Below are 55,077 nucleotides of genomic sequence, written 5' to 3'. Positions count from 1 at the left end.
TACCCTATACTACTTTAAATCTATTCTAAACTTTTCTAAAATAGTTTTTTACTTTTTGTTTCGATACTGTTTTTACTGCTCTTTTACAATCTTTTAAATTACTTTTTGCTTTCTATTTTGATACTGTTTTTCATTGCTTTTGAAACCATTATTATTCTGAACTTTTTGCTTCTCTTACTATTAAATTTCAAAACATTTCTTAAATCTTTTCTCGCCTTTTCTCTGCTTGAGAATGCGAAGCGAATAAATGGACTGCCTGCTGCAAAGTTGCTTCTCTATAGTGTTTTTTTCTAATATTGGAAAAACGGCTATGAAAACTAACATTAAAGCAAGACTTAAAATAGGGTCCTAAAAAGAGGTATTTTCGAACAGATATTCTAAATTAGGTCTTAAATCCGAAGTAACTAAAAACTTATTAATAAATAACCTATAAATAAAAAAAATCAGGCAGAAGAAAGTGCCACAATGGCTTCTGCCAGATCTCCGTTTGAGCTTTTCAGGGCTTTCCTGGCTTCATCTTCAGAAACACCTGTTTGCTCCATTACAAGTTTTACATCATCTACGGGAATTTCCAGTTCTTTTGGAACTTCTTTTACGTCACCTACAATCTGGTACGTTTCCGAGCCCTGGACTTTCATGATAGAGACATTTGCATTCTCTATAATTATATTAGAGTCCGCAGTCTTTATAATTACTTCCTGAACATCCTTAAGCTCTTTGACATCAATCCCCATCTGTTTCATCATCTGCTTCATTTTAGCCGGATTCATTCCCCGGCCTCCCACGCCTCCCATTCCTGGAAACATAAATTCACTTCTCCTTTGTTTTTGTTTTCTTTTGCATCTTCAGGTAGGGTTTTTAATCCCTGAGCGCGGTTTTACTTTATCTTTAATGGCATCCGCCGCCACAGGTACCGCATCCACCGGCTGTGGGGTTGCGGATAAGGAATCCTTTCCCATTCTCGTCTTCAACAAAATCAATGCTGCCCTCAGAAAAACTTGTTTCGATATCTTTATTCATAATGAGTTTGATTCCGTTGCTTTCCATCGTTACATCGTCTTCCTTCACTTCATCGTCAAAGGCCAGCCCATACTGAACTCCGCTGCAGGCAACCCCGGCAACAAAAATTCTAAGGGCAAGTTCAGGCTTCTCTTCCTGTTCGAGCAGTGTCTTCAGTTCTGAAGCAGCTTTTTCTGTTACTTCGATCATTTATGCACCTCTTTTTTTACTTTCGATACTTCTAAAATATTTCCGTACCTATTTTCTACAAGATGTCATCCGTTACAGCTTACAGATAATTTCCAAACGTTATATACTCTTCCATCTGACGCATATAACATTTATTAGAATTTGCGCTTTATTTCCCTGAAAAATACTTTTTCGCAGGAATTTCTGGGAGAGTAGGATGTGGACTCCTTTTAAGAAATCCTAATATTCTGCTAATACATAAATATATTTTCTGTTTTATATATTTTTCTTCCAATTTTTTTTTGCAGACTTTCAATTTACAGGAATTCAGCATCCTCATCTATAGGCTCTTCCAAAACTTTTGCATTATAAGCATTGATCTCCAGAGAATTACGTTTTCCCTTCACTTCCCAGAAAGGAATGTAAACAAGCTCCATGTCAAGTTCTATTTCTTCAGGTCTTGGGCTAATACTCCTTTGTTCATATATAATTGCCTGTCCTTCCATATTGTTAGAGCGCATCTCGCGCGTATTCTCCTCTATAATTAAACCTAGAAGGATCTTTTCTGCCTGTTTTCTATCTACATTCGGCCTTTTCAATTCATATTGCACAGAAGGAATCCTTGTAGGTGCGTCAAGACCTTCGATTTCCATTTCTTCCCTTGACTTATTTAGCGCGTTAAGAAAACCTTTTCCTTTTCCGGCAATACTCAGAACTTTTGACCTGAAGCGTTTTTCAGCCTCAACATTATATCTGTATTTCCAGAAAGGCACGAACTTCAAAATTGCATCCTTAGGGTTACTGAGATAGGGTTTTGCAATGATAATTGCCTGATCTTTAGAAATCTTTGGCTCTACTGACTGTATATTAAGCATTTCATAAGAGTCGGATTTAGTAACCTCAGCCTGCTCAAGTTTCTTTGAATTTTTTCTCTCATTATAAATCCGCGGCAGGGATCTGGTTTCAAAAGAGATCTTTTCTCTCTCTGCCGGCTGGCTCTTATGTGGTAAGAGTTCTCTATTAGCGTAAGGTTCCTGCCTGAACTCCTCAGCTTTCCAGCTTTCGACGGGCATTTCAAAAGTTTGTTCCCTTAGTGAATTTCGCTTATCATTTGTTGGTGAGATTTCTGGCTCAGAACAAGAATCTTTTGCCTTCTGTTCCATGTTTAAAAGTACTGCTCTTCCTATCTGAAGGGCCAGTTCGTCTCTATCCCAGATATAAATCCCAAGTTCAGCCGCATAATCAATTAATTCTCTAGATGTTTTCCGGGTCATCACATAGATTCCTGTACACTCCTCTATCTTTTCGGAAAAGGCTTTTATTTCTTCGTAATCTGGCTGCAGGGCACACCTGACATAAGCCTGATGCTCGTTTTTCTCCACAAGAATGTCAAACTGGCTAGAAATTATGACATTGTATCCGGATGATTTGAAGATATCAACAAGGATTTCTAAAAGGTCTTGCTTCATGATTCTCACTTTCTTATGTCCTGCACAGCTAAAATAGTTTATGTTTACACTTAAAATATAATAATTTCATATCCTTATTATAAGCTGAGTTTTTCTATTTTAATATTTTTTAACTCTTTCTTCCGAACATACAGCTATTAATAAATCAAATACTAATAAGACACGTATGAGTGGAATCAGGCTTGGAGCAGATTCCTTTTCCACATATGAAGAAGGAATCAAGAAAGAGTGGGTCGTAGGAAACGGACTCGGGGGATACGCCTCATCTACAATCATCGGGGCCGGAACAAGGACTTACCACGGACTGCTTGTGGCAGCTCCAGAAAACTCTTCAGGAAGGTTTGTACTGCTTTCTTCTCTGGATGAGGAAATTTCCCTCAACGAAGAGATTTATCGACTTGCAACTCACAAATATCCGGATACTATTTCTCCTACTGGCTTCAATTACCTTTCCAAATTCATTCTTGCTCCTTTCCCTCTGTGGGTTTACCAGCCCGGCGTTTTTACCGTAAAGAAAAAGATCTTTACGGTTCATGGTAATAATACAACCTGTATTCTTTATGATCTCAGATCCCGGAGAGAAGGAGCTTTGCTAAGGATTTTTCCTCTTGTAAACTCCAGAAATTTTCATTACACTACTCACTCAGGAGATCTTTCCTTTTCCCAGAAAGCCGATTCTACGGGAGTAAAACTGGAAAGCTCTAACGGTTTTGCTTTCTCGCTTTCATCCAATCTCCAGTACCATTCTGATCCTGTCTGGTACTATAATTTTGAGTATGATACTGAGAAGCAACGAGGATGTAATTTCCAGGAAGATAGCTTCAATCCCGGATATTTCGAAAACAAACTTAAACTAGGAACCTCACGTTTTTTCATTGCCGCTTCAACACACGATATTTCTTCCCTTACTCTCGAGCAGGTAGAGGAACTCTATACGAGGGAAGTATACAGGCAAAATCTCCTTGCTTTCAATTCAAGGCTTACTGAGCCCTTCGCCCTTAAACTTCTCAGGGCAGCAGACTCTTTTGTAGTGAAAAATCCTTCCTCAGGTGAAAATACAGTGATTGCAGGATATCACTGGTACGATGACTGGGGGCGGGACACTATGATCTCTCTACCTGGCCTGCTTTTAATTCCCCACCGCTTCGAGGAAGCCAGGTCCATTCTCAAAAATTTCTCCATTCATTGTCGGAAAGGCTTGATCCCGAACACCTTCCAGGCTCTCGGAGGAGAACCAGTCTACAATACAGTGGACGCTTCTCTCTGGTTTATTCATACTCTGAGCCGCTATTTTGCATATACAAAGGACTTGCTGTTTATCTCGGATGTCTGGGATACCGTAGATAGTATCATAGATAATTACCGTAAAGGCACAGACTTCGGAATCGGCATGGATCCCGATTATCTTATCCGGCAAGGGCCTCAACTAACCTGGATGGATGCTAAAATCGGAGAATTAGCAGTAACCCCAAGAGCAGGTAAAGCCTGTGAGATAAATGCTCTCTGGTATAACGCCCTGAAAATTACCTCCAACCTGGGTAATCTTCTCGGCAAAGATATTTCCTCATATGAGACTCTTGCAGCCGGAGTATCTTTGAATTTTGAGAATGTTTTCTGGAACCCGGAAACTAATTGTCTCTTTGACCTCGTATTTCAGGACGAGGCAGGAAACCAAGTTAAAGATCCTGCAATCCGCCCCAATCAGATCTTCGCAGTGACTCTTCCTTATACTATGCTTTCCCCTGATAAAGAAAAAGCGATTGTGGACAGAGTTGAAAAAGACCTTCTGACACCCTTTGGGCTTAGAACCCTCTCAAGTGATCATCCCTCTTATGTAGGGCATTATTACGGAGACGCTGTAACCAGAGATACAGCCTACCATAACGGGACCGTTTGGCCCTGGCTCCTTGGAGCCTATGTGAAAGCTTATCGGAAGGTCCATAATTATTCAAAACAAAGTCTTGAAGATATGCGGGACCTTCTGCAGGGTTTTGATATGCACCTTGAAACAGCAGGTGTCGGAACCATTTCTGAAGTATTTGATGGTGACTATCCTTACTCTCCGGGTGGCTGCATTTCTCAGGCCTGGAGCGTTGCGGAAATTTTCAGGGCGTATGTAGAGGATGTACTGGGAATCAAGCCTTGAAAAAGGAGTCCGGTTTAATACCTTTACTGGATTCATTTATTCATTTCATATTTTTTCCTAAGATGGTATAGTTCACAATACCAGTTATATTACAGCTTTCTTTGATGGTTGTGGACTCTTCCTATTTCTCTATCGTCTTTCTTAATATTTCATCCTCTCTCTTTTTTATACTAGTTTCGCAATCTATCTCTCATGATCGATTTTGACACCTTGAAATATGATAACGGGCTGATCCTTGCTGTTGTTCAGGACCAGATGAACAGAGAGGTGCTGATGTGCGCCTATATGAACCGTGAAGCTCTTGAGAAGACTGTAGAAACAGGAATTGCACATTTCTGGAGCAGGAGCAGACAACAATTATGGAAAAAAGGAGAAACCTCGGGACATATACAGAAAGTAAAAGATATCAGGATCGACTGCGATATGGACTCTCTTCTGCTGCTGGTAGAACAGGTTGGAGGAGCCTGTCATATGGGATACAGGTCCTGTTTTTATCGAAATCTTGAAGGAGAGGTTGTGGGAGAGAAGGTCTTCGAGCCGGACGATGTATATTGAGTTTTAAAAATTTAATAAATGATTAATTATTTATTTCTTTTTTTTATTTTTATCTTTTTATGAGTAGGACTTACGCAGTTAAATTCGAAAACAGCAGCATGGGGCCTTAAACTGTCCTCCCTACAATATCTGTTACAGACTGCTCAAGTTTCATTTTAGTTCTTTTACTGCGTAAGTCCTATCATGAACGATTTTTAAATATATTTTAAGAGTCTTACTGCTTCTGTAATCCGACACGGAATTCTGCAAATGGGTCGTCGTTTGTATTGATTTATAAACAACTTAGTCCGTGGTTGGACTTGTAAACAGTTAATAATCCCACCAGTCGTCAAAACCGTTGTCTCTACATCCTGCGACACAGCCGCGAATGTTAAAATACTTTGTTTTGAAATTTTCACAGAAATCGTCTCTGCAGCCACAGTCAAAGCCGCCCCAGCCACAGCCAAAACAGTTATTTGCTGCAGAGTATGACACTCTGTTGTCAAACACTCTGTTGTCCACTTTTTCTCTAGCTACTTCTTTAACCACTTTCTCTTTCGCTACCTTCTTAACTACTTTCTCTTTAGCGACTTTTTCTTTAGCGACCTTTTCATGAAGGTTGCTTTTGCATTTGTCGCTGCTAGTCTTTGAGTACCACGCATTTGCTGACGCAGCTGTCAAAGATATTACAAGAAAGACAGCCAACAAAATAATAACGGTTTTTTTTATTTTGCTAAACCTTTGCTCTCCCATATATTGCCTCCATCATTTTGGTTAATTCGATACAATTCCACTTTTGTCGGCTTCTTAATTCACTGTCTATGGGCAAATGTACTTACTTTAAGAATCAATCATCCACGTACATTTTTGGAAGACTACTTAATTAGTCAATTATATCCCTTCATTATTTGCCGATAAAAGTGATTTTTTATTGTATCACTAGTGAATTATTATCCAATGAATATAATAATTAACGAAATATAATTTAGAAACCAATATTAATTGAAATCTGTTTATTTATATTCATATTTATAATAATTATGTATACTATTATTATATTTTGGAATATTATCCAATAATATATCTAACAGTTTTTATTAATCATCAAATTTGTAATTTTAATTCCTACTTTTTTCTTTTAGTTAATCCTAAAACCCATCCTATTTTAATCTCTTGGATTTTTCAGGCTTATTTTCACTATTAGGAACTTGATCGGTCACTTAAAATACTAGATTAGAACAAAATATGAATCTTGATTGCAAAAATAACAACTATGGAATCAACTTCATGATAATAACAATCTCTTCATGAGCTCATCCCAAAAACAATTTTATCCAAAATCGATAAGAATTTCAAAAATAATTTTCATTAACAGAAACCTTGATTAATTCTCCAGAATACGAGATCTGAGAATCAATTTCGAGTTCTGGGATTAGCTCAATATTAAACTCCCTACACCTAACGATAAAAATTGGATCAGTTTTAATTTTTAAAAACATTAAAAGCCAATGACTTTGATCTAAGGTCATTATTTTTAGTAGTCTCAACAGCTGAACTTCAAAAAAGCCTCAGTAAAATCATACACATAAGGCTAAATTCGTTTTAACCTTTGCTCCATAATTTTCCTCCCTTTTTGCTTCTTTTTGTCTATTCGAACAACAAATCAAGATGATGCGCCATCCAGCCACTAAGAAATAACTTATGATTTTCCAGAGGTTTTATTATATACTTTCTAGCTCTATATCCCCTTATATGGCTGAAGAAAAGCAGATATGGAGGATCGTTCCGGATACAAGCATAATTATTGACGGGAGGCTTTCATCCCGCGTTAGAAGCGGTGAGTTCAGGGGTGCTGAGATTGTCATCCCTGAAGCTGTGGTATCGGAACTTGAAGCTCAGGCAAACAGGGGAAGAGAAATAGGTTTCAAAGGGCTTGAAGAGCTGTCGGAACTTCGCAAGCTTGCAGATAGGGGTGAAATTCTCCTTCAATTCCGAGGGGTTCAACCCACTTTTGAGGAGATTAGGCTATCTAAAGAGGGCAGGATGGATGCCCTTATCCGAAGTACGGCTATCGAAGTCGGTGGGCTGTTTTTAAGCGAAGACCGGGTACAGTCTCTTATAGCTAAAGCAAAGGGGCTCGATGTTGAGTACATGCATCCAAAAACTCTGGACCCCTCAGAGTTTGGGCCGCTCAAAATAGAGCATTTTTTCACTGACGATACAATGTCTGTCCACCTCAAAAATGGTGTCTCCCCTATGGCCAAGAAGGGTCCGGTGGGGAACGTGCGTTATGTAAGGATCCGTGAAGAACCTGCTACTTCTTCGGAACTTTTCAGTATCTCGAAAGAACTCATTGAGAGGGCGAGGCTGGATCCGGAATCTTTCATCGAGATGTCCTCAAGTGGGGCTACTGTCCTGCAGATCCGGAACATGCGAATTGCTATTGCTCGCCCGCCTTTTTCCGATGATATGGAAATTACTACTGTCAGGCCAACTGTTGTTGTGGATCTTGAACACTACCGCCTGAGTGATAAACTCAAAGAACGTATCGCCAGCCAGCGTGGAATTCTTATTGCCGGGCCTCCCGGGGCCGGAAAATCTACTTTTGCTGCGGGGGTCGCCCGTTACCTGAATGACCACGGGCAGGTGGTCAAAACTATGGAATCCCCAAGAGACCTGCAGGTGCCTCCTGAGATCACCCAGTATTCGCCTTTGAATGGAAGAATGGAAGATACTGCGGATCTTTTGCTTCTGGTCAGGCCGGATTATACTATATATGACGAAGTCCGGAAGACCGGTGATTTCTTGGTTTTTGCAGATATGCGTCTTGCAGGCGTGGGAATGATCGGGGTAGTGCATTCAACAAGAGCAGTGGATGCCATTCAACGCCTGATAGGAAGGGTCGAACTGGGTGTAATTCCCCAGGTAGTGGATACTGTTATTTTTATTGATAAAGGAGAAGTTGCAAAGGTTCTGGTGCTTGCATTTACAGTTAAGGTTCCTCATGGGATGGTTGAGCAGGATCTTGCAAGGCCCGTGATTACTATTGCAGATTTTGAGACCGGGAAAGTCGAATACGAGATTTACACGTATGGAGAGCAGGTTGTTGTTATGCCAATAGGTCCTTCTATTGAAGGCAGGAAACCTGCATGGAAGCTTGCGGAAGAAGAAATAAGGAATGTTGTTGGCAGGTACGCATCTGGCCCTGTTGAAGTGGAAGTAACTTCAGACGACAGTGCAATCGTAAAGGTCCGGGACGAAGAGATGCGAAAAGTCATTGGTAAAGGTGGAAACGTTATTGACCGGATAGAAAGTATTCTGGGGTTCCATATTAATGTCAGGGAGATGCAGGGCGAAGCTCCAAAGGCTGCAAAAGGCCGAAAGTACGGAGCCCAAAGTAGAGTTCCTCCGGAGAAAGCAAGTCTATCTGGTATCGAAAGGGCAGCTACTGCTTCTTCTGTTCATCCTCTCATCGAAAAGAATAAGAAGCACCTTATCCTTGGCGCTCTGGAACTCGCAGGAAAGGATGTGGAAATATTCCTTGAAGATGAATACCTTTTCAGTGCAACCGTAAGCCGACACGGAGAAGTAAAACTTAGAGTAAACTCAGACCTTGCATCCGATATTATGGAGGCTCAGGATAGAGGGGAACTAATCGAAGTCCGGCTGATCTGATTTCTCCAATTTCATTTTTTCAAGCTGTTTTCCTTCTTTTATTTATTTTTTACTTTTAATCATTCTTCCACTTATTTTTTACTTTTAATATTATATCTGATTTTCAAAATTTTTATATAGTGTTGGACACGATTAATTATACTTACTTTTTAGGGGTAATGGTTCAATTGAATAAGTTATACCAAGCAGAGCCAGAAATCAGGGAGGATTTGCAGGGAAGGATTGAAGTTTTCGATCAGAGCATCAGGAGTTTTGAAAAAAGGCTCAGGGCAGTCGAGAGGCGCCTTTCTCTGGAAACTCCTCCTGCAAACCAGGCTGGGAGAGTTTTTTCCGGAAATTTCTCAGGTTCTTTCCCGGAAGAAAATTCAGGGAGTGTTGCTGCAGGTTCATCAGTTTTTCCACAGGGGCCTTCTGTTTCTACTGAATCCTCCGTTCCTGGAAATTCTTTTCTTTCTGATTCAGTTCCGTCACTTTCAGAGAGGAACATTTCAAGTTTTGCGTTCAGTGCGGTCCTTCCTTCTGGCGAAACCTCGCATCTTTCCCTGACTTCTGTAGATAATTCTTCTGAAGTTTCCGGAACCGGATATAAAATCAGGAGCATAAATGAAGTTTTTTCCAGCATTTCAGAAAGTCTGCGTTCTCTTCAGGCTGCAGTATCCGAACTGTCAAATTTTGCTCATAACAACCTGGAATCCGAAATCGAAAAACTGAATATGGAAATTGGGAATCTCAAAGCTCAGGAAAACACAAAAAACGCATATATAAAAGAGCTTGAGTCCCGTATCGAAATCATTGAGAACCAGAACAGGTTAACTCTCGGCTCAATGAAGATTCCCTTTGAGATTTCAGGAGTTGCCGGATCTTCAGTTCTCTTCCTTACCGGATTTCTTGTCTGGTCTGGCCGATGGGATGTCATAAGGTCTCCTTATTTCTCTACCGGGCTTGCCGTGCTGATGGCAGGAGCCGTCTTAATGAAGTTTTATCTGGTAAACCACAAAAAAAAGTCGTTAACAGATAAAGTATGAAACAGAATATGAAAAATCTGTGTATTTAATATTAAACTGGAAAATGCTTATTTTCTTGATACAGTCACAAATGCTGTTAATGGTCAGTCTCCATAAATATTTATATAATTACTTCTTTCATTTATGTAATCTTATTTTTTTCTCCTGGGGACATTATGATAGAACTGACCAAAGCTCTGATTCTGGGTTTTACAGTAGGCATATCTGCAGCCATCGTTCCCGGGCCCATGATGTTCGCAGCGATTGCGGCATCTATTAAGAACGGCTGGAGAGCAGGGCCTTCAATTTTTATAGGGCATGCCCTGGTAGAGCTGGCCATTTTTGTAATTATCCTGGTAGGTGTATCGTCTTTTCTCGGAAAAACAATTATTTCATATATGGCTGTAATAGGCGGTTTGGTTATGTTACTTTCCGGGCTGGTAATGATAAAAAGCGCAAAAGAGGCTTCTACGATGGATATTTCCATTTCAGCCAGTAACCTGAATTTATCTTCTGGTCCGGCCCCTGTAAGAACTATAACCTCTGCATTGAATCCTTTCTCAGGTCCGATATCTGCAGGAATTGTGACTTCCGCATTGAATCCTTTTCTTGTTATATGGTGGCTAACAGCGGGCAGTGCGATTGTCCTTCAGGAATACATGATAGGTATCTTTGCAGTAGTCGCATTTATTGTCGGGCACTGGATAGCAGATCTTGGAGTCCTGATAGCAGTATCCTCATCCTTTTCACAAAGAAACAAAATCCTTTCACAGCGCACTCATGAAATAATGGTATACTTATGCGGTGGATTTATGGCTTTTTTCGGTCTGTGGTTCATCATAAATAACAGTAGTATTGCTGCAATGATCTGACTTTATGATCTAAATATAATCTGAATTTATAATCTAAATTCAGGATCCACAAATACTGGTTTTTCAGAATTTCAATCTACGTTTTTCCCTTTTTTTCGAAAAAATCGGAAATATCAGGAGCATTTAGCTTCGGATTACCTTCAAAAAATGGTCGCTGGTTAAGTCCCTGTATCCTGCTCTCATCACTTTTATGGATATATACCCTTCAGCTTTTCCTGAAGGCAACTCAGGGTTAATAATTTTTATTGTTACATTTCCGGTAGGGTCAGTGACGCCTGAATACGCTTTTTTCCTATCAGGGCTCCAGGCAATCACATTTGCTTCCTCTATCCCGCGGTTATTCCTGTCAAGCACTTTTACAAGCAGACTCAGATTTGTTTCCTTTTCTGTCTCTAAGTCAGGTGAAGGTAACGAAAATGCGCTTATGTTTGCTGTTGCATACATGGATTCGGGGACAGTAGGGGCATTGCTGAGGGCGGAGAGAATTGCGTAAAATCCTATGAAGCCCACAACGGAAAGGACTACAATCCTTATTGGAAGCCCGACAGTTCCTGCTTCATTTCTTTTGAATTTTTCAGGCAGCATCTGCGCCTCCTCTCTATAGTTTTATCCCTGAAAAATGTGCAATTAACGAGTCTTGATAATCATGACTGCATCTTTTCTTTCGTAGTCATAGAAGCCGTCTGCCAGGATTTTCAGGTCCATTGTCCCTTCATTCTGGTTAGGGTCAAGCCTGAGACGTGCATTTTCCGCTGTTGTCAGGAAAGTGGTCCCGTCAATACCCGTAGTATTTGAAGCCGCACCGCCAAGCCCTCTCAGAATAACGTTTGCATTCCGTACCGGATTTCCATCCTTGTCAGTTGCCTTTACCACTACGGTTATGGAAAAAGGGGCTTCTGCGGTTTTAGAGTCCACTATTATTGAGTTCCCTTTCTGAAGGTTTCCTCCTTCAAGTCTTACCCCATCAACAAATACCGACATTTCCTTTGTTGGAGTCGGTATGATCGAAATAAGCGTTGCAAGGGCGACCATCCCGACAACAAGCATGACTACAATATTTATCGGGAGCTCCATGGCTTTCTCATCACGTCTGATCAATCTGAATTTTCCCATATTTTTCCCCCATTTTTTAATGATGTCAATTAATTTTTGAATATTTATCAATGTAGAGCTTTTTATTTATACTTTATTGGTTTTTATCTACAGTTTTTATGGAGGCCTTTGGCTTATTAAGGCAATTAATGATTTCCCTTCCAAAAGTACCTCTTACAAGTAAGTTTGGATTAGTTTCTCCTTCCTTCCCTGATTCAAGTGAAGGTTGAGAAAATGAGTTTACATTTGCTGTTGCAAACATAAGTTCCGGAGGAGTAGGAGCACTGCCGAGAGCTGAGAGTATTGCGCAGATTGATACATCTTATGTACAACCGGAAAGGATGCCGATATTATCGACCTATCGTAACTTTTCAACATGCGTTAATGACTTTTCGTATAGGCTCTAAATCGCTTATTGGAAAAAATGCCTCTCTGCTTTTCAATTCCCTTCTTAAAAAGCATAGTATTCGGTTATGGGGTTGCTCGCGGTGATATTCTAAAATAATGAAGAATCCTGAAAGCAATAATTCTGAAGACTGGGAAGCGAGGAAGTTTCCCAGTATCGTGCTGCACGTGCTGAAGATCAAACAGATGATAATCTAATCGGGGTGATCTGGTCAAAGAAGTATGGGCTGCGTCCTGATTTTGTGCAGACTTGGAAATATGTCTTAAGCACTCCGATGCTTTTCAAAAGCGATATGGATCGGGCGAGGCTTGGCCTGATAAAAATTGAGGATCATCCGAAGAAGCTGCAGAGGTATTCGGTGTTTGAGTCAGTTTACGTTCCGATTTGGGGCGCTTGATATTGTCAAGAGCAAGGCGCAGTAAATCGAAATACCCTAAGTGTTCGACTGCTGATATAAATTCCCTGCTTGGTAAGTTGGCGCTGGTAAAGTTGTGATTTGTGGTGGCTCGATGTTCACCGATGAAGAAAATGATATTCTGTTACGTGCTACTTTGGGGGTCGTGTAATGGTTGAAGCTTATTGTATCATGTTTGCAGGTGAACGCAGGTTCCTTCTGGAACCTCCTATGATGATATCTTGTGGCAAAAAAGGAAAGTTTCCGGAAAGGTCCGGAAAAGCTCGATAAAGTCCGTGAAGTTGTTTGGGTTCTCTGAGGTCGGGATGTTAATTCCAACAACAACTAATTTTTTTGAAGATGTCCGGGCTTTTTCGAGGCTTTAAGCCGACTGAAAGCGGAACGAAACGAAAAAAAAATCTTGTATTAATAGTATAGAAAAAAAAGTCGTCGTTGTTGTTGGTCGTTCGTTAATTGTTGAATACAAGTAGCGCGGGGCTGTGAGAAGGGCTGCTTATTTAGACCGTTCAACATCGAGTTCAGAAGACGTTTTCTTATTCTCTGTTTGATATCCAATTTCATGTGTTTTTCGATATGGTATTTGTTCTCTGAGACTTTATATGGATCAATGTCCGCTTTTTCATGTGAATATCGATGTATCATTTTTTTCCTTTCCTTTTTCCCTTCGCGTGTAACGGCAAACATAGAGAGCGGGCTCATGTTTTCGCCATCAGGCGAACACTTGATGTGTTCCGCGCTCTTATTGCCTATCACGCCGGGGGAAAAAACAGGCGGGGTTGTTCACTTTTTATTTCTTCTGTCCGACCCGGTGAGGCCATCGGGCCGTGGGCCTCCCGGATAGCACGCGAGCCTGTAGGTATCCAGACATTTATTTTCTGTTTCTCTTCTGGGGGCATAGGAAGTACTTAGGAAGCGATTTGATAATAAACATCCTGAAACTTCCTAGTATTGTGATTCCAAAGTATGTTCACAAGCCTAGCTTTTGAATAGATCTATTGATAAACGAATTTCCAGCTAAACAAGGGATTTATTTTGGAATCGATGCACTAGTTTCCTCATTACTTCCTAAAATTTCCTGATTGCTTCCTAAAATAGGAAATACTGGGAAGTTTTAGGAAGAGATTAGGAAATTTTATTATCGTCTTTTTTGACGTAGCCACCGGTCAAGATCTCTCCTATCCATGAACTTATCTAAAGCCTTTGACATCATTTTGCCTATTTTCATTCCTTTTTTAAATGCCTTTAAAAGTGACGTTTTTTTTCTTCTTCGTCCCATTGTCTTATCCTCTTTGTTTTTCGTTTTATGTCAATCAGTGATATCTCATAATATTTCCTATTTTATAATGCCTAAGTGTTTCTCATACCTTTTTTGCAGTTGATAGTTGGGGTTATCGAAGGAAACAAGTATATTCCCATATACTATGGAATGATCGAGAAAACAAACACATAGGCATTTGTGGAATATTTTGCCCGGAAAGGCCAATTTTCATTATAAAAAACAAGCGATAATATTGAAATTATACTCATAATATTACTTTGTCTCCAAAAGTTATGTCATTTCTGCATACTGGAGGTAATTTGCAATTTTTCTGCTATTTGTGATTTTACAGAACTTTTAACCACTGTGAAGATCATGTATAGTATTCATTTTGAAGGATGTTTTCGCTGCAATTAGCTTATTAAGTGACTCCAAAAGGAAAGAATCATTGCCATATCCCTTATTGGCTTTTCACATCGGCTTAATTATTCTTTATTCAACGAATTGTGGAGCTTGCACAGATGCCTGATTATTCTTTTCTTTTACCGTAAACCGCACAGTGAATTCAGTTCCATTGTTCCTTTTTAGTTCAAGTTCCCCATCTAACTGGTCAATAAGGGTTGTTACAAGTTGAAGTCCAAGGCTCTCAAGGTCTTCAATATCAATTTTCTCAGGAATGCCCACACCGTTGTCAGAAATGGTCAAGGTAAAAAGGTTACTCCCATCACTTTCATCTTTTTCCCTGCAAAGGTTGATTCTGATTTCTCCTATATCTTTGCCGGGAAATGCATGTTTGAGAGAATTGGAAACTAATTCATTGATGATAATACCCAATGGAACTGCGGTATCCATATCAAAGAAAAGGTTCTCTTCCAGGTCCAAGTTTAAGCTGACAGCGGTATTTCCAAGCCTGTATGTATGGAAAAGGTTATCAGCTAGTTTCTTAATGTACAGAGGAAAGTTTAGGAGTTCGAATCCTTCACTTTCGAACCCTTCACCTTTGAATCTGTTATCCTTATACAGTTCTTCATGGATTAGAGCCATAGATATTACACGGTTCTGGCTTTCTTTAAATGCATCTATGACTTCTGAATCTTCAATGCACTCTCTGTTACTAAATTTCTCAGCCTGAAGGTCAAGAAGGGAAGAAATTACCTGCAAGTTGTTCTTTATCCTATGGTGAATTTCCTGTTTACGGACTTTATCGATATTTTCTAAGATCTCTTCATTCTTCTTTTGCTCCGTCAGGTCTGTTACCACGATACACCAGGCACTTGGTGATTCTTTTGACTGAAATGCGTTGATGGACAGATACACAGGCAAATATGTGCCTCCTTTAGCCCGGAGATCGATTTCTTCCCTACCCTTCCCATGCTCCAAGAGAGCCTCAAATGTGGTCGTGTCCTCAGGCGCAATATATCGATAAATAGATGTGCCTACTATACCCTGTAAAGTCATCCTTAAATATTTTGCAAATTTGTGGTTGCAATAAAGGATAATGCCATCGTTGGTCAAAGTGGCAGTGCCTTCATTCATTGTTTCTACAAGGACACGGTATTCTCGGTCAGCACCGTCCAGAGTAAAGACCATCTCCCCTTCTGGTCTGGGTATCACCAAGGCATCTAGGTCTCCCTCACTAAGGGCACGCTTGAGTTCTTCCGACTCTTCAAGACGTGCTCTTAGGCTCTGTATTTCGTCTTTTAAAGAACGGATTTCATCTTTCAGTACTTGATAAGGTACTGACGCCGCGCTTTCTGCTCCTTCGGGATTCATATTTATACTGACCTTCTAAAGTCGATTATTCTTTAATGTCCTTTGATTTGATGTCCATTCCAAGCAGAACTCTATCAGTATTTGCCATGCTGCCAATTAGCTTTTTCAGTGGTAGTGGGAGCTCTTTTATGAGGGTAGGAGCCGCCACTATCTGACCATCTTTAGCGAAAATCGGGTTCTGATAGATATCAATGACCTCTAGCTGGTACTTGCCGGGCAGGTACTCTTCACATATGCGCTTTACATTATCTATCGCCTGCACCGATTTCGGGTTCATTCCCGCAACATAGAGGCGTAAAACGTATTTCTCATCTCTTGTTTTTGCAAAGGCTTCCTCAAAGGTTTCTGTGGAAATCTTGATCTCAGACGTCTTGGTCTCGTCATTATCGGTCATCGAATATCACTCGCTGGACGAAGGTCTAAACCTACCAGAACACGCTCTGTATTAGAGAGATCTCCTATAATTTTCTTTATCGGCTCAGGTAGCTTTCTAACCAGTGTTGGTATGGCTAATATCTGGTCTCCTTTAGCTAGTTGCGGGTTCTCCAGGAGGTCAATAACCTCGATTTTGTACCTTCCACATAGGTGCTCCTCGCATATCTTTTTTAAATTGGTAAAAGCCTCAAGGCTCTTCTTAGTCTGCCCTGCCACATATAGCTTCAAAGTGTATTCTTCTTCGTCAGACATATCATCCGGCTGAATAGACACAGACTCTAAATCATTTTGTGTTGCATTGCTCATCAGTATTCACATCCTGTATCTCTACCCCGTGATCAGTTAGTAGGTACTCCATAATCTGGTTGGAATGTTCCATGCCTCTTGACTTGATGACAGTGATGCGACGATTTCGCTCACCTTTATTCTCAAAGAAGCTAAGGTTGATCCATGTGTCTATGAGGGAAGATACTCCTTGAGCACCTATCCCTTCAGTGCTCTCATGTTCTACTAAACTGGTGCAAAAAGTCGTTATGCCTTTAATCTTCAGATAATCGATAATTCTAGTGAGCATGAACTGGACATCTTTTCGGGTGCCCACATTAATCAAGTTGGATATGGGGTCTATAATTACGATGGTTGGCTCAAATTTGTCTATGAGCCTGCGCATAGCTATCAAATGCATTTCCAGACCATACACCATAGGTCTGGAAGCATCGATCAGCATGAGACCGCTATCGATGTAGGGCTGGAAGTCTATACCTATAGATTTCATGTTCCTGATAATCTGGCTCGGCGACTCCTCAAAAGCGAAGTACAGGCAACGCTCTCCCCTTTCGCAGACAGATTTGGCAAACTCAGCCGCAAAACTTGTCTTACCTGTGCCTGCCGTTCCAGAGATAAGCACAGTAGAGCCACGATAATACCCCTTATCTCCAAGATTTGTATCCAGTTGTTTTATGCCAGTCGAGATTCTATCTGTGGATACCTCGTGCTCAAGACCTAAAGTTGTAATGGGCAGGACAGACATCCCATCTTTCTCTATCATAAAAGGATACTCGTTAGTGCCGTGTCTTGAGCCCCTATACTTAATGATCCTCAGCCGCCTTGTGGCTATCTGTTCTTCCATCCTGTTGTCGAGGAGAATGACACAATCTGCAACGTACTCTTCGAGTCCGTATCTGGTGAGAGTATTTTCTCCCCTTTCGCCAGTGACTATGGCTGTCACACCTTTATTCTTGAGCCAACGGAAGAGCCTGCGCAGTTCTGAGCGCAATATTGCTTCGTTCTGGAATCCAGAGAAGAGGACTTCCAATGTATCCAATACTACTCTTTTGGCACCTATGGAGTCAATAGCCGACCCAAGCCTTATAAACAGACCTTCGAGGTCGTATTCTCCTGTTTCCTCGATCTCAGTTCTTTCGATATAAACGTAATCGACTGCAAGCTTGTTCTTTGCCACAAGGTCATCAAGGTCAAACCCTAGAGAGGCAAAATTCTTGGCAAGCTCTTCTTCGGTCTCCTCAAAAGCCATGAAAACACCTGGCTCATTGTACTTTTCGGCTCCCTTAACAAGGAACTCCATAGACATAAGGGTCTTTCCTGAACCCGCACTTCCGCATACAAGTGTTGGACGACCTTTTGGGAGTCCACCATAGGTGATATCATCCAAACCATTTATCCCGGATGGAGATTTTTCCAATAATTTTTCTTTTAGGGTTGTGCTCGTTTCTTCAATCATTGAGATGCCTCTGGTATCAAAAATGCTGAGAGCACCATAGCAAAACATATGCTTTAAATTCATATTAATATATAAAATAGTATTATATAAGTGCTCTTCAATTATAATAACTATCGTTAATTTTGAAAGACAATAGATAGTAGATGCTTTGTATTGTACTGAGAGCCACAAAATAAATAAGTTTTCATTAAATTAAGGCAACATTAACCATATGATTAAAGACTGATTATTTAATAGGAATATTATAAAATAAATTTATTCAAATAGCGTATAAGACAACATTTTGTACAAAACTGTTAACTTTTTAGATTAATTTTATACAATCTTTCTCGTGCTGAATACGAACGTTTTAAGATAAAACGTTCGCGTTTTTATCGACGCACAGGTTTTATGGTATAACCTGTGCATTTTGACCATTTTTGACCCAATTTTGACCCAAAAATGAGGTAAAAAACGCATGAAAAACACAGGTTTAAATAAAAATTGTGTATGCTCATAGCTATGAAATGTCCTAAACAAGCTTATGAAAGAGACCCAGAAGTTTTGCATCTGTATGTCAAGGATATAAGAATCCTGACCCCTAATTATGAACAAGAAAAAAAGCATTAACAAAACAGTAACGCTCAGAAAACTCGTTCTTGGCCTATATAGAATAATTGACAGGGGTTTGGTAGATATCGCTTTTTCGTTGCCGATATTGTTTTTATTTGTTCTGGCTTCTTTGTTCCCTGTCGATTTGTGATCGCTTGAAATATTTTAAAAGACTTAAAAGGGTCTGTTTGGTGAAATAAACCGTTTTGATATCTTATTAATGAGAATATGTTAAACTGATAATGCTTATTGCCTTTGGTGTAAATCATATTAGTAGTAAATTTCAGATAAGAATCTTTCAAATCGTAATTCTTATAGGAATTTGTAAAGTATTACAACGATATTTATCGGGAGCTCCATGGCTTTCTCATCACGTCTGATCAATCTGAATTTTCCCATACTTTTCCCCAATTTCAACTCTATTAATTAATTTATATGCCTTTTTATCAATATTCAGACATTCTATTTATACTTTGGTTATCCTTAGTCCAAGCTTTTGTTATATGGGAAATATAATTTATATTTCTTCATTATAACTATATATTTATATAGCTCTTTTACCCATACTTTCCTTAATATTGTAGAACAACCTTAACAATTAAGAACGAGGGGAAACAGTTTTTTGACTCAAGAATGTTCTGACGACTCAAGCGAATCGGACCGTGACCATAGTTTCTTGTGTTTTTTCGGACTGCATAAATGGAAGCGAAAAAGCGGAGCATTGTGCTGTTTGCCAACAGTGCTCGAAAAACGCTATGAATGCATACGTTGTGGCAAATACAAGGTGATTTTTGAAAGGGAGAATAGATCTTACAGGCTTTTTGCTGACAGATATTGACCTGTAAAGGACTTCTAAATTCCTTTAATTTTTCTTCTTATTCCTTATCTCTTTTAATAACTTTTCTGCTGTTCCTTTCTTTGTCGTAAGCTTAATCTATTTTAACTTTATTTGTTAGAGCTATGAAAAGAATCGTGATTCTCGATTACGGGCTTGGAAATCTCCGCAGTGTTCAAAAGGGGCTCGAACACGTCGGATCCAGTCCCACAATCTCCGGGGATCCTGAGGAGATTCTTGCCGCAGACGGCGTAATTCTCCCTGGCGTCGGCGCTTTTGTGGATGCGATGAAGTGTCTTGCCCCAATCAAAGGGATTATCGAAGAATATGCACGATCAGGAAAGCCCATGCTCGGAATCTGTCTTGGACAGCAGGTTCTGATGAGCTCTTCTGAAGAAGGAAAGCTGACTGATGGGCTTAACTTTATTTCTGGCAAAGTGCTGCGTTTTCCTAAATCTGAATTAAAAGTACCCCACATTGGCTGGAATAATCTCAAAATCAAGCAAGATCACCCTTTGTTTGAAGGTATTCCTGATAACTCTTTCGTATATTTTGTGCATTCCTACTACGTGGACACAGCTCCTGAAAACACCCTTGCAGCCTGTAATTATGGGCTGGAGTTCTCAGCTTCTGTAGTAAACTCGAAAGGCAATGTAATGGGTACACAGTTTCACCCTGAAAAAAGCGGAACCACCGGGTTGAAGATCCTGAAAAACTTTGTAGAAATGTGTTGAAAGGATATATTCAGGAAATTTGCTTTCGCATTAAATCTTGAACTTTATTTTTCATTTTTGTCCAGGCGATTAAATCTGACTCCTTAGCATTTTATATTAAAGTATCTGGTATCAACAGATAATACTTGAACTCCAAATTCCTGCCCTGCACCTGTTAGGGTAGAAACGTCTGTGAGGATGGTTACGATGGATATAGAAGGTTATGCAAAACGGGCTCTCAGGAAGGACCCTTCAAACGAAACAGGGCTTGAGGTACAACTGACTTCAAGAATTCTTGAAATTAAAAATATAAGTCCGGAAAGGGCCCATGAGATCGCGACAGCGGTCGTTTGTGAGGCAAAAGCAACACTTAATGTGGAAGGAGATGTGTTAAGTTCTACCCTCTCGGGAGTGTCAATGGGGGAATTTGGGGTAGGCTCCAGGGGCACAGGGGACTTTTATGTTCACTCCAAGCTCGGGGAAGTTATAGGTTACACAGGTGCAGTTGTAGATAGTTCCGAGCTTGATGACTCAGGTGTTGTCAAAATCGGTGACGACTACCTGGTGGTCACGGTTGACGGCATCCATTCTCGTCTGAGCGACTTTCCTTTTCTCTCAGGTTTTCATGTAGCCAGGGCAGCTCTGCGTGATGTGTATTCCATGGGAGCCCGCCCACTGGCAATGCTTTCCGACATTCATATCGCAGATGATGGGGATGTCGCAAAGATATTTGACCATATTGCAGGAATAACCATGGTTTCGGAACTGACTGGAATACCCCTTATTACCGGAAGCACTCTTCGAATCGGTGGAGATATGGTTATAGGCGAACGCATGACAGGCGGCGTTGGTGCGGTAGGCGTGACTTCTTCTCTTACCTCTCGGAACCGGACACAGATCGGAGACCTTATTCTCATGACCGAAGGAGCAGGTGGGGGTACGATTTCTACAACTGCACTTTATTATGGAATGCATGATGTTGTTGAAGAGACTATTAATATCCGTTTTCTGGAAGCCTGTGAGATTCTGCTAGAGTCCGAGCTGTACAGAAAGGTCCATTCAATGACTGATGTTACCAATGGTGGAATTCGGGGAGATGCCAAAGAAATCTCAAAGACCGCAGGTGTGAAACTTGTCTTTGAAGAGGAAAAGATAAGGGCTCTCGTGAATCCAAAGGTGCTTTCAATGCTTGAGCTCCTGAAAATCGATTACCTTGGAGTATCTCTTGACGCCCTGCTTGTAATCGTCCCCCAGGCGTACGTTAATGAAATCCTTGATGCTGTCAGGTCTGCAGGCATTAAAATTGATGTTATAGGGCGCGTTGAGGAGGGAAATGGGGCTGAAATTTTCATAAATGGCGAATGCAGGGACTTTACACCCAGATTCAGAGAGTCAGCCTATACTCCTGTGAAAAAAGTCCACGGGGAAGAAAACCCCAGGGACTTTGAAGAAATGAGAGCAGCAATTGATAAGGCAGCCCTTGAAGCTATTGAGAAAAAACAAAAAGTCCTTGAAAAAATAAGAAAAAAGAATAAATAATGCTAGGTAAGCCTTAAACCAGGCTAAACCTTAAACTAGGCTAAACCTTAAACCAGGTTAAATATTACCCGGGCAGGTCTTAAACCATATTAAGTTTTAACAGTTTGAGCCCTAGAATAACTGAATCAGTAAACTAAAGTAAAAGTCAGAAAAGAGCTTGAGCCGGAAAAGAAGGGAATAATCAGGTTTTTCTTTTCACTAAGAGCACTTCCCTTACTTTTCCAGTGATTTCTACTTCTACTTTTGGTTCGATTTCTTCTTCCGAACGGGCTTTCCAGTACTCTCCTTTATAACGGATGTAACCCGATTTTCCAGGCCCTACAGGATCTATGGTTTGGGCAGTATCCCCCAAGAACTCTCCAATAACCGGCTTTTTCTTCCTGATCTCGGTTATTTTGTAGACTGCAAAAACCAGGAACAGCCCGAAAACAATTGTTGGGGCTACCACGGTCAGGGTTAGAAGCCTTCTGAATTCGGGACTGTAAATATTTTCACCTCCCATAGGTATCAGAAATATACTACCTACTATCAGGCTGATAAGGCCAGCAAGCCCGAAGATGCCGAATCCGGGTATTTTTATTTCAAGAGTCAGAAGTGCTATCCCTAAAATAATGAGGACGAATGCTCCGATATTGATATCAAATCCTGTGCCTATCAGTCCGAGTACGATTGAAATAATCCCGAATAATTCTGCTCCGGCTCCCGGACTTGAAATCCCAAAAATAATCCCATAGAGCCCGATGGTTAAAAGAAGGGATGAAATCATTGGGTTTGAAACGAGCCTTAGAATGGAAAGAGATAGGGGTGGCTCATAATCTTCCGTGTTCGCATTTTCGGTTTGCAGGGTTCTTTCTTTTACCTGTTGTCCGTCAGTCTGGGCCAGCAGATTCGGGATAGAAGGAGCTACATATTCTATCACGCCTGCTCCCAGGGCTTCCTGGGCATCAAGGTTTTTGTTTTTCGTTATGACCTCTTCTGCAAAGGTCTCGTTTCTTCCATGCTTGCTGGCCGTTGCAACCGAAAACTTGACAAGGGCGTTTATTATTTTTTCATCTTCTATGGGTTTCGTTCCCTCTGCAGAAATCTGAACAGGCTGGGCTGAACCTATAACTGTGAAAGGTGCCATTGCAGCAATATCGGTTCCCATGAGGATGAGAGTCCCGGCTGACCAGGCTTTCCCGCTCTCCGGTACATATCCGATAACAGGCACGCTTGTGTTTTCAATATCCCTTATAATGATCTGGGTCTCCTCCAGCCCTCCCCCCGGGGTATCCAGGCTGATTACGAGCGCCTCAAAGTTTTCGTTTTCAGCTTTTTCGATTGCATCCGCTACAATATCATCTGAAGCCGGAGTGATGGCTTCGGAAATTTCAAGCACAAGCACCTTATTGTCAGGCCCTGCACCAGCAACGGGTGCAAAGACGGCTGTAAGGATGAAGCACAGGAACAAAATAGAGAGGGAACGGTGAGCCCCTTCCAAAAGCATGTTTATAGATCCTTTTTTGCTTATCGCTTTCCTTCAGATTCCTTTTCGACTTTATTGTTCTTTCTTTCTTGAAATAGCCTGAGATAGGGCTGCTATATTCCCGGTTTCTATAGTCTGGGATTGCGTAACCACTATGAGGTTCTTTTCCCTGGCAATCTCGGCAAGTGTTTGCAGTTCCCTTAGTTTGATTGCTGTAGGTGCTCCCTGATAGAGAGTGGCAGCTTCCACCATTTTCTGGGCAGCCTGAGATTCTCCTTCCGCAAGAATAATCCTGGCACGCTTTTCCCTTTCGGCTTCAGCCTGTTTAGCAATCGCTCTCTTCATTGTTTCAGGCAGGGATACGTCCCTGATCGTGACCCCTGTAACTTTGATCCCCCACGGATCAGTATATGCATCCAGAAGTTCCTGTATTTGCTTGTTAATATTCTCTCTTTCCGAAAGCAGTTCGTCAAGTTCCATCTGACCCAGTACGTCTCTGAGTGTGGTCTGTGAAAGAGTAGAAGTTGCAAACATATAATTTTCAACCTGTGTAATAGCAGCTCCGGGTTCCACGACCTTGTAATAGACAACGGCATCCACTTCAACAGTGACATTATCCCTTGTGATAACTGCCTGTTTGGGGACATCGATTGCAACAATTCTCAGATCTATTTTCATAGCCTTGTCAATAATCGGAATGATCAAGAAGATTCCGGGTCCTTTCACTCCGCTAAGGCGACCTAACCTGAAAATAACTACTCTTTCATATTCATTAACCATTTTTATGGATTGTGAAAGTATTAAGAATATAACTATTAATACAGGAAACAATAATTGACTGGTGAAATCGACCATACTTTTATGACCTCTTGTTCCATTTATATTAAATTGAACTCAATAATAATTAAGTATTCTCTCAGAAAGCATACTAAAAATATATCTAATGTAAGTGTTCATAATTTAAAGTTTTGCATTCTGCATCTCTCTAAATATCTGGAAAACTATATAATTTCTTTCACGTTCCGATTTTACATGGACTGCAGTTTTTCAGATTTTTTGGAGCTATCTCAGGAAGAATTAAATACCAGACGTGAAGGTGTCTTTGGTTGTTGTGGACATATAAAGGTACTGTTGCAAACTGATTGTGACAAATGGCTGCATCTGAAAACACTTATATCTGAAATACGAAAATACAAAACAGGGGAAAATCGGATTGACAGGGAAAGAAAAGATCGGGAACGTTTCGATTTTCGGGCTGAATAGGGCCGATTGAGAGAACAATAAATGCTTTCAGGTTCAAAAGCTTATTCTGAGCCATAAAATATAGTGTAAGAAAACGTAGGTTCTGAGGAACCACCGGTGTTGATATTAATGAGTAAAGAATGTCCAGACTGCCACGGGCGTGGCTATGAAGTTATTTCAACTGATATCTGCCCTCAATGTAAGGGAAAAGGCAAGTCAAAATCTATTGACTTCATGAAAATCTCGGAGAAAGAGATTGACAGTTTCTTGAAAAATGGCGCAGCATGTGAGAAATGTAAGGGTACTGGAAGTATTGAAATAACAACCCCCTGTAAGACTTGCGAGGGGCTCGGGAAAATATATACATGCAAGGTTTGTGGAGGGCACATTCAGGGACCCACGGATCCGGAGGAAGAAGTATGCGATTCCTGTTCTCGTTCTCAGTATGTTTATGCACTTGATGAATCCTGCGACCTTAAGGATGTGGAGGCAGGAAAACTTTACCACGGTATAGTGAGCAGCAAGGCTTCTTTCGGGGTCTTTGTAGACCTTAATCCTCATGTAAGAGGGCTCATGCACTCCAGCAATGTTGGGATTTCTCCTGAAGTGGGGGATGCCATGATCGTGCTGGTAAAAAGCATCAAAGCCGGAGGAAAACTGGACCTGATTCCGAAGACCCTGACAAAGTATGAAACTATCGAACTTGAAAAGGAGCTTCCACTTAAAAACTCAGCCGAAATAGACTCAAGTATGAAGGGCAGGCTCATCAGAATCGAAGGAGAAGTCATCCAGGTAAAGCAGACCAGCGGGCCTACTATTTTTACTATTAGCGATGAAGGAGGCTTTGTCCCCTGTGCAGCCTTTGAGATTGCCGGAAAAAGATCCTATCCACATATTGATGTAGGAATGATTGTTTCGATCACTGGAGAAGTGACTCTGCGGGATGAGCAGATTCAGATCGAAGTCATGAGTATGAAATTGCTGACCGGAAAGAAAGAGGAAATGGTCAGGGACAGAGTTGAGAAGGTAATTGAGGAAAAGGCAACTCCTGCAGATATTCCTTTCCTTATCGAAAGCGATATTATGGAGAAGCTCAAACCCAGGATGCTCCACGTCGCCAAAGAAATAAAGAAAGCGATTTTCCATTCAACGCCAATCGTTCTCAGGCATCATGCCGATGCCGATGGAATCACCTCGGCAATTGCAATTGAAAGGGCCATTCTGCCCCTTATTACGGAAATCGGTGGAGCGGATGCAGAATATTACTTCTACAAGCGTGCCCCTTCCAAAGCTCCTTTTTATGAGCTTGCAGACGTTACAAGAGATATTTCTTTTGCACTTGAAGATTCCTCTAGGCATGGGCAGAAAATGCCGCTTGTGATCCTTGTTGACAACGGGTCAACCGAAGAGGACGTCCCTTCCATGCGGCAGGCCAAAGTTTACGGAATCAATATGCTTGTTATCGACCATCACCACCCGGACGATATCGTTGACCAGTACCTGATAGGACACGCAAATCCTGCACATGTGGGAGGAGATTTCGGGGTTACTGCTGGAATGCTCTGTGCTGAAGTCGCTCGTATGATTAATCCCGACATCAGCGATACAATAAAACATCTACCAGCTGTTTCGGCAGTAGGGGACCGTTCAGAGGCTCCGGAAGCTGGAAGATACATTTCTCTTGTCTCGGACCGCTATACTCTTGAGGAACTGAAAGAGATGGCTTTAGCTCTGGATTATGAACAGTTCTGGCTGAAATTTAGCAGTGGAAAGGGAATTATCGACGATATTCTGGACCTGGGTGACCACGATATACACAAAAATCTGGTTTCCCTGCTCTGCGAACAGGCAAATACGATGATAAGGGAGCAGCTTGAGGTCTGTCTCTTTAATGTCAAGTCTCAGAAACTGGCAAACGGTACTATTATGAACGTGATAGACGTTGAAAACTATGCTCAAAAATTCACTTTCCCGCCACCTGGAAAGACTTCAGGAGAAGTTCATGATGTGCTTACCAAAAGGAATCCGGGCAAACCCGTAGTCACCATCGGATACGGTCCTGACTTTGCTGTCATTCGTTCCAAAGGCGTTCTTATGAATATTCCCAGGATTGTCAGAGAGCTTAGAGAAGAAATGAAAGGTGCAGGAGTCAGCGGAGGGGGGCATCTCGTCGTGGGCAGCATCAAATTTGTAGAAGGAATGAGAACTGAGGTATTATCAAGGCTTGCCGAGAAGATTGCATCCACGGAAGTCGAGTATTAAAAGGCTTAATAAGCCTCTTTTTCCTTCACTCCCTTTATATATCCGGAAAGAAATTGATAAAAGTAGCTCTTAAAAATCTTTCAACTGGTTATGTTTTTAAAATTAGTAAGTTTTAGGAAAGCCTTTCCTGTGGAAAAGCTTTCTATTTAAATGAATTGCTCTTACTTTTTGCCTTTATTTATTTTCAGTCCACGCGTACAATCCTTACAAGAGACTGGATCGGGACATTGGCGATTGTATCTGCACCTTTTTTATCCACGAGAACTACTACAACTATCGGTTTTGCACCCATTTCCCGAAGCTGCTCAATAACTTCCATGGTGGTGGAGCCGGTAGTAATAACGTCGTCCACAATCACACAGTTTTTGCCGGCAACGGTTCCAAAATTTCTGCTTATGGTCCCTTTATGGCCCGGCTGGACGACATCCTGTCCTTTGCGGGAATGATAAAGAGCAAAATCCGCTCCCAGTTCATTTGCCATCATGCTTGCCAGGGGAATGCCACTGGCTGCAACGCCAACGACCACGTCCACTTCAGCATTCGTTTTTTCCAGGGTCTCAAGCACCATGTCGCAGAGTGCAAGCGAGATATAGTGGAGCCGAGTAGCACTTTTTCCTATACTGCTCCAGTTTACAGAAATATCTTTTGGAGCGGGGGCTGTAACTCCTTTTTTTGAACGGGTTAAAAGCCAGGTAACCGTTTCCCTTGAAACATTAAGTTCATCGGCAATCTGGCCGGTTACAAGCCCGTTGCTCTGCAGTTCCACAGCTTTCTGGATCAAATCTTCTATATTCTTCATGCCTCCATTCCCACCTGTTATTTTTATCTGGCTGTATTTTCCGGCACTTTTTACAGCTTATTTACGAATACTGCCTGGAATACTGCCTAATAAACTATATTCAAATATACATTCTCTCAATTAAAGACACTATTACATTATCAAGTGTTATATCTTTTTCTTCAGCTTAAGGGTTACTCTTTTCTTTTCTACTTTTTTTTCTCTTTTTCTTGAGGGCCGAGCCGCAGATAGGGCAGACATCTCCTTTGTCAAAAGTTTTTCTGCAGCCCGTACATTGCTTTTGCCAGATAATAATATCTCTAATTTTTTTCTGGGCAATGGGCTTAACCTGAATCCCAAGCTGCACGGCAACATTCTGGACTGCATAATCATCCGTGAGCAGTATGCTCGTGTCCCTGTGCTCAAGAGCTTTTGCAAGTACTTCCAGGTCCGTCTTTGAGAGCTCTTCCGAGTCCCGGGTATACTCAGCCATTTTCCGAACCTCTTTTACCATTTCTGGTTCTGGCCATTCCACACGTAACCCTCCTTCTTTTGCAAGGTCAAAACGAAGCAAAGCATCCCTGCTTTTCAACTCATCCGCAACCGAAGGGACGGTAATCATCAGGGAAGTGTCCAGGTTACAGTTTCCCATTATAAAAACCGCCGAGTCTGTTATGTAACAGGTCATTTTTCTTCTCTTTTCTCTTTTACTATATAATCCATTGTCTCCCAAATTGCGTTTCGGGATCACAGGAAATCGGAGATTTTCTGGGAGTTGCGATGTAATCGCAACAGCACGCGGTCCTTTTCGCTTCTCTCAAGAGGACTTATTTTTGGCGAAGTTTTCATAGCTTAATTTCTATTTTCTGGCGGCGGCCCCTTAGAAACCGCCCCAGTGTCTAGGAAATTTAGTTATGGGTCACCATAATTAAGAAAGGGACTACGAATGAGGACTAGTTTAAATATTAATGCCCTATAATTAAGTTGCCAGGACACTAGTTTCTTTTCGCTCGTTTCACTCACTTGCATTTTTGGAAATGTCTATTAAAATGCGATGACTGGAATTTTTCAAAATTAAATCTTGAATGCTCAAGTGTATGAATTTGCATTTGATAAGCCCTTTGATTGACTTTCTCATTTTTGAAATCTTACTAAAGGACCTGAACCTCAAGAAGTCTTCATTTGAAAAAGATGCAGGTTTATATTTCATTTAGGACAGATTTCCTTAAGACCAGCGACCACATCAGCAAGAAGTTCAACGGGAATTCCCATTATCATTTCTTCATCTGCAATTTTGGTGTAATTCCTGCTGCCGCTGCAACCGACCGTAACTCCGATTTTGCCTTCTTTATATGCCTTCACAACGCCGTCAGAGCACAAGCTCTGTTTTCCTGCGAAACTGGTTTCAAGTCTGCCTCCAGCCTTGTACATGAAAGCCTGTGTAAGTAGCATAATTTGCCTTGGGTTGCAGATAACCACAACGACATCCGGCGTAAATGAGGTTTTTTCCAGAGGGGCGTACAGGACAGCTTCTGTTGAGTTAGGAGGAAGCTTAGGGACCATCTCAATGGTGCGCCGTGCGGCACTCTGCGTGCTGAACTGTTTGAGTCCTTTATAATAGAATTCTCCACTGGCCACTTTTGAAGGCATTTCCCCGATACCCATTGCACCGGCTCCACCTTTACACATCTGGTCTTCGCCAAGGGTATAGAACTCCTCGCCAGTCCTTCTTACTCTGTCAACCAGCTGGCAGTGCCTCATAGCCTCGTCTACTTTTTTAATTCCATCGGGAATTTCTCCTCCTGTCGGAATTAATTTTACTGCAACAGGGGATGTCTTAAGTTTCAGACATTCAATCATTTCCTGTCCGTAGCTGTTTATTTCTTTCACATCCATATTTTTAACTCCGGTTTTGAAATTTTTATTAACTCTCAAATAGCAATGTTATTTTACTGTTTTTAAAAATCATCTTGTTCAGTTTTGGCTATATCGTACAAAATAAACCTTGATATAAACATTCCCGAGTTTATATATATACAGGAGATTTTTCACAGTACTGCCCTATCTGTTCTTCTTCAGTACAGTTATTATTCCTAAAGTAAATGGGGAAATTCTCGGAAAAGTTCACTCCAATTTGTCAAAAATGATTTCCATCTTTCTCATTTCTCGAGCAAGATTCTTCGAAATCATGCCGTTTTCGAGCCAGCAAACGTTCATTACTGCTGCCGGGACGAGGCAGGTGGGTGTAAGGGGTGCTTCAGTCGTCTTCCGACCAAGTATGGTTTCGGGCCCCCACATAAGGTCTTTCATTTCCATATCAAAATTTGTGCCCCACTTTCTGAGTTTCTCGCATGTAGTCTTAATATTGTACATGCGTGTTCTTCCCTTCTTTTGTGGCAATGATCTTTGTGGTATGTCCGCATATGGTGTTCAATGAAATTTCCGTGACCATTATTTTTCTCTCCTGAATATGCTATATCTAGTGCTTCGGGGCCAAAAAGATTGAACTAAATAGTAATATTTAGTTTTAAACCGGCAAATAGATTTATTTACCTAAGTTTTATATTATTTTTAAGCATATCCTTTTCTTCTTCACCTGCGTTTGCGGATCCTTTTTATATCTATATTTGCTACCTTTCAATTCTTTTTCTACAGATGCCGGCATATTCTGCAGGTCGGGTGCAAAATTGAGTTTTCCTCTGGCTTCCTGATCGCAAAGTTCTTATACGACTCTCTTTGTATTGATTAGTCCATAGCAAATATGCTAATTAAAGTACTCCTGTTAATATAATTAATATATCATCAGGGCAATTAAGCTACTGATAAGTGTGCTTTTGCCCTGACACGATCACCAGATCAGGATTACAGGTATATTTACAATCTGAAAGTACAGCATAATCGTTAAAGATAAACGTTGATTATAATTTCAATATACGTATGAGGTTTTAATATGAGATGGCAAGGTAGCTCCAGAAGAAAAGTGACCGGTGGGAAAGTTATTGCTGCCCGCGGGAAACGCAAGTTTGAAATGGGCCGCGAATCTGCGGAGACCCGTATAAGTGAAATAAAGAGGAAAAAAGTCCAAACAATGGGAGGCAACAGGAAGGTAAGGCTTCTCCAGTGCAACGTTGCAAACGTAACCAATCCCAAAGACGGAAAGACTGTTACTGCCCCCATTGAGACCGTTATCGATAACACTGCAAACAAGCACTATGTCAGGCGTAACATTCTGACAAAAGGCTCCGTTATAAGGACTCCCCTAGGAACTGCAAGAGTTACAAGCAGACCAGGGCAGGACGGCGTTGTAAACGCTGTATTAATTGAATAATTTGAATAGAGGACTTTATCCCTAAGACGGGGATTCTTTGCCAAATTTTCCTCACCTTTGTGCCGGTGACCACCATGGATGAACAGATTCGACATATACTGGAAATTCTTGAAAATGACGCCAGAGCAACTCCGGAAGAAATTGCATCCCTGACAGATATGTCTGCACAGGAGATTTCCCAGACGATTGCAAAACTTAAAGATACAGGAGTTATCCGGCACTACAAAACCATAGTCGATTGGGACCTGGTTGGGGAAAACTATGTTTATGCCGTGATTGAGCTGAAGGTTACTCTGGAGCGCAATCAGGGCTATCAGGCAATCGCAGAAAGAATTTACAAATTTCCGGAAGTCCGGTCAGTCAGGCTCTTATCCGGGAACTATGACATATCTCTTACCGTCCGGGGAAAATCGATGAAGGATGTAGCCTTTTTCGTAGCAGAGAAAATTGCAACCCTTGATCAGGTACAGAGTACGTCAACCCACTTCGTACTGAAGACCTATAAGGAAGATGGGGTTATCCTCCATGAACCTGAGGCGATTAAAAGGCTACCAGTATCGTTTTAATACGAACTGGCTTTAAAGCCTGATCCCCTATCGGTTTTACGTTTTATAGCACTCATACAGCTTTTTCCAGGGGCGTTTTGCTTGAGATCTCCATGCGATCCTTCTAAATTTGTTGCGGAATCTGTGAAAAACATTCCACCTTCAGGAATACGCCGTTTTTTTGATCTGGTTTCTGGACTTGAGGATATAATCTCACTTGGGGTAGGCGAACCTGATTTCATCACTCCCTGGCACATCCGTGAAATGTGCATCCACTCTCTTGAAAAAGGGCAAACTTCATACACCTCAAATTACGGACTTCCGGAACTCAGAGACGAACTTACCAGGACTTATTACAGGCGTTATGGTCTGGACTATGACCCTTCATCCGAGATTCTGGTCACAACAGGCGTGAGTGAAGCTCTGGATATAGCAATCAGGGCAGTTGTCAACCCGGGCGACGAGGTTATTGTGGTCCAGCCCTCTTATGTGGCATATGTGCCTTCTGTTGTTCTTGCAGGAGGTAAACCTGTTATCGTTTCCACCTATGTGGATGACAATTTTAGCCTGACTGCAGAAGCCCTTAAACCTGCAATTACGAATAAGACAAAGGCAATAATTCTCAACTTCCCTAACAACCCTACAGGAGCGATCATGACACAGGAAGAGTTTGAGGGTATTGCCGACCTTGTAGTGGAGAACAATCTGTTTGTCATCTCTGACGAAGTTTACGAGTGCCTGACCTACGGAAGCAAGCATGTCCCGTTCTCTTCCCTCGACGGTATGAAAGAGCGCACTGTCATGCTCAACGGATTTTCCAAGGCTTATGCAATGACAGGGCTCAGGCTCGGTTTTGCAATGGGTGCGCCTGAGATTATACATTCGATGATGATGATTCACCAGTACTCTATGCTTTGCGCTCCCATAACTGCTCAATTAGGGGCAATTGAGGCACTCCGCAACGGTAAAGAGGAAATGGAGCGGATGGTCCGGGAATATGACCGGCGCAGGCACCTCATTGTCAGGGGCTTTAACAGAATAGGACTTGAGTGCTACAACCCAAAAGGGGCATTTTATGCCTTTCCCTATATAGGGAATACAGGTCTCTCTTCCTCCGAGTTTGCAGAACGCCTTCTAGACGAAAAGAAAGTTGTTACAATTCCCGGAGACGTCTTTGGAGATGCAGGTGAAGGTTTCCTGCGCTGCGCATATGCAGCATCCGTTGATGATATTAGAAAAGCAGTAGAGAGAATGGGAAACTTTGTAGACGGATTAAAACAGTAAATTCAGCCGAATCTTTTTCAGTCTCCTTTCAAAATTTCCATTAAATTTTATCTTTATATTCGGTTTTCTTCATCGTTCATTCTCAGGACGAGGGCACTTGCTTTATCATCCATTTTTTCAATTAGCTCGTTCATCTGATTGTACCATTCGTCAACATTTTTCTTTACCAGCTGCTTCATTTTCTGCGGTTCGATGGCTACATATTCATAGTAGTATCCTCCGCTCTCGATGGATTGCGTTTCTCTGTAAACAATTCCGCAAGCTATAAGGTTCTGTAGAGAACGGTATGCAGTACTTCTTTCCCTGTTAAGAATTTCCCCTCACTTTTCGGCCGTCAGGGGGCCATGCATAAGCAGGGATTTATATGCTTCAACATCAAGAGACTTCAAACCGAGCACACATTTTACCATGTCTTCGCATCTGAAGCTTGCTCTGATCATCCCATGAATAGAATTTGCCATAATACCACTTTGGGATGGTTTGCCTTATTTTGTTTGTGTTTTATTCAGTTTTTGAGGATCTTTTTTTAAGCTCATAAACCCTGCGGCTAGCTGAAGTTAGTTAATTATATATATAATCTCCCGAGTCAATTAGCTTTGACGTTTATGAAACCCATTATTCCTGAAGATGAACGTTCTCAAGAACCTCTCGATACTGATAAGATAATCTATCATCCGGATATGGTAAGGGCCAATGAATGGGTCCTGAGCGAATATGAAGCTCCCTTTAGGGATCTCTGTATTTTCGTTCCCTGTGCCAAAAGAAAACCCTATCATGAAAGCCCCTCTCATAAAAAATTCGACCGCGTGATCTTCGGAATTGCAAAACCTGAGGATGTACATATAGTAACCTTCGGAACCTGCGGGATTACTCCCAGGGAACTTGATACTCAATACCCTTTCATGCACTACAGTTTCATGATGGGCAAATGTAATGTTGCAAAGATCAAGAGAGACTTCATAAAAATTGAAAGCGAAAGGCTTGCTGCTTATCTTGAAAAGACCCGGGATAATTACAAACACAGAATAGCTTACTGTATTGGAGATTTCCGGACTGCGATGGAAAAAGCCGTGGAAATGGTTGACATAGAAGTTGATATCGTGCCCAGGGAATCAACGATCCAGAAAATGATCCAGCCAGATAAGCCTTTTATCTATAACAGCCTCTCCTCAAGAGAGTACCTTCAGGACCTTTCCGATGCAATTACTGACGCTCTCAGGCTTCCTAAGAGAAAAGTCGGTCTCAAAGAAGACCTTTCGGTCGATGACACGGACTGGTATATTTTATGACGAATCCCGGAATACCTTTAAAAAATCCTTCAAAATAGGTACAAAATTCTATTAAATCCCTAATTTGACAGATGATTCTCTGTTTCTCGATGGTTATGCAGAATGTATTCCATGTTTTCTTGCCTCGTAAGAACAGGTACTTACAGCTCACCTGCCTGATCCTCCCTTGGGTCAGAACCAACAATAACAGGCAATCTTCTCAGTTCTGGTCGTTCTCTTATCTCCATGTATGCAAAAAAGCTGTCCATGTCTACAGTCGCGTCAATCCTCAAAGATTCAACGATTCTGATTAGTTGCAATCGATTTTATAAGACATTTTGCCGTTGACGCTACACTAGCCTGAAGACTTATATTCCATGTACTTCTCATTCGTAAATATACTAGAAGTCACTTACAATGGCTGGGGCTATCGCTCGGGATAAAGAGGGTAAATTATGTCTGGAAATATATTATGAGACGAAAATCGTCCCGAATTAGGCTTTAAACCATAAAGTCTATTGGACTTGATTTTGGGCTTCAAGTGCGTAAATCCTATCAATAACTCACGGACACGACCCCTGGTATTTATCATGATTTATGTTTATAAAATACATTTATATACTATATTGTTTCACTATTGTGTGTATATAATAATATAATACTACATATTTCAGGTCGGGATTGTATAGTTTTTAATAGGGGTCTGAAGGTCCGAAATCCTGAGGTGGCTATCGATTGATATGTCTATCCCGGTAATTAAGTCCTGAAAATAAAAACACCAGAGACGATACATTCTCGATGTACTTCTACAGAAGTGAAAATTATATGTTACTCAAAGAAAACAAAATCGTAGAAAAAATTTGTGAAATTCCAGTTACACTTGAAGATGTATCCGAAAGCATTTTTGAAGGTGTAAGCACAAAAAATATTCTGATGCATAGGCTTCTCCTTCCTGAGGAAAGTGGTTCAGACTCATATTATCTTTGCGAAGGCCTGTGTAAACCTGTATTTTCAGAACCTGAAATTGTCTACCCCTATGTCTCAGGGGCTTTTTCCGAAAAATTTGCATTTAGGCCTTCATCTTACCGTTTTATGCTTCCTTATGAATTGTCCGACAAGGGCAAAAGCAAAGAATACAATATAATTCCCCCTGAAGAGCTGGAGGCAAGGTTCCCTATGGCTTATGGGAGAATTCTGGAATTCAAAAGAGGGTTCCGTCATGATATATCTCCCCTTAGCTCTGCAGACTATAGTATAAAAGGAAGAAAGCTTCTGGAGTATTTCAACACTCCTAAAATAATTGCAACTGAAGGCTATCATCTGCAGGCTGCCTATGACAATGTCGGAAATAATGTGTTTGATAATGGCTGTGGTATTGTTCTTAAGGACAGGAGTAAATACCCTTATGTTACTGCAGTTTTGAACAGCCCGATTGCCAGGCTCTTTCCAGCGGTGTGTAAGTCTGAAATGATCTTCTCGGATTATACAGCTCCTACAGTCCTGAGACGTTTCCCAATCGTATTTCCGGATAACAGGCTAACTGAGGATCTCATAAATACTGTCTCCAGTTACCTTGTGTTCCTGAACATGCAGAAATATGCAACAGGTTACGGAGTTCCGGACTGGCTTCGGGAACTTGCAGGTTTCTACGAGCAGATCTCAAGTCTTCTGGTCCTGGACACCTACTTCTTAAACTATATTGATCCAGGGCTTCTGGACGCCCTTGAAGAAAATATCCACCCATATGCCGGAGATATGGACTCTGAAAACAGTGATAACCTTCTGAGTGCACTATATTACATAAAACAACAGATTCTTGAAACCTCAGGTTCCGGGAAATTCAAATTTAATATGGGCTTGCCTGGAATGCTCAGTTTCCCTCAGAGCAGTGAAGAATTCTGAGCAATCCTTTTTGATTTTATCCCAAAAACCCAAGCTTTCAATTTTTTTCCAATATGGGACTTACTTACTTGAAATATAAAATCAAACGCAATAGATGTTTGGGTCAGCTTTATTTATTGGACAGTTAAACATTAAATGCTATCTAGTTCTCAGTTCAACTTCTTAAGTCCGATATTGGAAAAAAATAACGGAGAAATGAAAAGTGTTAACTAAGGGATTAGTCGGAGTTAGGTTTGATAATGAACTTCATTTATGTTATCAGTCGCATGATTGTGGTCCTGAAGGACTAGGGGCAGAAGTTGTATCATTTGTAAGGGAACTTCAGAGGGACTCTTTACGAATGAAGATCTTTAAGGAAAACATTAGAAAAGTTGAATGGGTTGATGAGATAGATTACCCGACAACACAGCAAGCTGAAAAATTAATCAGGGACCCAGAAATTTTAGAGTCTTTGAAGTATAACGAAGATTGGTATACTCAATTTTCATTTGATCCGATGGCATGTTTTGAATACGTAATTCTTTTTGGACTGCCAATCATTCCAGAACATCGAGAGTATTCATTAGGAGAACCTACTGATTTTATCGCATATGCGTATGTGGTGGATTTAAATCGTGATGTCCTTGAATTATATCGTAGTGGGCACAAGATGGGTGAGTTTTCTTTTCAAGCGCTTGTGGATCTGGTAAAAGCTGATTGGGGGAGAATGTCATCCACATGGGAAGATTATTGAAAAGGGAAAGTTATATCTCTTATTCGTAGATATTGCCTAGAAGCCACGTAAAAAGGCCAAGGGCTATCGCTCGGGACAAAGATAGGTTAAATTCTATACCTATTTGATTTCAGATAGGAACGTACACGCCTATTAAGGAAACACGCATGCCCAGTTTTCGTTTTGTTTATATATCCTTTAATCTCTATGCCTTTATTAGTGTGGGTTTAGGCATAAATTAGAAGGGAAGAGAATTTCAGAGAGTCACCACATTTCCACCTCGAAGCTTCAAAATTAGCCTATAACTGATATATTCCTGTTCTTCTAAACAGGTGCCTTAAATCGCCTTAGAATCAGTTCACTTTTGAAAGATCGACGATATTTTTCATATGTGCTTTCCTGTTATTATCTCTTTTCTTTGTCCTACTTTTGAGTTCATTGGGGAACAGCCCTCAGTCAACTCTTAATTTAGAACTTTTTGTGACAGATGAAATCACAACTTGATATGGAGTAATATAATGTAAAAATGCACATGAACTTAGTAGAAATGCTCAAGAAATCACGTATATTCAAAGAAGACTTGATAAACTATATTATCCTTTAAAAATTAGATTGAACCAATATGACGACATAACAAAAGAAAATCTGAAGTCTGAATCTTATGGTTTAAAAATTAAACACTGAAGAGAAGAAGATATCTTCCTAGCATAGTAATGCTTATTTTAGTTCAAAGCCGATAATTGTAAATGGATATTCCAGAGCGAAAAGACCTTCGAGGAGCTAACCTTAAAGGAGCTGACCTTAAAGAGGCTGACCTTAAAGAGGCTAACCTTCAAGAAGCTAACCTTGAAGGAGCTAACCTTAAAGGGGCTGATCTTTTTGAGGCTAACCTAAAAGAGGCTAACCTTCAAGGAGCCTACCTTATATGGGCTGATCTAAGATGGGCTCACTTTGAAGCGGCTTGCCTTGAAATGGCTTATCTTGAAGGAGCTAACCTTCAAGGAGCTCATCTTGAAAGGGCTAATCTAAAAGAGGCTCATCTTGAAGGGGCTAATCTTAAAGAAACTGATCTTGCATTGGCTAACCTTCAAGAGGCTAACCTTGAAGGAGCTAACCTTGAAGGGGCTAACCTTCAAGAGGCTAACCTTGAAGGAGCTTTCCTTGGAGAGGCTTATGGATTGTCAATTGATCAGCTTTCTAAAGTGAAAACACTTTATAAGGTAAAATTAGACAAAGAGCTTAGCATACCATTAAAAGAAAAGTACCCTGCTCTTTTTGAAAAAAACTGATTAATATGAATAATTCTGCTCTGTAGAAATCCTCTTAAATACGAAATCTCCATTAATTTGAACCGAATAGCCGGATATATTTTTGCTTATTTAATTTTAGCCTCTTGAAATTGATTTATATAGGTTTTCTACAAAGCCCTTTTTTTCTATTTAAGATATTTACTTACTAACTTCGATATATCTAGTCCTGGTTTCAGTACTGCTGCTTCCTGGATTATCTACGGTTAAACTAACAGAATAAAGTCCCGTTTTATTGAATGTGTGTACAGGATTCTTTTCTGTTGAAGCATTTCCATCTCCAAAAGCCCATGTCCATGCAGTAGGTGATCCAGTGCTGTTGTCAGTAAAACTGACACTAAGCGGTGCAGATCCTGAAGTTGGGGCGGCAGAAAAAGCAGCGGCAAGGGAGTTTGAAACAGCAATACAGCTGGTTTTTGTCAATGCACTACTGCCGTTTGCATTACTTGCTGTCAATGTAACAGAATAAAGTCCCGTTTTATTGAATGTGTGTACAGAATTCTCTTCTGTTGAAGCGTTTCCATCTCCAAAATTCCATTTCCATGCAGTCGGCGATCCTGTGCTTTGGTCAGTGAAATTAACAGTAAGAGGCACTTTTCCTGAAGTAGGAGACGCAGAGAAGCTGGTAACAGGAGTATTTAATATGCTTGAGACAGCAATACAGCCGGTTTTTGTCAACGCATTACTACCGTTTGCATTACTTGCTGTCAATGTAACAGAGTATAGTCCTGATTTGTTGAATGTATGTACAGGATTCTTTTCTGTTGAAGCATTTCCATCTCCGAAAGCCCATTTCCATGAAGTTGGGAACCCAGTGCTCTGGTCAGTAAAACCAACAGTAAGAGGCTCTCTTCCTAAAGTTAGAGATGCAGAGAAGCTGGTAACAGGAGTATTTAATATGCTTGAGACAGCAATATAGCCGGTTTTTGTTAACGCATTACTCCCGTTTGCATTACCTGCTGTCAATGTAACAGGATATAGTCCTGATTTATTGTATTTATGTACAGGATTCTTTTCTGTTGAAGTGTTTCCATCTCCAAAAGTCCATTTCCATGAGGTTGGAGATCCTGTGCTCTGGTCAGTAAAACGAACAGCAAGAGGCGTGCTTCCGGAAGTAGGGGATGCAGAGAAGCTGGTAACAGGGGCAACTAAAATGCTTGAAACAGCAATATAGCCGGTTTTTGTTAGCGCATTACTACCGTTTGCATTACTTGCTGTCAATATAACAGGATATAGTCCTGATTTATTGTATGTGTGTACAGGATTCTTTTCTGTTGAAGTGTTTCCATCTCCTAAAGTCCATTTCCATGAAGTTGGAGATCCTTTGCTCTGGTCAGTAAAACCAACAGTAAGAGGCGCGCTTCCTGAAGTCGGAGTTGCTAAAAAGGTGGTGATAGGGACAATATAGCCAGGATTCGACATCACACTACCGTTTTCAGAAATTACACTTATATAGCTATATTTTTGCACAGTATCACTGCCGTTTGCATTACTCGTCGTCAAAGCAACAGTATAATTTCCTGTTTTATTGTATTTGTGTACAGGATTTGTATCTGTTGAAGTATTCCCATTTCCGGAATTCCATTTCCATGCCGTTGGCGATCCTATGCTCTGGTCAGTAAAATTAACAGTAAGAGGTACTTTTCCTGAAGTAGGAGACGCAGAGAAGCTGGTAACAGGAGTATTTAAAACGCTTGAGACAGCAATATAGTTGGACTTTGTTAACGCATTACCACCATTTGCGTTGCTCGCTGTCAATGTAACAGAGTATAGTCCTGATTTATTGAATGTGTGTACAGGGTTTCTATCTGTTGAAGCATTTCCATCTCCGAAATTCCATTTCCATGCCGTTGGAGACCCTCTGCTCTGGTCAGTAAAACGAACAGTAAGAGGTGTGCTTCCTGAAGTAGGAGATGCGGAGAAGTTGGTAACAGGAGTTTTTAAAACACTTGAAACAGCAATATAGCCGGATTTCGTTAACGCACTACTGCCTTTCGCATTACTTGCTGTCAATGTAACAGAATAAAGTCCTGATTTATTGAATATGTGTACAGTATTTTTATCTGTTGAAGTATTCCCATCTCCAAAAGTCCATTTCCATGAGGTTAGAGATCCTTTGCTTTGGCCAGTAAAACCAACAGTAATAGGCGCGTTTCCTGAAGTAGGAGACGCAGAGAAGCTGGTAGCAGGAGCATCTAAAACGTTTGAGACAATAATATAGCTGGATTTTGTTAACGTATTACTGCCGTCTGCATTACTTACTGTCAGTGTAACAGAGTATAGTCCTGCTTCGCTGTATGTATGTACAGGGTTCTCCCCGGTTGAATATGTCCCGTCTCCAAAAGTCCATTTCCTTGAAGTTGGAGATCCTGTACTCTGGTCAGTAAAACTAACAGTAATAGGCGCGCTTCCGAAAGTTGGAAATGCGGACAAAGCAGCAACAGGGGCTTCAAAACCGTTTGAAACGGCAACATAGCCGGATTTTGTCACTGTACTACTGCTCCCCGTTTCGTTTAATGTCAATGTAACAGAATATTTTCCTGATTTTCTATATATGTGCACAGGATTCTTTTCTGTTGAATTTGTTCCATCTCCAAAATCCCAGTTCCATGATGTTGGTGATCCTATGCTCTGGTCAGTAAAACTAACACTAAACGGCGTTTTTCCTGAAGTGGGGGATGCAGAAAATACTGGCTGTGCTAGAACAGTTACTGTGGCAAATTTTGAATCGGTACCGTTTGTATTGTTTACTGTAAGCGTTACATTGTAATTCCCTGCTCTGAAGTAAGTGTGTGCTGGATTCTGCTGTGTTGAAGCTGTTTCGTCTCCAAAGTTCCAGTTCCACCCATCCACATTCTTCGAGAGATCCGTAAACTGGGCAGAAAGAGGAGCATAACCGGATGTGGGATTGCTGCTGAAGTTTGCAACAGGAAGTATGGGTTGTGCCGGGAGAGGACTCATAAACTGACCGAAAGCAATAGGGCCGGCACCTGTATATACAGTGGCCGTAACCTTGTTTGTGGCTGTGTCAATTACAGAGGCAGTATTGCTCCTGGAGTTCGCCACATATACTTTTGTTCCATCCGGGCTGACTGCGACTCCGTAAGGACTTGCTCCTACATGCACAGTTGCTATAACAGTGTTTGTAGCTGTATCAATCACGGAGACACTATTACTGCCTTCATTCGCCACATATACTTTTGTTCCGTCCGGACTGACTGCAGTTCCCATAGGCCATTTTCCTACAGTCAAAGTGGCTGTAACAGTGTTTGAACCCGTCTCAATTACAGAAATAGTGTTACTTTCGCAATTCGTAACATATAGTTTAGTTCCCGTCGGATTGACTGTAATTCCACAAGGACCAAGGCCAACTTTCACTGTGGATGTAACAGTGTTTGTGCCTGTATCAATTACAGAAACATTGTTACTGTAGCGGTTCGTCACATATACTTTTGTTCCATCAGGTATGACTGCAACTCCCAGTGGATTAATTCCTGCAGGCACCATGGCTGTAACAGTGTTTGTGGCTGTGTCAATTACGGAGACACAGTTGATGTCGCGATTTGTCACATATACTTTTGTTCCATCCGGTGTGACTGCAATTCCGCAAGGACTGTATTTGTATCCGACTGGCACTGTGGCTGTAACCTCGTTTGTGGCTGTGTCAATTACAGAGACAGTACCACTGTCGCCGTAGTCGACGTTCGCAACATAAATTTTTGTTCCATCGGGTGTGACTGCAACCCCCAGAGGTTTGGTTCCTACAGGCACAGTGTCTGTAAAGGTATCGTTTGCTGTGTTAATTACGGTAACAGTGTTTCTGTTGAAGTTCGTAATATAGGCATATGAAGGCGCAAGAGAACCTTTCGGGACAATATTTACTGTAGCAAGCTTTGAATCCGTGCCGTTTGAATTGCTTACTTTCAGGCTAACAGTATAGATTCCTGTTTTAGAATAGGTATGCGTAGGATTTTGCTTTGTTGAACTAGACCCGTCTCCAAAGTCCCAGTTCCAGCTGGTTGCATTCTCCGATAAATCCGTAAACTGTATAGGTACAGAAGAATAAACATAATCTGATGTGACATTGCTGCTGAAGTTTGCTAAAGGATAAACCGGTTGTACTGGAATAGAACCTATAAACTGGCCTGAAGCACGAGGACTATTTCCTACAAGCATTGTGGCTGTAACAGTGTTGGTCGCAGTGTCAATTACAGAGACAGTGTTGTAGAGGCTAATTGCGACATATACCTTTGTTCCGTCCGGTGTGACTGCAATTCCTTTAGGATCGCTTCCTACAGGCACTTTGGCTGTAACAGTGTTGGTTGCGGTGTCAATTACGGAGACAGTGCTAATATATTCATCTTTATTCGTCACATATACCTTTGTTCCATTCGGATTGACTGCAACTCCACAAGACGCTCGCCCTATCTTCACCGTATCTATAACATTGTTTGTAGCAGTGTCAATTACAGAGATGCTCCCGCTATCGGAGTTCACTACGTATACCTTAGTTCCATCTGGTGTAACCGCAATTTCCTTAGGGCCTTTTCCTACGGATGCCGTGGTTACAACAGCTTTTGTGGCACTGTCAATTATAGATACAGTATTGTCCCCGTAATTTGTTACATATATCTTTTTTCCATCCGGACTTACTGCTACACCCACAGGATATTTTCCTGTAGTCACTGTACTTACAACAGTATTTGCGCTGGTATCAATTACAGAAACATTGTTACTATAACGGTTTGCCACATACACTTTTTTTCCATTCGGGCTAACTGCAACCCCCTGAGGAGAACTTTCTACAGGCACCGTGGTTATAACAGTATTTGTGCTGGTGTCAATTACAGATACATCGTTGCTACGAGTGTTTACTACGTATACCCTTGTTCCATTCGGATTAATTACAACCCCCATAGGATTAAATCCTACAGATATCGTGTCTGTAACTTTGTTTGTGGCTGTGTCAATTACAGAGACATCATTACTCTCTGAATTTGTAATGTATGCAAACGACGAGGCGCCCGCGATACTCACCAACATTAAAAAAGCAAGTGTCGTTATCCCCAAAGCTTTATTTAAGGTCTGCCCCCTAAATATTTTATTACACTTCGTTCCTTTCATTTTAGACCCCTGAGTATATGATTATTAAATTGTTGAGAACTTTGAAGGACCTTGAAATTTGACCGATTTTTTATAAAGGATAATATAGCAATTCGTTGAAGTCAGAGTTTTTTGGGTTAAGTTGGTTACCGCAACTAGGTGCGATTATAAAAACGACCAGATGAAGAATACTTCATAAAACTTTGTAAAATAATTGTAAATTAAAAGATAATAACTTTTCTTCTATTAACAAATAGGCTTAGTAAAAATAAATTCTTTCTTTACTATTTATAATTAAATTTTTATACTATTTTTACTTTATATAGTCTAAAAATTTAAAAAAGTGGGTCTCTAAAATCAAAATTTGTTTCCTGAATCGAGAACTATCAGGAATCAAAAAGGTTCTATTTGTGAATTTATTTCTGCAGATTTACGAGAAGTGCAATCTTTTCAAAAAATAACTGCTGAACAAAGAAGTTTCCAAAGAAAAAAATCTTTGTTAGAGGAAACACAGTTCTCGATGTAGCCTACAGAACTTTGAGACTTTATTAAGTCTCAGTATAAAAGCCAGGAAAAATAGAAAATTTTACTATCAGAAGGCAGGTCCAGTAATCAGTCACCTTCCATGCTTACAGTTTCTTCTACTGCAAGCATAAGTTCTCCATAGAGTAACTTTTCCAGAGTTTCGGCTACATATCTCCGTTGCTGGTATTTCTGGATATCCTCATGCATCCTGAGGTCGGAATCTACCTGGACTCGCAGTAGAGCAAAATGAAAAGCTTTCTCATTTTTTATCTGGGTGGTGTAGAAGGTTTCCAGCAGATAAGGAAGCTTGAGGGGATCTTCTATAACTTCACTTAAAAGCAGCATTTCTTCCGGAACATCCTGGTGGTGTAAGGATATATCTTTTTTTCCCGTGATAAGTTGCAGGTTTTTTTCGGAATATTTTTTATCAAGGATAATAATCTCGCCAATTATGCTTTTCACCTCCTGTTCAGATTAAATTTCAGGTCCCCGGGATAAACTCTAAATATTCCCGAACTGGTATCTAAGTGATGAACACTTAGGTAAAAGGGAATTGAAAGGCTTCAGGCCAGCATTCCCTTTACAATAATATCGATAGAATCGTCTTCTTCAAGGCCACGGGCCATGAGGGTTTCGATTTCCTTTTTATCTACACAACCGATAGTAGCTTCATGGGTTACCTTGGCCAGAGAATTATCGACACGGACAAATGGGTATGGCTTCGGCTTTTGCGTTGCCCTGGATGACTTCCATGCAATCCACATTCCCTCTGGCTCACCGGGGCGTGGCCTTCGGCAATTCCCCTAAATTCCTCCTCCGTATTATCAGTAATGGCCAGTCAGCTTTTGATTACGCTTCTGGCATTTTCCCCATTAAAGGATATTCTTTCCAGGATTTTTATTTTGTCGTCGTTTTTCCCATAGATCTTGGTACCCATCTCACAGTTAGAGTCTTTTTCGGCATCCACGCTGTAATCGAATTCCAGATACTCTACTCTGTCTGAAACAAGTGAGAAATTAGTGAAGTAACTATCCCCCTTCCTCTATTTTTATATGGGCCTTTGGGATTCCCTGAATCCCTCCATCGGAGCCGTGGAAATGAGTCTCAGTGTATTTTAATGAGGCATCCTTCCCTATGCATATGGGCGTCCATTCTATGAATAACCTTTACAGTATTAGGAAAGAATGGACAATGAGTTCCACAGCCGAGTCCTCTTCGGCCACGAAATTCATCTCTGTTTCCCGGGCCCGTCTTTAGGGATCAGTCCGAAGCAAAGGTGGATAGAAAGTGAAATTTTATACCCTTTCCTTTTTTCCCTTCATAGCTCATCACCAGTTTTTTAAGGGAGAATCTATGACACCTCTAGTGTCGAGTCAACAACAAAATGTCGTATAAAATCGATTGTAATTATTTAGAATCATTAAATCTTTGAGGATTGACGCGACACTAGTAAATTTCGAGTTTTAACCCTGCAGCAGCTCTCTGCAGCGCTGCAGATCCTTAACGGTATTTACATTTATTGCTATTTTGGGATTCTCAAGTATCAGATTAAAGTCTTCCTGTTCGTTTCTGATCTGTGAACTATCCAGAATATTAACTCCGGTAGGTACGATAAGTTTCCCATCCTTGTTGAAGACCGTATCAGGTCTGATTCCGGCTCCCTTGCAAATATTGATTGGGACATATACCGAAAGTGCTGGCTTTCCTTCTTCTTTATATTTCTCGATTACCGAATCTATAAGCTCGGGATTTATCAGAGGAAGGTCTGACATAATAATCATCACCGGACCTGCCGTTTGTGCAGTCTCTACTGCATGGATCATATCCCCTACGTAATTTCCGCCAAATGTCCTGATTACCTGGATTTCCCCTTTATAGCGTTCCTGAATCATGATTTCTGTCTTAGGGGTAACAGGTGAAACTGCTACAAAAACTCTATCTATACTCTTTGTGGCTCTAAGGGTATCTATCACGTAAGCTATCAGTGGTTTTCCAAGCAGTTCAACGCATGGCTTTTCTCCCATTCCAAGCCTCTGTCCGAATCCCCCTGCCATTACAATAGCGTCCATTATAAACCTCCCGTGTATCCGTTTAATGAAAGATTCAGGATAACTGCGAGAATAATCAGAGCAGTCACCCTACCGATTTCGTTAGCAGTACCGATTCCGTCTCCATTTAATCCGCCAAAATGGGCATAGCTTCTGTTAAGAATCACCAGAGCCGAGGCACAGGCGCCCAGATAAGGCAATAGCCCTATCCACCCGAAAGGCAGGAAACATACAATTGCCCCGAAGACAAATCCTATGAGGAAGTTTTTTCCGGTTGCTCCGTTTATAGTCATGGCTCCCAGGCCAGGATAAGCCTGTTTTTCCTGTAGAGGTATGGGTTTTCCGAACGCAGCAATTGTTAACATGGACTGCTTTGCACTAACCTCTGCAATAAACATCGATGCAAACATCAACATTGGAAGGTTAGATCCGAAAGAAATCAGGCCTTCTTCCTGTACTGCTCTTATCGAACCGTACAGAGTAAGCAACAACAGAATGCAGAAAGACACTCCTCCTGTTCCGAGGTTTGTGTCTTTCAGGGCCTTGATTTTTTTTTCAAATGACCCGTGGGCCATAAAACCGTCCCCTATGTCAGTGACTCCGTCGAGGTGATTGAAGCCTGTAATATAGTATATGAATCCCATAATAAGGGCTGCAAGGACGGGTCCGGGAAATATTACCTGCCCTATGTATGCAACTGCCCCTATGAGAAGTCCGAGAACGGCTCCCACAATGGGATAGAAGTATATTTTATTCATAAGTTCATCGATCCCTTCCATGCTGATTCCCACAGGAATGGTGGACAGGAAGCCAAAACCCGATTTAAAAGCAAGCAAATAAGAATTCATTGAATACCGCCTGTTTTTCAGTCCTTTTTTTCAAATTCTGCCATACCTCTTGAATACATATTGGAGGACACGCCTCCTATAAGGCCTCCTATCACGTCATCCATAAAAGGCCCGAGACTTGCAAGGATTCCGGGCTTCTGTTTGTCATACCTGACAAACTCGAATGCACCTTTGGAGCCGCTGATATAGGTTGCAATGCTTGTGCCAAGCACCTCGTCTGCAATTATGAAACTCAGGTCCTTTTCATAGGAACTTTTGCTGAGGTTCGGAAGAGTTCCTGCCTTTCCTTCCCTCTCGAGCAGGACCCCGGAATAAATCAGAAGGCAGAGGTTCGGGTCCGAAAGAGCGTACTTGAGTTCCCTTTTAAACAAAGCGTCTGCTTTTTCCCTGGTCTCAAGTCCGGGATGCGGGACATACATTTCGAGAGCCGTGTCTGCAAGATCCTGGATACTGATGCCTTCTTCAGCAAGGACATCGAGGATGTCGACTCTAGCTTTTCCCTCTATTTCCTCAGGCTGCCCTTTTTTCAGGTCCCTTTCCTCAATATCTGATAACTTCATACGATCACTCCGGGATTTTTAAAACTGTGTTATATTAGTTTTCTAAAATCATTGCCACTTTAAACTGGCTTCAAACCTTATCGCTTAGTGGTAGGTTTTATTTTTCCAGCAGAGTACTATCTGTCGGGCTTATTCCGGCTTTCTCAAAGTTTTGTTTTCGCACAAAATACTGATAGTGGCAAGAGCGCGGACCCGACAAATAAAGAAGGTGGTCATAGATACAGGTGAATCCCTGCTATCTGGATCGCTGCCGCAAAAGCGACAAGTGAGAATCCTGAAGCAATTGCTATTAATTGGGATGCCCTTTTTATATCTTTTACTTCGGTCGGGGGGTATAAGGCTCCAAGTATGTAATATTCAGGTTTTTCTAGTTTGACTCCGAGAGCTCCTGCAGTAGCTGCCATGGGATAGCCTGAATTGGGAGATGGAGTCTTCATTCCGTCTTCAAGGGCACTTCTTATACTGCCGAGGGGGTTTATTTTTCCCTGCTTTTTCGGGAGCAGCGTCACTGTAACAGCTGCGGCAAGAATAAATATGACGGATATCCGGGCAGGAATCCAGTTCAGTACATCATCGGATTTCGCTGAGAAATATCCCAGCTCCCTGTACGGTTCGGTTTTGTATCCGACCATAGAATCCAGAGTACTTATGGCTTTAAACACATATGCAGCCACAAGCCCGAGTTCCCCGAAAAGGGTATAATAAAAAATTGGACTCAGGATACCGTCTACGTAATTTTCGGATACCGACTCAATAACTGCGGAAGACATCTGGGTTTTAGTCAGTCTGGAAGTATTCCGGCTTACATATATCGGAAGCAGTTCCCTGACTTTCTCAAGCCTATTTTCTTCAAGATGCCTGTAAATTTCCCTTGCAGGACTAAGCAGACAATTGATAGCAAAGGTGGCTTTGAGGAAGTATGCTTCTATGAAAAGTGCAAGAATGCGCGGAATTCCAGGAAGGGCTGCAATGTAAAGGACGGAATAACTCAGCAAAGCTGCGAAAAAAACACAGCAAAGAGCCATTGCAACTCCATACAATTTCCTGTGCGTTTTTGGAGCTGCATTTTTCAAAAAGTTGATTAATTTTCCTATCCATACGACAGGGTGTACGGCAGCAGGCGGCTCCCCGAAAACTATGTCAATGGCTGCTGCAAGCAGAAGTACCAGAGCAAGGTGCCCGCTGTCCGGCACAATCATAGGATAGGCTCCATCACTTCTTTCCAGGCCACTTTTACAAGTTCATCCGTGTCTCCTTCCTGCATGAGGCAGTCAAGGATTTTCTGGGCTATTTCTTTCTTGTGTACAAGGTGACAGTCAACACAGCTCCATACTTTGCCGCCTCTTGAGCTCTGGATCCATTTTCCTCCGGTGCGCTCGTTTTCACAGGGATAAAATGGGCAGAAGCAGAAGGTGCAGTTCTGGCCTTCGAAGTGGCAGGGGTAGTACTCGCAGGTCTTCCTGCCTCCTATACCTTCTTCAGTGGCCTTTTCTATCACGTTCTGAAGCTCATGCTTTGCCTGTTCTTTGCCCCACTGGATAATGACATCTCCGATTACAGCAATCAGCCTGTCATTTTCTTCTGCTGTCCGGACTGCAACCCTGATGTAATCTTTTTCAAGACCGTGGAAGGAAGCACAGTCCCTTATCAGGACTCCACGCGCTGCCATGCGTGCGCTTAATTCGCTTGAGTTAAGCATGAATTTTTTGATGTTAACAAAGATAAAGTTTACATTCACTTCCCCAGCTTCAAAACCTCTGATCCTGTCGAGTTTGGCTTTGAGCTTTTCTCCTTCTTCCCGGATCATAGCCCTTGCTTTTTTCAAGTATGGGTTTTCCATCCCGCCTTCGATATTAAGAAGTGCGGTTCCTGTGGCGTTTGCCACAGTTCCTAGGTTCCAGGAAAGCCTGGCAGTATTCAGGATCTCAGCCATTTCAGGGGAAGCTATCCCGAAGCCCATTCTGATTCCGGGAATTGCAAAGTCCTTTGTAAGGGAACGCATAACAAAAACGTAATTGTTGCTTCCTGGAAGATCTGCAACACTCTGTGCAGGGTCAGAGAGTTCGATGAATGCTTCATCTACAAAAAGAAGGGTTTTATGCTTCTTGCAGCGCTCTGCAAGAGTTTTTATTTCTTCTCTAGTACGGAGCTGTCCTGTAGGGTTGTTTGGGTTGCAAATAAAAAGGATTTTTGCTTTTTCCAGAACTTCATCAGAAAGTGTTTCTACCTCTTCCTGCCTGGGGTATTGCGGTTCTGCTCCCATGATCCGGCATTGCATTTCATATTCCCCGAAAGTAGGCCACGGCAGAAGGACGATATCTCCTTTTTCAGCTACACATTCGACTACAAGCCTGACAATTTCTGTTGAACCATTTCCCGGAATGATATTCTGCGGAGCTACTCCGAGCCCTACGAACTTTGCGGCAGCCTCCCGAAACTCCAGATATCTGTTATCAGGGTACTCCATAAGCTTTTCAAGGCTCTTCTTAAGAATGTCGTCAAAGTTCAATCCGCTTTCCGGATGCTCAAAAGGGTTTCCCAGAGGATTAAAGTTTGCACTGAAGTCAAGAATTTCGCTTTCAGAAATCCCGTAAGTCTCAGACGTTTCCTGAATTAGCCCTCCATGCAGGCAGGGCCTCAGGGACAGTAGATGCTCCCTTAAAGGTACACTTCTTTGCTCGGACACGGTGATCGCAAGTATTTAGTGTAAATCCTGTATATTAATCTGCTTATTATATTATTCAACGTAAACTTGCCTTTATTTGCTTTACAATTGTTTGATTGCGAAAACTCTCGCTTTTGGAATCCATTCTACTTTATTTTACATCATAACTATATTATTCTAGTTTTCATTTTTCTTATTAATTCGTGACATTTTCTCTGATTTCGGATCATCGAAAAAGTAAAATAGCTTGTTTTTAACTACTACCATCCAAAATAGCTGAAAAAAGAATATATTTTGTATTAAGAAGATTGTATAAAGTTTGGAAAACTGAAGATGCCCTGAATTCGCACGTCAGCAAACCAGGGAATATTCTATCAGTAAACCAGGGAATATATGTGAGTTATACATATGGACTGGCGGTTTATATCTTAAAATAATTTTTCTAAACTCAATAGATATCAGGTGCATTTAAAAATGACAGTTAATAGACCAAGAGGGACCCGGGACTTTTTACCTGCCGACACTGCCCGGAGAAGATACGTGGAAAGTGTTATGCGAAACGTTGTCCGCAACTGGGGCTACAGTGAAATCATTACGCCCACGTTTGAACATCTGGACCTTTTCACCCTTAAGTCCGGGGAAGGGATCGTAGGGGAACTCTATAATTTTACGGACAAAGGGGGCAGGGAAATGACCCTCAGACCGGAACTGACTGCTCCTGTTATGCGCCTGTATGTAAACGAACTCCAGTCATTTACGAAACCCTTAAAGCTATTTTATTTTGAAAACTGTTTCCGCTATGAGCGCCCTCAGAAAGGCCGTTTCAGGGAATTCTGGCAGTTCGGGGTTGAACTTATAGGAAGTGGAAAACCCGATTCCGATGCCGAGGTTATTGCTCTTGCAGATGCCCTGTTAAAAGCTGTCGGAGTCAGGGGCGACATGAAGCTTGGCAACCTTGCAGTCATACGTACGCTTTTGAGCGGACTTGAACCTGAAATTGTAAGCAAGACCATGAGGCTTGTAGATAAGAAAGAGTATGCAGGCCTCGAAGCTCTGCTTGAAGAAATTGGGGCAGAAGAGCAGCTCAAGTCCGATCTTTTCCGCCTGATTAAACTGGAAGGCAGGTATATCCTGCCGGATGTAAAGAAAATAGTCGGAAATATCCCGGAGCTGGTAAGCTTTGAAAAGACCCTTAAACTCCTCGATGCATACGGAGTTGATTATTCTCTTGACTTCGGAATTGCACGCGGGCTCGACTACTACACCGGCATGGTCTTTGAGGTTTACGGCGAGGGTCTCGGCGCCCAGAAGCAGGTCTGCGGAGGAGGCTCTTATCAGCTTATCCAGCTTTTCGGAGGCGGGGACGTGCCTTCAACCGGTTTCGGGATAGGTTTTGACAGAATCATGGAGATATGTCCTCTCGAACAGCCCGCGCTCAAAAGCCTTGTGCTGATCTCAAAGCCTGATACTCACCTGCAAGCCGCAAAAATTGCAACTGAATTAAGGAAGTATCTGCCAGTTCATGTAGACCTCATGGAACGCAATTTCAAAACCCAGCTCTCCTATGCAAATACCATCAACGCCGATTACGTGGTCATAGTCGGGGAAAAAGAACTTGAGGCAGGGAAACTTACTCTCAGGGACATGGTTTCCGGAGAACAGGAACTTCTGACGCTGGAAGAAATAATTGAAAAGATTTCTTAAGAGTCGGGATAAAACAATTCATTTCAAGCTGTCTCAAAACTCGACTAATTTCTGCAATTGGGTAATGAACATTTTTGACTTTATATTCGAATAGGAAACTATTCCGAAATTCAGGTGTGAATTAACCTTATAGTCAAATATTTTTCTCCAAGTTTAGAATCAAATGTAGTTTTGAGACAGCCTCTTTATAAATAAATTATTAAACGAAATCTCTTCATTTTTCAACACCTTCATTAACTGCTTGTAAAGTTTGTAAAAGAACACATAAGGGAAGCTTAAGCGATCTACATCCTACATTCGGCAGGTCGACAATTAATTTTCAATATTTTTTCTGATGGCGATTTTGAAATGATGCTCCATAATTGTGTACAGTTGTTAGGTTTACATATAACCAATTATTAATTTCTCATACAAAACTTCAATGAAAAAATGATTCAGTACTTATATATGTCGTGGGAGTTGAGCCACACGTTAACCAACTTTAAACCCAATATATAGTTAGCTAATATTCAAAAACGGTATCGTAAAAAACATTCTAATTTTTACTGTCGACCTGCCGAAAGCAGGTTTTAAGTGAACCTGCAAAAAATAACAATTAAGGATATTTTAATGTTTGAATGTGCTTGCTGCCGAATGTAGGCTACTATAATATTGTGTTTTTAATTTATATTCCAAACAGTTAAAGTTTTAATGCAATTGATTTTTCAGTTCACTGTGTAAATCCTAATGAAAATCAATCAATTTCGATAAATTTATATCTGATCTAGTAAACTGCATTATATTTCCGATGATTTTTGTAATCTCTAAGCGTGAGGCAGTGTCGCGAATTTGCTGTAAATTCAAAGTTGAATTTTTTCATATTTATGTTATTAAATTCTTCCTATGTATGATTTCCGTTTTCATAATTTGTTGATATTTGTAATTTTACAGCAAAATAAGTACGCTTCCAAACGTAATGAGTTGTTTACACACTTCATATAAACTAGAGGATTTCGATAAACCTCAATTTTGGGCGGTTGCTTATAAATCCTATATAAGCAATTTGGTGTAATCGGGGGTTTATCGAAATTCTAAATAGCAAAATACAGATATTTTACATACAATATTCTTGTTTTTGAAAGTCATGAAGAGTTAACAATAGTTAAACTAATGAGTTCCCATGAGTTCCAGGAGGAGTGTCGAATGAATTTACTTAATACAATGGAAATACCACCACATTTAGTTGAACAAATTAGTAGAGGCAAATGTGTGCTGTTCATTGGTGCTGGTGTCTCAAAACGTGCAGGATTACCTAATTGGTCTGATCTTCTGCATAATATGCTCAAATACTGTGAAGAAAATACAATCCATATTCCAAATTCATCCGAAATTGAAGAAGAGATAATTGAGGAATCTTATCTTATTGCAGCTGATCAGATCCGCGAATGTATGGACAAGCACAATACTCTAGCATTTCATCGTTTCATCATAAATGAAATAAATCGAAAGGAGGTTAAATTGACAGATGTCCATGAAGCTATTACGAAACTTCCAATAAATGTTATTCTCACAACTAATTATGACAAACTGATTGAGCGAGCTTATGATCAGCATGTGCGAATTAATTTCGCAAACGGTACACATTTTGGAAATAAGCTTCTTCTAATACAGGAAGACATCCAGAATGGAAAGAAAATTATTCTACATATTCATGGTAGGGCTGATGTGCCCGATACGATAATCTTAGGTACAAAAGATTATAATAAGTTTCAGAGACGTAGTGTATGCAATCGAATTCTTCAGGATTTGATTGCCAGTAATACTATCTTATTCATCGGGTTTAGTTTTAATGATCCAAATATTCTTTTTCAGATGGATAAACTGAAAAAATTATTTGGGCAAGCTCCTGGCAAACACTATGCATTGATGAGTTTAAACCGTGCTAATAAATGGCGTAATCAGAAGAGCGATAGTTTCAAAGAAATTAACATCATTCCTTATAAAGATGATGCAGACGAAAGTGTCAATATCTTTTTGAATAATCTATTAATACAGACTAAAAAATTAAAAGATGCTGAGAAATTTGAGGATAAGCGGGAAGCTCATGAGCTTAATGTTGATTACGGGAATGCTAGGTTTCACTCAATTGGGCGGTTTGAGCCAAAAACGCCAATGGAATTGTTTAAACAAAATGAGAAAGAAGGCATAACTTCCAAAAACAGCAATCTTCTTCAGCTTATAGCTGATATATCCGGAAAAAAATATTTTCAAGAGCAGATAGATCTCGCTCAAAAGGAAGGGTATGCAGATTTATACTCGAATTCATGGGTAGATCGCGAATTACAGATCATTGGATTACACTTGTTATATAAATTATTTAAAAATTCACAAGAGGAAATGCGAAAAGAAAAATTTGTACTGAACAATATGTATGACGCTGGATGCTCCAATTGGGGGCAGTATAAAGCTTTACTTGCATTTAGAGAGTGGGAACGAATACCGCTAAGTGATAATTTTAAATATCATGCACAGGACTTTAATCCTCAATGGCATGAAAGCACCCCCAAAGAGAATTGTATTTTTTACCAGATAAATTTACCTCATTTCGAAAAGTCCCTTGAAGATAAGTGTGATCTTGTCTGTTGTGCACACTCTCTCCACTATCTTGGTAAAAATCCACTGGCAATCTACTCTTCTTTCTTTAGCTTTAACCGATTGCTCCATTCAGATGGGTATTGTTATGTCACTGTTCCAGAGAAAAACAGTCTACCAGGCATGCCAGACTTGCTGGAAATGGCGGCAAGAGATGCTGGCTTCGAAATTAAAGATAAAGGAAAGAAACGACTTGTACACAGACTGGACGAAACACCCCACAATATTACTACTTTTTATTATTTAATTCTCAAGAAAGAACGCCCTGTAGACTTCTCAAGGAGTAATCGCTTGATAGGTGCCAGTCTATTCAAAGGAAAAGCCCTTGAAAACGCTAAAGACTATGGAATAACTGAAGCGGAAAGTATTCGGGATATTAGCCCTGCCTTTGAGGATAGTCTCAAGAGTATTATCAATACAGAAAACATCAATGTTCGAACCTTCAAGTGTGCTTTAGAAGTAGTTATGTATGAAGAAAAAAAGAACATCATAAATATCAATGAATGGAAAAAATATGTTGACAGAATACAGTGTTTGATCATGAGTCTTGGTAGTTCAAGAATCTACTCTATAGAAATAAAATACAAACTACAAAAAGCGTGTTCAGACTACCTTCGCTGGCTACTGAGATATTTAATTAGCACTGATGATGATAATTCATATAAAACCAAGAAGATTATTGAATATCTTAATTCCCCTACTGAAAATCTGAAGGATATCCGGGTCAATACGGATGAGCTGAGCTGTGAGCATATCGCTAGATTGATAAAACATCTTTTCGAGTTGTGCCTGTATGAGAGAATAAACATTTTGAGAGATTTTGAGAAAACATACAATATGGACTGCGAAGACTAACCGAAGTTTCACTAGTACTGCGATTCCGAATTATGTTCACAAAACTTTACTTTTAAAGCTATTTCCCGATCATGAATTTTCCACTAGATCGGGAATTTATTTTGGAATCGAAGCACTAGTTTTTACAAAATTCATTCTTTTTCAATAATATTTGGGTAATTACTCAAAATTTGACATTTCATACTAATTAATACAGTATGTTATTACAAAACACACATTGTATCGACACAAAACATATGTGAAAATTAATCAACGTCAAAAATTAATCAACTCTCTCCAAAAATCCCAACTTTTTAAAGAAAACCGATGCATGAAGTCCATTTATACATTTTACAATGCATGCTTCTGTCAAATTTGAA

Annotated in this window: 50 protein-coding genes and 1 pseudogene; 19 read left to right on the top strand and 32 right to left on the bottom strand. The window is 40.9% G+C overall.

Annotated features, from left to right (window positions below; all coding sequences use genetic code 11):
• Positions 1–443: 443 nt before the first annotated feature.
• The 3 genes from RG963_RS06190 to RG963_RS06180 form a co-directional block, all read right to left on the bottom strand.
• On the bottom strand, positions 444–806 hold the full coding sequence (locus RG963_RS06190) for a nascent polypeptide-associated complex protein (RefSeq protein ID WP_310575406.1): 363 nt from the start codon (positions 804–806) through the stop codon (positions 444–446).
• A gap of 82 nt (positions 807–888) precedes the next feature.
• The gene (locus tag RG963_RS06185; protein ID WP_310575405.1) at positions 889–1,209 is read right to left on the bottom strand and encodes a HesB/IscA family protein; all 321 of its coding nucleotides are present in this window, start codon (positions 1,207–1,209) and stop codon (positions 889–891) included.
• Positions 1,210–1,505: 296 nt separating this feature from the next.
• On the bottom strand, positions 1,506–2,657 hold the full coding sequence (locus tag RG963_RS06180; RefSeq protein WP_310575404.1) for a hypothetical protein: 1,152 nt from the start codon (positions 2,655–2,657) through the stop codon (positions 1,506–1,508).
• 166 nt (positions 2,658–2,823) lie between these two features.
• On the opposite strand from RG963_RS06180, the gene RG963_RS06175 reads away from it, so the two are divergent.
• Both RG963_RS06175 and hisI read left to right on the top strand, forming a co-directional pair.
• Positions 2,824–4,803, top strand: a complete 1,980-nt coding sequence (locus RG963_RS06175) for an amylo-alpha-1,6-glucosidase (RefSeq protein WP_310575403.1) — start codon at positions 2,824–2,826, stop codon at positions 4,801–4,803.
• Between the two features lie 192 nt (positions 4,804–4,995).
• Positions 4,996–5,358 carry a phosphoribosyl-AMP cyclohydrolase gene (hisI, locus tag RG963_RS06170; RefSeq protein ID WP_310575402.1) on the top strand — a complete coding sequence of 121 codons (363 nt, stop codon included), beginning with the start codon at positions 4,996–4,998 and terminating at the stop codon, positions 5,356–5,358.
• Between the two features lie 309 nt (positions 5,359–5,667).
• Here hisI and RG963_RS06165 read toward each other — a convergent pair whose 3' ends face one another.
• Positions 5,668–6,090, bottom strand: a complete 423-nt coding sequence (locus tag RG963_RS06165) for a hypothetical protein (protein ID WP_310575401.1) — start codon at positions 6,088–6,090, stop codon at positions 5,668–5,670.
• A 999-nt stretch (positions 6,091–7,089) separates the two neighbouring features.
• Between RG963_RS06165 and RG963_RS06160 the strand changes: the two genes are divergently transcribed.
• From RG963_RS06160 to RG963_RS06150, 3 genes are all read left to right on the top strand, one after another.
• Complete coding sequence (locus tag RG963_RS06160; RefSeq protein WP_310575400.1) at positions 7,090–9,012, top strand: PINc/VapC family ATPase; 1,923 nt, start codon at positions 7,090–7,092, stop codon at positions 9,010–9,012.
• Between the two features lie 158 nt (positions 9,013–9,170).
• On the top strand, positions 9,171–10,037 hold the full coding sequence (locus RG963_RS06155) for a hypothetical protein (protein ID WP_310575399.1): 867 nt from the start codon (positions 9,171–9,173) through the stop codon (positions 10,035–10,037).
• Positions 10,038–10,192: 155 nt separating this feature from the next.
• Complete coding sequence (locus RG963_RS06150) at positions 10,193–10,888, top strand: LysE family transporter (protein WP_310575398.1); 696 nt, start codon at positions 10,193–10,195, stop codon at positions 10,886–10,888.
• A gap of 123 nt (positions 10,889–11,011) precedes the next feature.
• On the opposite strand, the gene RG963_RS06145 is transcribed toward RG963_RS06150, so the two are convergent.
• From RG963_RS06145 to kaiC, 9 genes are all read right to left on the bottom strand, one after another.
• Positions 11,012–11,473, bottom strand: coding sequence for a carboxypeptidase regulatory-like domain-containing protein (locus RG963_RS06145; RefSeq protein ID WP_310575397.1), 462 nt, complete (start codon positions 11,471–11,473; stop codon positions 11,012–11,014).
• Positions 11,474–11,515: 42 nt separating this feature from the next.
• Positions 11,516–12,001 (bottom strand): Ig-like domain-containing protein, encoded by a 486-nt coding sequence (locus RG963_RS06140; RefSeq protein WP_310575396.1) that lies wholly within the window; start codon positions 11,999–12,001, stop codon positions 11,516–11,518.
• 73 nt (positions 12,002–12,074) lie between these two features.
• Complete coding sequence (locus RG963_RS06135) at positions 12,075–12,242, bottom strand: hypothetical protein (RefSeq protein WP_310575395.1); 168 nt, start codon at positions 12,240–12,242, stop codon at positions 12,075–12,077.
• 1,308 nt (positions 12,243–13,550) lie between these two features.
• On the bottom strand, positions 13,551–13,697 hold the full coding sequence (locus RG963_RS06130) for a hypothetical protein (RefSeq protein ID WP_310575394.1): 147 nt from the start codon (positions 13,695–13,697) through the stop codon (positions 13,551–13,553).
• Between the two features lie 239 nt (positions 13,698–13,936).
• On the bottom strand, positions 13,937–14,077 hold the full coding sequence (locus tag RG963_RS06125) for a hypothetical protein (RefSeq protein WP_310575393.1): 141 nt from the start codon (positions 14,075–14,077) through the stop codon (positions 13,937–13,939).
• 474 nt (positions 14,078–14,551) lie between these two features.
• Positions 14,552–15,832 (bottom strand): sensor histidine kinase, encoded by a 1,281-nt coding sequence (locus RG963_RS06120; RefSeq protein ID WP_310575392.1) that lies wholly within the window; start codon positions 15,830–15,832, stop codon positions 14,552–14,554.
• Positions 15,833–15,857: 25 nt separating this feature from the next.
• A complete protein-coding gene (locus tag RG963_RS06115; RefSeq protein WP_310575391.1) occupies positions 15,858–16,226 on the bottom strand; it encodes a circadian clock KaiB family protein in 369 nt (122 codons plus the stop codon).
• Entirely contained in the window at positions 16,223–16,519 is a 297-nt protein-coding gene (locus RG963_RS06110; RefSeq protein WP_310575390.1) for a circadian clock KaiB family protein, read from the bottom strand. Before RG963_RS06110 ends, RG963_RS06115 begins: the two co-directional genes overlap by 4 nt.
• Positions 16,520–16,550: 31 nt before the next feature.
• Positions 16,551–18,008: a circadian clock protein KaiC gene (kaiC, locus tag RG963_RS06105; RefSeq protein ID WP_310575389.1), complete on the bottom strand. Its 1,458-nt coding sequence runs from the start codon at positions 18,006–18,008 to the stop codon at positions 16,551–16,553.
• A 1,213-nt stretch (positions 18,009–19,221) separates the two neighbouring features.
• Between kaiC and RG963_RS06100 the strand changes: the two genes are divergently transcribed.
• From RG963_RS06100 to RG963_RS06090, 3 genes are all read left to right on the top strand, one after another.
• Positions 19,222–19,437: a hypothetical protein gene (locus RG963_RS06100; protein ID WP_310575388.1), complete on the top strand. Its 216-nt coding sequence runs from the start codon at positions 19,222–19,224 to the stop codon at positions 19,435–19,437.
• A 122-nt stretch (positions 19,438–19,559) separates the two neighbouring features.
• The gene (gene hisH, locus RG963_RS06095) at positions 19,560–20,168 is read left to right on the top strand and encodes an imidazole glycerol phosphate synthase subunit HisH (protein ID WP_310575387.1); all 609 of its coding nucleotides are present in this window, start codon (positions 19,560–19,562) and stop codon (positions 20,166–20,168) included.
• Between the two features lie 186 nt (positions 20,169–20,354).
• Positions 20,355–21,686, top strand: a complete 1,332-nt coding sequence (locus tag RG963_RS06090) for an AIR synthase-related protein (RefSeq protein ID WP_310575386.1) — start codon at positions 20,355–20,357, stop codon at positions 21,684–21,686.
• Between the two features lie 181 nt (positions 21,687–21,867).
• Here RG963_RS06090 and RG963_RS06085 read toward each other — a convergent pair whose 3' ends face one another.
• Together RG963_RS06085 and RG963_RS06080 are read right to left on the bottom strand one after the other, a co-directional pair.
• Positions 21,868–23,172, bottom strand: a complete 1,305-nt coding sequence (locus RG963_RS06085) for an NfeD family protein (protein ID WP_310575385.1) — start codon at positions 23,170–23,172, stop codon at positions 21,868–21,870.
• A gap of 51 nt (positions 23,173–23,223) precedes the next feature.
• On the bottom strand, positions 23,224–24,006 hold the full coding sequence (locus tag RG963_RS06080; RefSeq protein WP_310575384.1) for a slipin family protein: 783 nt from the start codon (positions 24,004–24,006) through the stop codon (positions 23,224–23,226).
• Positions 24,007–24,183: 177 nt separating this feature from the next.
• Here RG963_RS06080 and RG963_RS06075 point away from each other — a divergent pair, with 177 nt between their 5' ends.
• Both RG963_RS06075 and RG963_RS06070 read left to right on the top strand, forming a co-directional pair.
• Positions 24,184–24,414 (top strand): hypothetical protein, encoded by a 231-nt coding sequence (locus tag RG963_RS06075; RefSeq protein ID WP_310575383.1) that lies wholly within the window; start codon positions 24,184–24,186, stop codon positions 24,412–24,414.
• 108 nt (positions 24,415–24,522) lie between these two features.
• Complete coding sequence (locus RG963_RS06070) at positions 24,523–26,655, top strand: DHH family phosphoesterase (RefSeq protein WP_310575382.1); 2,133 nt, start codon at positions 24,523–24,525, stop codon at positions 26,653–26,655.
• A 184-nt stretch (positions 26,656–26,839) separates the two neighbouring features.
• Here the strand turns inward: RG963_RS06070 and RG963_RS06065 are convergent, their stop codons facing one another.
• The 4 genes from RG963_RS06065 to RG963_RS06050 form a co-directional block, all read right to left on the bottom strand.
• Positions 26,840–27,454, bottom strand: coding sequence for an orotate phosphoribosyltransferase-like protein (locus RG963_RS06065; protein WP_310575381.1), 615 nt, complete (start codon positions 27,452–27,454; stop codon positions 26,840–26,842).
• A gap of 166 nt (positions 27,455–27,620) precedes the next feature.
• Positions 27,621–28,121 (bottom strand): NOB1 family endonuclease, encoded by a 501-nt coding sequence (locus RG963_RS06060; protein ID WP_310575380.1) that lies wholly within the window; start codon positions 28,119–28,121, stop codon positions 27,621–27,623.
• 518 nt (positions 28,122–28,639) lie between these two features.
• Positions 28,640–29,329: a DUF169 domain-containing protein gene (locus RG963_RS06055; protein WP_310575379.1), complete on the bottom strand. Its 690-nt coding sequence runs from the start codon at positions 29,327–29,329 to the stop codon at positions 28,640–28,642.
• 228 nt (positions 29,330–29,557) lie between these two features.
• Positions 29,558–29,806 (bottom strand): hypothetical protein, encoded by a 249-nt coding sequence (locus tag RG963_RS06050; protein WP_310575378.1) that lies wholly within the window; start codon positions 29,804–29,806, stop codon positions 29,558–29,560.
• A 577-nt stretch (positions 29,807–30,383) separates the two neighbouring features.
• On the opposite strand from RG963_RS06050, the gene RG963_RS06045 reads away from it, so the two are divergent.
• From RG963_RS06045 to RG963_RS06035, 3 genes are all read left to right on the top strand, one after another.
• Positions 30,384–30,761 (top strand): 30S ribosomal protein S8e, encoded by a 378-nt coding sequence (locus tag RG963_RS06045; protein ID WP_310575377.1) that lies wholly within the window; start codon positions 30,384–30,386, stop codon positions 30,759–30,761.
• A 74-nt stretch (positions 30,762–30,835) separates the two neighbouring features.
• Positions 30,836–31,327 (top strand): Lrp/AsnC family transcriptional regulator, encoded by a 492-nt coding sequence (locus RG963_RS06040; RefSeq protein WP_310575376.1) that lies wholly within the window; start codon positions 30,836–30,838, stop codon positions 31,325–31,327.
• Positions 31,328–31,408: 81 nt separating this feature from the next.
• Positions 31,409–32,590: an aminotransferase class I/II-fold pyridoxal phosphate-dependent enzyme gene (locus tag RG963_RS06035; protein ID WP_310575375.1), complete on the top strand. Its 1,182-nt coding sequence runs from the start codon at positions 31,409–31,411 to the stop codon at positions 32,588–32,590.
• 53 nt (positions 32,591–32,643) lie between these two features.
• On the opposite strand, the gene RG963_RS06030 is transcribed toward RG963_RS06035, so the two are convergent.
• From RG963_RS06030 to RG963_RS06020, 3 genes and pseudogenes are all read right to left on the bottom strand, one after another.
• A complete protein-coding gene (locus RG963_RS06030; protein WP_310575374.1) occupies positions 32,644–32,769 on the bottom strand; it encodes a hypothetical protein in 126 nt (41 codons plus the stop codon).
• Positions 32,770–32,787: 18 nt separating this feature from the next.
• Positions 32,788–32,904 (bottom strand): annotated as a pseudogene (locus tag RG963_RS06025) (helix-turn-helix domain-containing protein); the annotation flags it as partial.
• A gap of 6 nt (positions 32,905–32,910) precedes the next feature.
• Positions 32,911–33,051 carry a hypothetical protein gene (locus RG963_RS06020; protein WP_310575373.1) on the bottom strand — a complete coding sequence of 47 codons (141 nt, stop codon included), beginning with the start codon at positions 33,049–33,051 and terminating at the stop codon, positions 32,911–32,913.
• A gap of 144 nt (positions 33,052–33,195) precedes the next feature.
• On the opposite strand from RG963_RS06020, the gene RG963_RS06015 reads away from it, so the two are divergent.
• The gene (locus RG963_RS06015) at positions 33,196–33,879 is read left to right on the top strand and encodes a DUF5591 domain-containing protein (RefSeq protein ID WP_310575372.1); all 684 of its coding nucleotides are present in this window, start codon (positions 33,196–33,198) and stop codon (positions 33,877–33,879) included.
• A 140-nt stretch (positions 33,880–34,019) separates the two neighbouring features.
• On the opposite strand, the gene RG963_RS06010 is transcribed toward RG963_RS06015, so the two are convergent.
• Positions 34,020–34,106: a hypothetical protein gene (locus tag RG963_RS06010; RefSeq protein WP_310575407.1), complete on the bottom strand. Its 87-nt coding sequence runs from the start codon at positions 34,104–34,106 to the stop codon at positions 34,020–34,022.
• A gap of 577 nt (positions 34,107–34,683) precedes the next feature.
• Between RG963_RS06010 and RG963_RS06005 the strand changes: the two genes are divergently transcribed.
• The 3 genes from RG963_RS06005 (at position 34,684) to RG963_RS05995 (ending at position 37,761) form a co-directional block, all read left to right on the top strand.
• Complete coding sequence (locus tag RG963_RS06005; RefSeq protein WP_310575371.1) at positions 34,684–35,760, top strand: hypothetical protein; 1,077 nt, start codon at positions 34,684–34,686, stop codon at positions 35,758–35,760.
• Positions 35,761–35,962: 202 nt separating this feature from the next.
• Positions 35,963–36,493 (top strand): hypothetical protein, encoded by a 531-nt coding sequence (locus tag RG963_RS06000; RefSeq protein WP_310575370.1) that lies wholly within the window; start codon positions 35,963–35,965, stop codon positions 36,491–36,493.
• Between the two features lie 725 nt (positions 36,494–37,218).
• Positions 37,219–37,761 (top strand): pentapeptide repeat-containing protein, encoded by a 543-nt coding sequence (locus RG963_RS05995; protein ID WP_310575369.1) that lies wholly within the window; start codon positions 37,219–37,221, stop codon positions 37,759–37,761.
• Between the two features lie 159 nt (positions 37,762–37,920).
• Here the strand turns inward: RG963_RS05995 and RG963_RS05990 are convergent, their stop codons facing one another.
• The 9 genes from RG963_RS05990 to cobD all read right to left on the bottom strand — a co-directional run bounded on the left by RG963_RS05990 (position 37,921) and on the right by cobD (position 49,549).
• On the bottom strand, positions 37,921–42,903 hold the full coding sequence (locus RG963_RS05990; protein ID WP_310575368.1) for a PKD domain-containing protein: 4,983 nt from the start codon (positions 42,901–42,903) through the stop codon (positions 37,921–37,923).
• A 591-nt stretch (positions 42,904–43,494) separates the two neighbouring features.
• A complete protein-coding gene (locus RG963_RS05985) occupies positions 43,495–43,869 on the bottom strand; it encodes a hypothetical protein (protein WP_310575367.1) in 375 nt (124 codons plus the stop codon).
• Positions 43,870–43,970: 101 nt separating this feature from the next.
• Positions 43,971–44,171, bottom strand: a complete 201-nt coding sequence (locus RG963_RS05980; protein WP_310575366.1) for a SufD family Fe-S cluster assembly protein — start codon at positions 44,169–44,171, stop codon at positions 43,971–43,973.
• Positions 44,172–44,245: 74 nt separating this feature from the next.
• Complete coding sequence (locus RG963_RS05975) at positions 44,246–44,374, bottom strand: hypothetical protein (RefSeq protein ID WP_310575365.1); 129 nt, start codon at positions 44,372–44,374, stop codon at positions 44,246–44,248.
• A 496-nt stretch (positions 44,375–44,870) separates the two neighbouring features.
• Positions 44,871–45,476, bottom strand: coding sequence for an NTP transferase domain-containing protein (locus RG963_RS05970; protein ID WP_310575364.1), 606 nt, complete (start codon positions 45,474–45,476; stop codon positions 44,871–44,873).
• Positions 45,476–46,303: an adenosylcobinamide-GDP ribazoletransferase gene (gene cobS, locus RG963_RS05965; RefSeq protein WP_310575363.1), complete on the bottom strand. Its 828-nt coding sequence runs from the start codon at positions 46,301–46,303 to the stop codon at positions 45,476–45,478. Before cobS ends, RG963_RS05970 begins: the two co-directional genes overlap by 1 nt.
• Positions 46,304–46,320: 17 nt before the next feature.
• On the bottom strand, positions 46,321–46,863 hold the full coding sequence (gene cobZ / locus RG963_RS05960; RefSeq protein ID WP_310575362.1) for an alpha-ribazole phosphatase CobZ: 543 nt from the start codon (positions 46,861–46,863) through the stop codon (positions 46,321–46,323).
• A 212-nt stretch (positions 46,864–47,075) separates the two neighbouring features.
• Complete coding sequence (locus tag RG963_RS05955) at positions 47,076–48,062, bottom strand: cobalamin biosynthesis protein (RefSeq protein WP_310575361.1); 987 nt, start codon at positions 48,060–48,062, stop codon at positions 47,076–47,078.
• A complete protein-coding gene (gene cobD, locus RG963_RS05950; RefSeq protein WP_310575360.1) occupies positions 48,059–49,549 on the bottom strand; it encodes a threonine-phosphate decarboxylase CobD in 1,491 nt (496 codons plus the stop codon). The genes RG963_RS05955 and cobD overlap by 4 nt, the downstream gene beginning before the upstream one ends.
• Before the next feature lie 453 nt (positions 49,550–50,002).
• Here cobD and hisS point away from each other — a divergent pair, with 453 nt between their 5' ends.
• Both hisS and RG963_RS05940 read left to right on the top strand, forming a co-directional pair.
• Positions 50,003–51,232 carry a histidine--tRNA ligase gene (gene hisS / locus RG963_RS05945; protein WP_310575359.1) on the top strand — a complete coding sequence of 410 codons (1,230 nt, stop codon included), beginning with the start codon at positions 50,003–50,005 and terminating at the stop codon, positions 51,230–51,232.
• Positions 51,233–52,414: 1,182 nt separating this feature from the next.
• Positions 52,415–54,718 carry an SIR2 family protein gene (locus RG963_RS05940; protein ID WP_310575358.1) on the top strand — a complete coding sequence of 768 codons (2,304 nt, stop codon included), beginning with the start codon at positions 52,415–52,417 and terminating at the stop codon, positions 54,716–54,718.
• The last annotated feature ends 359 nt before the right edge of the window (positions 54,719–55,077 follow it).

Origin of the sequence: Methanosarcina baikalica, assembly GCF_031461075.1 — an archaeon.
Lineage (GTDB): Archaea > Halobacteriota > Methanosarcinia > Methanosarcinales > Methanosarcinaceae > Methanosarcina > Methanosarcina baikalica.
This window is presented reverse-complemented; position numbering and strand designations above follow the sequence as displayed.

Coding starts and splice junctions, on each gene's coding strand:
- RG963_RS06190 (WP_310575406.1), bottom strand. CDS start 806: ATGTTTCCAGGAATGGGAGGCGTGGGAGGCCGGGGAATGAATCCGGCT.
- RG963_RS06185 (WP_310575405.1), bottom strand. CDS start 1,209: ATGATCGAAGTAACAGAAAAAGCTGCTTCAGAACTGAAGACACTGCTC.
- RG963_RS06180 (WP_310575404.1), bottom strand. CDS start 2,657: ATGAAGCAAGACCTTTTAGAAATCCTTGTTGATATCTTCAAATCATCC.
- RG963_RS06175 (WP_310575403.1), top strand. CDS start 2,824: ATGAGTGGAATCAGGCTTGGAGCAGATTCCTTTTCCACATATGAAGAA.
- hisI (WP_310575402.1), top strand. CDS start 4,996: ATGATCGATTTTGACACCTTGAAATATGATAACGGGCTGATCCTTGCT.
- RG963_RS06165 (WP_310575401.1), bottom strand. CDS start 6,090: ATGGGAGAGCAAAGGTTTAGCAAAATAAAAAAAACCGTTATTATTTTG.
- RG963_RS06160 (WP_310575400.1), top strand. CDS start 7,090: ATGGCTGAAGAAAAGCAGATATGGAGGATCGTTCCGGATACAAGCATA.
- RG963_RS06155 (WP_310575399.1), top strand. CDS start 9,171: ATGGTTCAATTGAATAAGTTATACCAAGCAGAGCCAGAAATCAGGGAG.
- RG963_RS06150 (WP_310575398.1), top strand. CDS start 10,193: ATGATAGAACTGACCAAAGCTCTGATTCTGGGTTTTACAGTAGGCATA.
- RG963_RS06145 (WP_310575397.1), bottom strand. CDS start 11,473: ATGCTGCCTGAAAAATTCAAAAGAAATGAAGCAGGAACTGTCGGGCTT.
- RG963_RS06140 (WP_310575396.1), bottom strand. CDS start 12,001: ATGGGAAAATTCAGATTGATCAGACGTGATGAGAAAGCCATGGAGCTC.
- RG963_RS06135 (WP_310575395.1), bottom strand. CDS start 12,242: ATGTTTGCAACAGCAAATGTAAACTCATTTTCTCAACCTTCACTTGAA.
- RG963_RS06130 (WP_310575394.1), bottom strand. CDS start 13,697: ATGCCCCCAGAAGAGAAACAGAAAATAAATGTCTGGATACCTACAGGC.
- RG963_RS06125 (WP_310575393.1), bottom strand. CDS start 14,077: ATGGGACGAAGAAGAAAAAAAACGTCACTTTTAAAGGCATTTAAAAAA.
- RG963_RS06120 (WP_310575392.1), bottom strand. CDS start 15,832: ATGAATCCCGAAGGAGCAGAAAGCGCGGCGTCAGTACCTTATCAAGTA.
- RG963_RS06115 (WP_310575391.1), bottom strand. CDS start 16,226: ATGACCGATAATGACGAGACCAAGACGTCTGAGATCAAGATTTCCACA.
- RG963_RS06110 (WP_310575390.1), bottom strand. CDS start 16,519: ATGTCTGACGAAGAAGAATACACTTTGAAGCTATATGTGGCAGGGCAG.
- kaiC (WP_310575389.1), bottom strand. CDS start 18,008: ATGATTGAAGAAACGAGCACAACCCTAAAAGAAAAATTATTGGAAAAA.
- hisH (WP_310575387.1), top strand. CDS start 19,560: ATGAAAAGAATCGTGATTCTCGATTACGGGCTTGGAAATCTCCGCAGT.
- RG963_RS06090 (WP_310575386.1), top strand. CDS start 20,355: ATGGATATAGAAGGTTATGCAAAACGGGCTCTCAGGAAGGACCCTTCA.
- RG963_RS06085 (WP_310575385.1), bottom strand. CDS start 23,172: ATGCTTTTGGAAGGGGCTCACCGTTCCCTCTCTATTTTGTTCCTGTGC.
- RG963_RS06080 (WP_310575384.1), bottom strand. CDS start 24,006: ATGGTCGATTTCACCAGTCAATTATTGTTTCCTGTATTAATAGTTATA.
- RG963_RS06075 (WP_310575383.1), top strand. CDS start 24,184: ATGGACTGCAGTTTTTCAGATTTTTTGGAGCTATCTCAGGAAGAATTA.
- RG963_RS06070 (WP_310575382.1), top strand. CDS start 24,523: ATGAGTAAAGAATGTCCAGACTGCCACGGGCGTGGCTATGAAGTTATT.
- RG963_RS06065 (WP_310575381.1), bottom strand. CDS start 27,454: ATGAAGAATATAGAAGATTTGATCCAGAAAGCTGTGGAACTGCAGAGC.
- RG963_RS06060 (WP_310575380.1), bottom strand. CDS start 28,121: ATGACCTGTTACATAACAGACTCGGCGGTTTTTATAATGGGAAACTGT.
- RG963_RS06055 (WP_310575379.1), bottom strand. CDS start 29,329: ATGGATGTGAAAGAAATAAACAGCTACGGACAGGAAATGATTGAATGT.
- RG963_RS06050 (WP_310575378.1), bottom strand. CDS start 29,806: ATGTACAATATTAAGACTACATGCGAGAAACTCAGAAAGTGGGGCACA.
- RG963_RS06045 (WP_310575377.1), top strand. CDS start 30,384: ATGAGATGGCAAGGTAGCTCCAGAAGAAAAGTGACCGGTGGGAAAGTT.
- RG963_RS06040 (WP_310575376.1), top strand. CDS start 30,836: ATGGATGAACAGATTCGACATATACTGGAAATTCTTGAAAATGACGCC.
- RG963_RS06030 (WP_310575374.1), bottom strand. CDS start 32,769: ATGAAGCAGCTGGTAAAGAAAAATGTTGACGAATGGTACAATCAGATG.
- RG963_RS06020 (WP_310575373.1), bottom strand. CDS start 33,051: ATGGCAAATTCTATTCATGGGATGATCAGAGCAAGCTTCAGATGCGAA.
- RG963_RS06015 (WP_310575372.1), top strand. CDS start 33,196: ATGAAACCCATTATTCCTGAAGATGAACGTTCTCAAGAACCTCTCGAT.
- RG963_RS06010 (WP_310575407.1), bottom strand. CDS start 34,106: ATGGAGATAAGAGAACGACCAGAACTGAGAAGATTGCCTGTTATTGTT.
- RG963_RS06005 (WP_310575371.1), top strand. CDS start 34,684: ATGTTACTCAAAGAAAACAAAATCGTAGAAAAAATTTGTGAAATTCCA.
- RG963_RS05995 (WP_310575369.1), top strand. CDS start 37,219: ATGGATATTCCAGAGCGAAAAGACCTTCGAGGAGCTAACCTTAAAGGA.
- RG963_RS05990 (WP_310575368.1), bottom strand. CDS start 42,903: ATGAAAGGAACGAAGTGTAATAAAATATTTAGGGGGCAGACCTTAAAT.
- RG963_RS05980 (WP_310575366.1), bottom strand. CDS start 44,171: ATGTGGATTGCATGGAAGTCATCCAGGGCAACGCAAAAGCCGAAGCCA.
- RG963_RS05970 (WP_310575364.1), bottom strand. CDS start 45,476: ATGGACGCTATTGTAATGGCAGGGGGATTCGGACAGAGGCTTGGAATG.
- cobS (WP_310575363.1), bottom strand. CDS start 46,303: ATGAATTCTTATTTGCTTGCTTTTAAATCGGGTTTTGGCTTCCTGTCC.
- cobZ (WP_310575362.1), bottom strand. CDS start 46,863: ATGAAGTTATCAGATATTGAGGAAAGGGACCTGAAAAAAGGGCAGCCT.
- RG963_RS05955 (WP_310575361.1), bottom strand. CDS start 48,062: ATGATTGTGCCGGACAGCGGGCACCTTGCTCTGGTACTTCTGCTTGCA.
- hisS (WP_310575359.1), top strand. CDS start 50,003: ATGACAGTTAATAGACCAAGAGGGACCCGGGACTTTTTACCTGCCGAC.
- RG963_RS05940 (WP_310575358.1), top strand. CDS start 52,415: ATGAATTTACTTAATACAATGGAAATACCACCACATTTAGTTGAACAA.